The following is a 57,671-nucleotide window of genomic DNA, read 5'->3' on the forward strand; positions in this document are numbered from 1 at the left end:
CGCCACGCTCATGGGCAGCGATCAAAACAGTCCCACCAGCCACACCAGTCACGCCACGCCGACCATCACCCGATCACCTACGCTACGTGGCATTGGGTCGACGCCGGGGCCACAAAGCCCTGGCGCCGACCCGTCCCGGAGTCGGAACAACTCAGTGCACGGTGACGACGAACCGCTTGGCCGGGTCGTTGCCCGGCACGGTGGCCACGACGCGCAGCTTCCGCTCGCCCTTCTGCGACAGGATCAGCCGCAGGTTGTACTTGCCGGTCGACGAGGTCGCCATCGAGGCGCCGCTGATGTTCTGCCATGTGCCGTTGCGCAGCGTCTGCACCTGGACCTTCTTACCGGCGAGGGTGTCGCCGTCGCGGGTGAGTACGCCGGCGACCCGGAAGGTCTCGCCACTGGCGGGCGTCGAGTCGGTGACGCGAGCGGTGATCTGCGCCGGAGCGGCCGCCTCCGCGGCGTACGCCGGGAGGGCGGTGAGGCCCGCGGCGACGACAGCGGCAGCGGTGAGCTTCTTGAACATGGTTGAACTCCTTCGGAGCAGTTGGCACGTCCCCCGTGCCGTGCCGGACTGTCCGGCACCTAAGAGATGCGCGGCCCGCCGGATTGGTTCGGATAGCTAGATAACGGTCTGGTCTCGGCCGCGAGCCTGGTGGCCGCATGCCGCCCGGCGGTACGGGTACTGCACCAGCCATGGGTATCGGAATTGGAATCGTGCTGCTGCCGTCGGCCTCATCTTGGTACTCGGTGTGGTCGACCTGCCGGCTGAGGTGGACGACGTGATCGCGACCAATGCGCTGGGCTGGATCCTGATCGCCGTCGGTGCCCTCGCGATCGTCCTGGCGCTGGTCATCAACGCGCAGCGGTCGCGGGTCACTCATGTCGAGGAGCGGCGCTTCGAGTAGCCGGCCCGGGACGCCGATAATGTTCACGGGTGACCCGTTCGTCTGAGCGCACCGATCTGCTGCGGCTGGGGTTCGTCGACATCGACGCTACCCGCGCCCGGCTCAAGGAGATCGGGGAGGCGGCCGATCCGATCACCGCGATCCTCGGGCGGACGGCCGATCCCGACCACGCGCTCACCGCGCTGTTGAGCCTCGCCGAGCGGGTCAGCGACCGGCAGCGCCTCCTCAGCGCGTTGGCCTCCGACGAGGGTACGGCGATGCGGCTGCTGTCGGTGCTCGGCGCGAGTACGGCGCTGGCCGAGCACCTCACCCGGCACCCCGACCACTGGCTCGAGCTGACCGACCCGCTGCTCGGCTCGACCCGGCCGGCGGCGTACGCCATTCGCGAGGGCCTCCTCAACGCCATCGGCGCCGACCCGCAGGACCCCACGCCGACCGCGACTAGGCCGGACGCGGAGGCGGTCGACGCGCTGCGCGTCGAGTACAACCGGGTGCTGCTCCGGCTCGCCGCCCGCGACATGGCCCACCATCTGGGCGTCGACGACGTCGCCGCCGAGCTGTCCGACCTCGCGGCCGGCACCCTCGACGCGGCCCTCGCGATCGCCCGGGCGCGCGTGGGTGAGGCAGCAAGCACCACAAGGCTCGCGGTGATCGCGATGGGCAAGTGCGGCGGCCACGAGCTCAACTACGTCAGCGACGTGGACGTGATCTTCGTGCACGAGCCCGTCGAAGGCGCCGGCGACGACAAGGCGCTGCGCGCGGCCACCCAGCTCGCGTCCCAGCTGATGGTGGTCTGCTCCGCCCACACCGCCGAGGGCACGATCTGGCCGGTCGACGCGAACCTCCGCCCCGAGGGCAAGGCCGGCCCGCTGACCAGGACCCTGGCCAGCCACCGCGGCTACTACGAGCGCTGGGCCAAGACCTGGGAGTTCCAGGCGCTGCTCAAGGCTCGGCCGGTCGCGGGCGACCTGGAGCTCGGCCGCGCGTACGCCGCGATGGTGGCGCCGATGACCTGGAGCGTCGCCGACCGTGAAGGCTTTGTCGAGGACGTGCAGGCGATGCGGCGCCGGGTGCTCGACCACATCCCCGCCGACCAGGCCGAGCGCCAGCTCAAGCTGGGTGCGGGCGGGCTGCGCGACGTGGAGTTCGCGGTCCAGCTGCTGCAGCTGGTCCACGGCCGCACCGACGAGACCCTGCGTACGCCGACCACGCTGAGCGCGCTGGCCCGGCTGAAGGACGGCGGCTACGTCGGCCGCCAGGACGGCGAGGCGCTGCACAACGCCTACGCGTTCCTCCGCAAGCTCGAGCACCGGATTCAGCTGCACCACCTGCGCCGTACCCATGTCGTGCCCGACAGCGAGGACCAGCTGCGCCGCCTGGGCCGCTCGCTCGGCTACGTCAAGGACCCGGTGGCCGAGCTCGACGAAGCCTGGAAGGAGCACCGGCGCGAGGTCCGCCGGCTGCACGAGAAGCTGTTCTACCGGCCGCTGCTGGCCGCGGTCGCCAAGATCCATGGTGACGACGCCCGGCTCAGCCACGACGCGGCCGAGCAGCGGCTCGCGGCCCTCGGCTTCCACCACCCGGTCGAGGCGCTGCGGCACCTCGAGGCGATGACGACCGGCGTCTCCCGCACCGCCGCGATCCAGCGCACCCTGCTGCCGGCGATGCTCGAGTGGTTCGCCGACGCGCCGGACCCGGATGCTGGCCTGTTCGGCTTCCGCAGGATCAGCGAGACGCTGGGCCGGACGCCGTGGTACCTCCGGATGCTGCGCGACGAGGGCGAGGTCGCCGAGCGGCTGGCCCGGGTGCTGGCGACGTCACGCTTCGCCACCGACCTGCTGGTCCGCGAGCCGCAGGGCGTGAAGCTGCTTGGCGAGGACCTGACCCCGCTCAGCGAGGAGGCGCTGGCCACCGAGATGTCGGCCACCGCGGGCCGGCAGCCGGACGTCGAGGCCGCGGTGCGCGCGGTCCGCGCCGTACGCCGTCGCGAGCTGCTGCGGATCGCGGTCGGCGACCTGCTTGGCCTCACCGACGTCGCCGAGGTCGGCGCCGGGCTGTCGCGGCTGACCGACGCGACCCTGTCGGCGACGCTCGAAGTGACCATGCGGTCGGTCGTCGAGAGCCGATCGCTCAAAGAGCCGCCCACCAGGATGGCGATCGTCGCGATGGGCCGGTACGGCGGCTTCGAGCTGTCCTACGGCAGCGACGCGGACGTGATGTTCGTGCACGACCCGACGCCCGGCGCGGACCAGACCCAGGCGACGGCGTACGCCCAGCAGGTCGCCAACGAACTGCGCCGGCTGCTGAGCCTGCCGGGCAGCGACCCGGCGCTGCTGGTCGACGCCGACCTGCGCCCGGAGGGCAAGCAGGGTCCGCTGGTGCGCACCCTCGACTCGTACGCCAAGTACTACGCGCGCTGGTCGAAGGTGTGGGAGTTCCAGGCGCTGCTGCGCGCCGACGCGCTCGTCGGCGACGACCGACTCTGCGCGGCGTTCGAGGAGCTGATCGACCCGCTGCGGTTCCCCGCGGACGGGATCACCCAGGACGACGTGCTGGAGGTTCGCCGGATCAAGGCCCGCGTCGACAAGGAGCGGCTGCCGCGCGGCGCCGACCCGCACACCCACCTCAAGCTCGGCCGCGGCGGTCTCGCCGATGTCGAGTGGACTGTGCAGCTGCTGCAGATGCAGCACGCCGGCCGGGTCGAGGCGCTCCGCACATCACGCACCCTGGACGCGCTGACCGCCGCTCGCGAGGCCGGGCTGCTGAGCACTAATGACGCCGATGAGCTGGCCGCGGCGTGGCGGCTGGTCAGCCGGATCCGCAACGCGACAATGTTGATCCGCGGCAAGCTTGCCGATCAGCTGCCTCGCGACCACCGCGAGCGCGCTGCGGTCGCCGCCGTACTCGGCTATCCGGCCGAGCAGACAGATCAGATGGTCAACGACTACCGCCGTACCACCCGCCGCGCTCGGGCCGTGGTCGAGCGAGTCTTTTGGGGATAGGAACCACGTGCAACTCGACCCGACCCGTACTCGGCTGCGCCGTCATCAGCGTGAGGCGCTGGACGCACTTGAGAACACCTGGGTCGCGGGCCACAACCGCGCCTGGGTTGTGCTGCCGCCAGGTGCGGGCAAGACCTTGGTCGGCCTGGAGACGGTACGGCGCCGGCTCGCCGGCCGCGCGATCGACAAGGCCGTCGTACTCGGGCCGAACACCGCGATCCAGGGCCAGTGGCTGGCGCAGGCCGAGTCCCGCGGGCTGGCGGCCGGCGCCGCGCGCAGCCTCGACCAGGAGCTGACCGCGCTGACCTACCAGGCGGTCGCGGTCTTCGACCCGGACGCGGAGATCACCGACGATGCCGAGGCGGTCGAGGGCGGTCCGCTGATGGCGCGGCTGCACGACAACGGCCGGGCGCTGGTGGCGGCGCTGCGCGAGGCCGGCCCGATCCTGCTCGTGCTCGACGAGTGCCACCACCTGTTGGAGGTGTGGGGCCAGCTGCTGGCCGAGTTGCTGGACGAGCTCCCGGAGGCGCAGGTGCTCGGCCTGACCGCGACCCCGCCGCAGGCGCTGACGCCGGAGCACGCCCGGCTGGTCCAGGCGCTCTTCGGCGACGTCGTCTACGAGACCTCGATCCCGGCGGTGGTGCGCGAGGGCGACCTGGCGCCGTTCGCCGAGCTGGCCTGGCTGACCACGCCGACCCCGCACGAGGCCGACTGGCTGCGCACCGAGGCCACCCGGTTCCGGGAGCTGACCACCCAGCTCACCGACATCTCGTACGGCTCGGTGCCGTTCCTGACCTGGCTGGACCGTCGCTTCGTGCAGCCGGTCGGCACCGCCCTGAGCTGGGCGACGCTGACCAAGCAGTCACCGGACCTGTGCCGGGCCGCGCTCCGGATGCACCACGCCGAGCTGTTGGACCTGCCCGACGGCGCGCGGATGCTGGAGGAGCATCGCCACGAGCCGACCGCCGACGACTGGGTGGTGCTGGTCGAGGACTGGCTGCGTGAGGGGCTCGGACACAGCGAGGACCCGGACGACGAGGACGTCGTCGCCGCGGTCCGCGGAGCCCTGCCGTCGGTCGGCTACCAGTGGACCCGCCGGGGTATCCGGCGCGGCCGGTCGACCGTGGACCGGGTGCTGGCCCGGTCCCAGTCCAAGGCGGCTGCGGCGGTCGAGATCATCGGCCACGAGGCGGCGACGCTGGGGGAATGGCTGCGGATGCTGGTGCTCTGCGACCACGAGCGGGCGTCGGCAACGCTGCCCACCGACCTGCACGGCGTGATCGACCGGCAGGCCGGCTCCGCGCACGCCATGCTTGAGGCGCTGATCGCCGACCCGACCACCGCACCGCTGCGGCCGCTGCTGGTTACCGGCAGCACCGTCGCCGGTGCCCCGGAGACCCTGGAGCTGTTGGCGAAGGCGGTCGGGGACGACGAGCCGGCGCTCGACGAGCGGTTCGTCGTGGTCCCGGGCGATGACGGCGTGGCTCGCCTGGAAGGCCCGTGGACAAGCCGGACGTGGGTTCGCCACGTGACCCGGTTCTTCGAGGCCGGTACCTCCCAGATTCTGGTCGGCACCCGCGGCCTGCTCGGCGAGGGCTGGGACGCGCGCCGGGTGACCGGGCTGATCGACCTCACCGCCGTCACCACCACGACCGCGGTGGTGCAGACCCGCGGACGGGCGCTGCGGGTGGACCCGCGCTGGCCGGACAAGGTGGCGGTCACCTGGTCCGTGGTCTGCGTGGCGCCGGACCACCCCAAGGGCGAGAACGACTGGCAGCGGCTGGTCCGCAAGCATGCCGGCTTCTACGGCGTCGATGACGACGGCGACGTGGTCGACGGGGTGGCGCACATCGACCCGTTGTTCTCGCCGTACGCCGCTCCGGAGGCGGCCGAGTTCGGCAGCCTCAACGCGGCGATGGTGCTGCGGGCTGCCGACCGGCCGGCGATCCGGGACCGGTGGCGGGTCGGCGAGGAGTACGACGACCTCGCGGCCAGCACGGTCCGGATCGTCCCGCAAAGGCCGAAGACGCTCGGCGACCAAAGCCAGCCGCCGGAGGTGGTGCCGCGCGAGGAGCGACTCGACGTCCGCACCGACGGCCCGCCGCCCTGGCACGCCGGACGCCAGCGGTGGCTGTTGCTGCTGGCGGTCCCGATCACGCTCGCGGTCATCCTCGGCGCACCGTCGCCGCTGCTGGTGCTGGCGATCGTACTCGTGATGCTCGCGGGACTGGTCCGGCTGACCCAGCTCGCCACCCACGGCCGTGAGGTGATCCGGGAGGCAGCGCGGCCACCGAGCGTGCACCGCGTGGCCTGCGCGGTCGCCGACGGGCTGCACGCGGCCGACCTGGTGTCGGCCGGCGCCGAGGCGGTGCACGTGGAGCTCGACCACGAGGGCGAGTACCGGTGCCTGCTGGCCGGCGTACCCGAGGCCGAGTCGGCGACGTACGCCGCGGCGCTGGACGAGGCGGTGTCCCCGATCGCCACCCCGCGCTACGTGCTCCCGCGCTGGGTGGTCAGCGATCGTGACCTCGACTGGCAGCGGGCGGTGCCGGCGGCCCGCGGCCGGGTCGCCGCGGACGGCGTGGTGTGGCACGCCGTACCGTCCGCCCTCGGCAGCAACGCGGGCCGGGCCAAGGCGTACGCGAAGGCGTGGGACCACTGGGTCGGCGGCGGTGACCCGGTCTTCACCGGCTCACCCGAGGGCGAGGGCATCCTCGCGGCGCAGCAGGGCAGCGACCCCTTCGACGTGAGCACCGTGATGCGCCGGCAATGGTCATGACGGGCAGGGGCGCGGGCGGCCCGGCACCGGCCACGTTGGCGGGCGCTGCGGCGGCGCGTCGCGCGCGTGAACGCCGCCGTTGGTTGCGCGCCGTTGGCGCGCGCCGCGGCCAAGCCGCTTGACGCCGCCCGCCAACGCGCCCGGCACCGAACCACCCGCGCACGCGCGACCGAGGCGGCCGAGACCGCCATGATCTGAGAGAATCGCCCGCGTGGACAGGAACGCGGGGGAGTGGCTGCGCTGGTCGCGCGCCGCGATCTTGGCGTTCGTCGCGCTCTTCACCGGCGCCGTCGCGCACGCCTCGGCCGACGGCCTGCTGCCGTCGCTGACCGGCCTCGCGTTCCTCTACGGGTTCACGGTCGTGGTGGCGGCGGTGCTGCTCGGCCGGCCGGCGACCATGGCCCGGATCGTGACGCTGACCGTCGCCGGCCAGGCCGCGATCCACGTCGCGCTGACCGCGACCGCGGGCCACACGGGTGACGCGGGAGCGACCCACCCGGCCGCAGCTCAGACGCCGCTCATCTCGGCCCCGAACCTCGACGAGTCCGGCCGCCGGGTCGGCTCGCTGTGGGACCAGTACGACGCGGTCGAGCCGGTTGCCGCGTCCGGTGGCGTCAACCCGATCGCGCACCTGGTCACCGACCTGTCCGTGCACGCGCCGATGATGGCGGTCCACGTCGTGGCCGCCGCCCTGGTCGGCATCTGGCTGGCGGTCGGCGAGCGCGCGCTCTGGACCGTGCTCGCGCTCACCGCCGGGGTGGTGCTCGCGGCGGTCGTGACCGCCGTCGGCTCGCTCCGGCCGCGTGTGGTACCCGCGGTGCTGCGGGTGGCCGTCCCATGGCGGGACCCGGCGCCACCGCATCTGCGCGCGGTCGCGCGCAGCGTCGTACGCCGCGGGCCACCGCTTCTCCTCGCCGCCTGACCGCTCGCTGAGCAAGGTCAGGCAGACGACCCACCCTGCGATCGCTGGGCGCTGACACGCGCCCGGCGCCGTCGCGCATTCCGGGTGCCGTCCGCACCCCGTCCGAGGAGACCTGAATGACCCTGACCGAAGCGCGCGCCGATGACCGGGCGCGCCCCAAACCGACCAAGTCCGGGTGGTTCCGGGCGTTCTGGCGCTGGCACTTCTACGCCAGCTTCGTGGTCGCTCCGATCCTGTTGATCCTGGCCACGACCGGCCTGATCTACCTGTTCCGGTTCGAGATCGAACCGCTCATGCACGGCGACCTGATGCGGGCCGAGCAGCCGGCCGACATCGATATCAAGCAGCCGTACGCCGCCCAGCTGGCCGCCGTCGAGCGCGCCTACCCCGACGCCAGCGTGGAGGCGATGACCGAGCCCGGGCAGTTCGGCGACAGCACCCGCTTCTCGATCGTCACCGCCGACGGCGAGCCGCGAGACGTCTACGTCAACCCGTGGGGCGCCGAGGTCCTCGGCGACATCAACCCGGACGAGACGCTGTCCGGCTACGCGATCCGGATCCACGGCGAGCTGATGGCCGGCACGTGGGGCGACCGCGTGATCGAGCTCGGCGCCTGCTGGGCGATCGTGATGGCACTGACCGGCTACTACCTGTTCTTCAAGGGCCGCGCCGCCCGGCTCCGGCGCAGCGCGGCGCGCGCTGCCGGCGCGGCGCTCACCAAGTGGCACGCGTGGGTCGGCGCCGTGATCGGCGTCGGGCTGCTCGGCCTGCTGGTCACCGGGCTGCCATGGACCGGGTTCTGGGGCGAGAAGGCGCAGAGCATCGCGACCGACAACGGCCAGTCCTTCTGGAGCGTCGATCCCGGCGCGGCTTCGGACCCGACCTCGACCCTCGACGAGTCGCTGCCGCACAGCCACGCCCACGAGGTGCCGTGGGCGCAGGGCGGCATCGAGGTCCCGGAGTCGCAGGGTGACGCGGGCAAGCACGGCAACAACGTCGCCAACGTCGACACCGCGATCGAGGTAGCCGAGGGCGAGGGGCTGCGGCACCCGATGACGGTCACCATCCCGGGCGGCACCGGCGCCGGGCACGGTGGGCACGGCGGCGGTAGCGGCGACGGCGTGTACTCCGTGATCGGCTACGCCTTCGACGCGCCGTCCGAGGAGAAGACCGTGCACGTCGACCAGTACGGCGGCCAGACGGTTGCGACGTACGGCTTCGACGACTACCCGATGCTTGCGAAGGTGGTCTCCCAGGGCATCGGTCTGCATGAGGGCCGGTCGTTCGGGCTGTGGTCGTTCTGGGGCGCGGCGCTGATGTGCCTGGCGGTCATCTTCGCCTGTGTCAGCGGCCCGCTGATGTGGTGGAAGCGCCGGCCCTCCGGCTCACCGTCGGTCGGTGCCCCGCGCGGCCGGCTGCCGCTGCGCGCCTCGCCGGTGCTCCTGGTCGGCCTGGTCGCGCTGGGCCTCTTCCTGCCGCTGTTCGGGCTGTCGCTGCTGCTGGTGCTGGCCTTCGACCAGCTCGTGCTGCGCCGGGTTCCGGCGCTCGGGGAGTGGTTCAACGTCAGCTGACGGTCGTTCGGCGCTCGACCTAGCTAGCCGCTGGTCGAGCGCCGGACGACGAGCTCGGGTTCGAGTACGACGTGGCGCACTCGCGTGTCGGGCTCGTCGATGACCTCCAGCAGGATCTGCGCAGCCCGCCGGCCCAGTTCCTCGCGCGGCTGGCGGATCGACGAGAGCGGGATGGCCGCGGAGGCGGCGAAGTCGATGTCGTCGTACCCGATCAGTGCGACCTCGTCGGGCACGCTGACCTTGGCGAGGGTGAGCGCCTGGAGTACGCCGAGTGCCACCAGGTCGTTGGCCGCGAAGACGGCGTCCGGTCGCTCGTCGGCAGGCAGCTGCAGCAGGGTGTCCGCGGCCTGACGGCCGGCCCGGGCGTCCATCGCCTCGGTCTCGACGAAGCGGATCGTGGCATCGGCGTGCGACTCGACGGCCTCGCGGGCCGCGGTCCAGCGGTCGCGCACCTGGGCGAGCGAGCCGGGGCCGCCGATGAAGACCAGCCGGCGCCGGCCGACGTCGAGCAGGTGCTCGGCGGCGAGCCGGCCGCCCATCCGGTCGTCGACGGAGACCGAGGAGAACTCCCGGGATCCGGTCTTGCGGTCGACCAGTACGACGGCGACGCCGCGGTCGCGCAGCTGGCGCAGGCGGGTGAGCACTCGGCCCACCGGGGTGATCAGCATGCCGTCGACGCGCTGCTCGCCGAAGAGGTCGAGGTGCGAGGCCTCGCGGCTGGGGTCCTGGGCCGAGTTGGCCAGGATCAGTGGCCGCCGCTGCTCGGCCAGCTCGGTCTCGACGCTGTGGGCGACATCGGTGAAGAACGGGTTGGCGACGTCGAGGACGACCATCGCGATCGCCCGGTTGCGGCCGGCCCGGAGCTGTCGGGCGGCGTCGTTGCGGACGAAGCCGAGCTCGTCGATGACCTGCAGGATCCGCGCCTTGGTGGCCGGCAGCACCTTCTCCGGACGGTTGAGCACGTTGGACACCGTGCCGACCGACACGTTGGCGGCCGCTGCCACGTCGGTCACCGACACGCGCCGCCCGTTGCGTGCATCGGGGTCATGCCGGGGCATCGCTGACTCCTGCCTGCCTCTTGGTCGGTTCCGGCTCACTGTATCCCCAAGGTCGGCCCCGATCGGGGACTCGTTGAAATGTTTCAACGAGTTGGCTCTCAAGCCTTGACCCGTGTGGCGGGCGTCACCTAACGTGGCACGCGATTGAAACCTTTCAATCGCAATCGTCGACAGGAGCAGCGATGGCCGAGGCCGCCAGTGGGCACCCGCCGATCCTCGAGCTGAGCGAGGTCGCCAAGAGCTTCGGTCCGGTCCTCGCGCTACGGTCCGGCCGGCTCGAGGTCGGCCCCGGGTCGATCCACGCCCTAGTCGGCGAGAACGGCGCCGGCAAGTCGACGCTGGTCAAGGTCATCGCCGGCGTGTACCGACGCGACGGCGGCGGGTTCCGCTTCCGCGGCGCCGACGTCGACTTCGGCTCGACCGGAGAGTCCAAGAACGCCGGCATCGCGGTGATCTACCAGGAGCCGACACTCTTCCCGGACCTCTCGGTCACCGAGAACATCTTCATGGGCCGACAGCCGACCAGGTCGGGCCGCCGGATCGACTACCCGGCGATGTACGCCGAGGCAGAGCGGATCTTCGGACGGCTCGGGGTCGCGATCGACCCGCGGCGGATCGCCGACGGCCTCTCGATCGCCGACCAGCAGATCATCGAGATCGCCAAGGCGATCTCGCTCGACGCGACCCTGCTGGTGATGGACGAGCCGACCGCCGCACTGAGCAGCGTCGAGGCCGAGCGGCTCTTCACGATCGCCCGCGCGCTGCGCGACGAGGGCCGGGCGGTGGTCTTCATCTCGCACCGGCTCGAGGAGGTCTTCGGCCTCTGCGACACCGTGACCGTGATGCGCGACGGCGCTTACGTCGGAACCCGAGCGATCGCCGAGACCAGTACCGACGAGGTCGTCTCGCTGATGGTGGGTCGCGAGGTGGCCGACCTGTTCCCGAAGGCGGAAGCGGCGATCGGTGACGTCGTACTCGAGGTCGACGGTCTGACGGCCGCAGGCGAGTTCCACGACATCGGCCTCACCGTCCGGGCCGGCGAGATCGTCGGGCTGGCCGGACTGGTCGGAGCCGGCCGCAGCGAGATCGCCCGCGCGGTCTTCGGCGTCGATGGGTACGACGCCGGCTCGGTGAGGATGAACGGTGTACCGGTACCGCCCCGCAGCCCACGCGCCTCGATCCGGGCGGGAATGGCACTGGTCCCCGAGGACCGTCGTCAGCAGGGGCTGGTCATCGACCAGTCGGTCGCGCGGAACGTCTCTGCCGCGATCCGCGGGCGGCTCACCACGCTCGGCCTGCTCCTTGGCCGCGCGGAGAACAGGGTGGCCGCGCCGTGGGCAGGCCGGCTCGAGGTCAAGACCAGTGCGCTGGACATGGACGCCAGCACGATGAGCGGCGGCAACCAGCAGAAGGTCGCGATCGCCAAGTGGCTGGCCACCGAGCCGAAGCTGCTGATCATTGACGAGCCCACCCGTGGCATCGACGTCGGCACCAAGAGCGAGGTCCACCGGCTGCTCTCCGACCTGGCCGGCCGGGGGATGGCGGTGCTGATGATCAGCTCCGAGCTGCAGGAGGTGCTCGGCATGGCCGACCGCGTGTACGTCGTCTGCGAGGGGCGGATCACCGCCGAGCTCGGCCGCGACGAAGCCACCCCGGATGCCGTGATGCACGCCGCCACCCACGTCGGCGGCCATCTCGCCGGAGCCACCCACGCCGACGAGAAGGTGCTCGCATGACCGACCTGCTGGTCCGCCCGACGAGTGAGTCCGCGAGGCAGCGGCTCGTGAAAGGCGCGCTGCGCTCCCGCGAGATCGCGGTCTTCGTGATCCTGGTCGCGCTGATCGCGGTGGCGACCGTGCGCAGCCCGAACTTCCTCGTCGGCAGCGACGGCTGGCGCGACCTGCTGGTCACGCCGTCGATCCTGCTGCTGCTCGCCATCGGCCAGACGGTCGTGATCATCACCCGCAACGTCGACCTGTCGGTCGGCTCGACGGTCGGCCTGACCGCCTATCTGGTCGGCCGGCTCTTCGTCGACCAGCCCGGCATCCCGATCGTCGTGGTGGCGCTGATCGGGATGCTGTTCGGGGCGGCGCTCGGCCTGGTCAACGGCGTACTCGTCGCGTTCGGCCGGGTGCCGGCGCTGGTGGTGACGCTCGGCACGATGTACATCTACCGCGGCGTCTTCCTCGAGTGGGCAGGCAGCGACCGGATCAACGCGGGCGACATGCCCTCGGGCTTCCTCCGGCTCGGCACCGAGCAGTTCCTGACCATCCCGGTGCTGACGCTGGTCGCGCTGGTGATGCTGGTGATCGTCGGCTACTGCCTGCGCTCACTGCGCTGGGGCCGCGAGCTCTACGCGATCGGGTCCGACCCGGCCGCCGCCCGGCTCTACGGCCTGCCGGTGACCAGGCGGGTGCTGGGCGCGTTCGTGATCTGCGGGGCGCTCGCCGGCCTCGCCGGCGTCTTCTACGCCGCCCGCTACGGCACCGTCAGCTCCGGCGCCGGCCGCAACCTTGAGCTCGAGGCGGTCGCGGCCGCGGTGATCGGCGGGGTCGCGATCTTCGGTGGCAGCGGCACCGTCTGGGGCGCCGCGATCGGCGCCTTCCTGCTCGTCACCATCGACCGGGTGCTGCCGATCCTCGGCATCCCGGACTTCTGGCAGCGCGCGGTCGTCGGTGGCCTGATCATCGGCGCGGTCGCGCTCGACCGGGTCCTCTCGCTGAGACGGGAACGACAGCTGCGACAAGCACGCGACGACGCGAGGAGCGGCTCATGAGCACGAGCACCGTCGGACATGCCGTCGACGAGCGCACCTACGCGGCGTACTCCCGTCCGCTGTGGTGGCGGGTGGTGATGACCCGCGAGTTCGCGATGATCGTCCTCCTCGGGGTCGTCTACCTCTGGGCGACCGGCAACGTCGCCAGCTTCGACGGTCCGCTCGCCCTGTACTACCTGTTCCTCGACATCGCACCGATCCTGATGATCGCGCTGCCGATGACGCTGATCATCATCACCGGCGAGATCGATCTGTCGGTGGCCAGCACGATGGGCCTGTCGAGCGTGCTGGTCGGCATCTTCCACGCCGACCTCGGCCTCTCGATCCCGGCGGCAGCGGTCTGCGCGCTGGCCATCGGTACCGCCTGCGGAGCGCTCAACGGCGTCCTGGTCGGGTACGTCGGGCTCCCGTCGCTCGCGGTCACCATCGGCAGCCTGGCGCTGTTCCGCGGCATCGCGGGCGGCCTGCTGGGCACCGAGGCGATCACCGACTACCCGGAGCAATGGACGGACCTGGCCAAGGAGCGGCTGTTCGGCCCCGTCGAGGGCGGCTACTCGGGCGGCTGGCTGGGTCCGGTCACCGAGCCGGCGAGCTACCCGCTGGTGCTGGTCCCGATCGTGGTGCTGGCCGTGGTCTTCGGCGTGCTCCTGCACGCCACGAGCTTCGGCCGCGGCATCTACGAGATCGGCCTCAACGAGCAGGCCGCGAAGTTCTCCGGCGTCGACGTGGCCCGCACCAAGCTGCTGCTGTTCGCGATAGCCGGCGCGGTGTCGGCGTTCGCCGGCGTCTACTACACGCTGCGCTTCGGCAGCGCGCGCGGCGACAACGCCGAGTTCCTGGAGCTCCAGGTGATCGCCGCGGTACTGCTCGGCGGAGTGTCGATCTTCGGCGGCCGCGGCGCGCTGCCCGGCGTACTGGCCGGCGTGCTCCTGATCGGGATCGTCTCCAGCGCCCTGCGCCTGGAGGACGTGTCCAGCAACGTCATCAACATCGTGATCGGAGTGCTGCTTGTGCTCTCCGTGATCTCCACCAGCTTGCTCGCCTGGATCTCGGGTCTCCGGGTGGCGAGGACCAAGTCCGATCACCCAACGAAAGGTAATCAACGATGAAGTTCCAGAGCCGGCGGGTCGCCGTACTGACGGCGGTCACGCTCCTAGCAGGTATGGGACTCACCGCGTGCGGGGGAGACGACGACGGCGGGTCCGGCGGCGGCGGGGGCAGCGCCGAGATCACGCTGCTGCCGAAGAACCTCGGCAACCCGTACTTCGACGCCAGCCGCACCGGCGCGGAGAAGGCGGCCGGTGAGTTCGACGGTGAGGTGACCGAGGTCGGACCCGACCAGGCCGCGCCCGACGCCCAGGTGTCTTACATCAACACCGCCGCGCAGCAGGGCGTCGGTGCGCTGGTCGTCTCGGCCAACGACCCTACCGCGATCTGCGACGCCCTCAACGAGGCCCGCGACGCCGGCGTCAAGGTGGTCACCTTCGACTCCGACACCGACCCGGAGTGCCGCGACGTCTTCGTCAACCAGGCCGACGCCCAGGGCATCGCCAAGGCGCAGGTCGACCTGATCGCCGAGCAGATCGGCGACAAGGGCAAGGTCGCGATCCTCAGTGCCGCCGCCAACGCGACCAACCAGAACGCCTGGATCAAGCTGATGGAGGAGGAGATCGCGGCCAACCACCCGAACATCGAGCTCGTCGACACCGTGTACGGCGACGACGACGACCAGAAGTCCTTCGACGAGACCGCCGCGCTGCTGTCTCGCTACTCCGACCTCGCGGGCATCATCTCGCCGACCACCGTCGGCATCGCGGCCGCGGCGCGCTACCTGTCGACCTCGGAGCAGAAGGGCAAGGTCGCCCTCACGGGCCTCGGTACACCGGACCAGATGCGCGCCTACATCAAGGACGGCACCGTCACCTCGTTCGCGCTGTGGAACCCCGAGGACCTCGGCTACCTCGCGGCGTACACGGCCGAGGCGCTGATCAACGACGACATCACCGGCGAGGAGGGCGACACCTTCGAGGCAGGCGAGCTCGGTGAGTACACCGTGGGCGCCGACGGCGGCGTCCTGCTCGGCGAGCCGTTCGTGTTCGACGAGACCAACATCGACGACTTCAACTTCTGAGTCGTCTCCGCCCACAGGAACGAGAGGACCAGCCAGCCATGCGCTACTGCTTCCAGCTGCAAGTGCGGCCGGACCGGATCGACGAGTACGTCGAGCGGCACCGCACCGTGTGGCCGGAGATGCTCCACGCACTCGCTGAGAGCGGGTGGCGCAACTACTCCCTGTTCCTGCGGGCGGATGGGCTCCTGATCGGGTACGTCGAGGCCGACGACCTCGCCACCGCCCAGGCCGCGATGGACCGCACCGAGGTCAACGCGCGCTGGCAGGCGGAGATGGGTGAGCTCTTCGTCGATCTCGACGTCCCGCCCGACCAGGGCTTCCTGCTCCTCGAGGAGGTCTTCCACCTGGAGGACCAGCTCGACGTCGTGCCCACCGGCCAGACCAACGCATCAGAAGGCAGCTGAACCACCATGACGACATTCGCGCAGATCGCCCCGTTGCTCGAGGGACAGGCGATCGAGGTGCCCTCCTGGGCCTACGGCAACTCGGGTACCCGCTTCAAGGTCTTCGGTACGCCGGGCACGCCGCGGACGGTGGCGGAGAAGGTGGCCGACGCCGCCACCGTCCACCGCCTCACCGGCCTCGCGCCGTCGGTGGCGCTGCACATCCCGTGGGACCTGGTCGACGACTTCGCGGCGCTGCGGCGCTACGCCGAGGACCTCGGCGTGGCGCTGGGCACCATCAACTCCAACACCTTCCAGGACGACGACTACAAGCTCGGGGCGCTCACCCACACCGACCCGAAGGTCCGGCAGAAGGCGGTCGACCACCACTACGAGTGCATCGAGGTGATGCACGCGACCGGCTCCCGCGACCTCAAGATCTGGCTTGCCGAGGGCAGCAACTACCCGGGCCAGGCGGATCTGCGCGGCCGTCAGGACCGGCTCGCGGAGGGCCTGCGCACGATCTACGACCGGCTCGACGGCGACCAGCGGCTGGTGCTGGAGTACAAGCTGTTCGAGCCGGCGTTCTACCACACCGACGTCCCCGACTGGGGTACGGCGTACGCCCACGTCGCGGCCCTGGGCGAGCGCGCGGTGGTCTGCCTGGACACCGGCCACCACGCGCCCGGCACCAACATCGAGTTCATCGTCGCCCAGCTGCTGCGGCTGGGGAAGCTCGGCTCGTTCGACTTCAACAGCCGGTTCTACGCCGACGACGACCTCATCGTCGGGGCGGCCGACCCGTTCCAGCTGTTCCGCATCCTGTTCGAGGTGGTGCGCGGCGGCGGCTACGGCCCGGCCAACCCTGATGGGCGCAGCGACGTCGCGTTCATGCTCGACCAGTGCCACAACGTGGAGCCGAAGGTTCCCGGGCAGATCCGCTCGGTGCTCAACGTCCAGGAGATGCTGGCCCGGGCGCTGCTGGTCGACCGCGACGCGCTCGCCGCGGCGCAGGAGAGCGGCGACGTCCTTGGCGCCAACGCGATCTTCATGGACGCCTTCTACACCGACGTCCGCCCCGACCTCGCCGCCTGGCGGGCCGAGCGCGGGCTGCCGGCCGACCCGATCCGCGCGTACGCCGAGTCGGGCTACCAGGCGGAGATCGAGGCCGCCCGCGTCGGCGGCTCGCAGCTGTCCTGGACCTGATTCCGACACCGATACGAGGACCCAACAGATGACCAACCCGGCCGTCGCCGACCTGATCGCCCGCTCCAACAAGCTCGGCGCTGACCCTAAGAACACCAACTACGCCGGCGGCAACACCTCGGTCAAGGGCACCGAGACCGACCCGGTGACCGGCGAGCCGGTCGAGCTGCTGTGGGTCAAGGGCTCCGGCGGCGACCTCGGCACCCTCACCGAGCAGGGGCTCGCTGCCCTGAGGCTGGACCGGATGCGCGCGCTCACCGGCGTCTACCCGGGAGTGGACCGCGAGGACGAGATGGTCGCGGCCTTCGACTACTGCCTGCACGGCAAGGGCGGCGCGGCGCCGTCGATCGACACCGCGATGCACGGCCTGGTCGACGCCGTACACGTCGACCACCTGCACCCCGACGCCGGCATCGCCATCGCCACGGCCGCCGACGGCGAGGCACTGACCAAGGAGATCTACGGCGACCGGGTGGTCTGGGTGCCGTGGCGGCGGCCCGGGTTCCAGCTGGGCCTGGACATCGCCGCGGTCAAGGCCGACCACCCGCAGGCCGTCGGGTGCATCCTCGGCGGCCACGGCATCACCGCGTGGGGAGACACCTCCGACCAGTGCCAGCGGAACTCGCTGTGGATCATCCGCACCGCCGAGCAGTACCTGAAGAAGCACGGGAAGAAGAACCCGTTCGGCGCCCGGGTGAAGCGGTTCGAGCCGCTCCCGAAGGCCGCGCGCCGGGCCCGGGCGGCCGAGCTCGCGCCGCTGCTGCGCGGCGTCGCCTCCCAGGACCGGCCGATGGTGGGTCACTTCACCGACGACAAGGTGGTCCTCGACTTCCTGGCGTCCCGCAACCACCCGCGGCTCGCCGAGCTCGGCACCTCCTGCCCCGACCACTTCCTGCGCACCAAGGTCAAGCCGATGCTGCTCGACCTGGCGCCCGGCGCGCCGTTGGAGAAGGTGCGGGCGCGCGTCGCCGAGCTGCACGCCGCCTACCGCGCCGACTACGCGGCGTACTACGACCGGCACGCGACGCCCGACAGCCCGGCGATGCGAGGTGCGGACCCGCTGGTGATCCTGGTGCCAGGGGTCGGGATGTTCTCGTACGGCAAGGACAAGCAGACCGCCCGAGTGGCGGGCGAGTTCTACGTGAACGCGATCAACGTGATGCGCGGCGCCGAGGGGGTGTCGACGTACCAGCCGATCGAGGAGTCGGAGAAGTTCCGGATCGAGTACTGGGCGCTGGAGGAGGCCAAGCTCCAGCGGATGCCGGCGCCCAAGCCGCTCGCCACCCGGATCGCGCTGGTCACCGGTGCCGCCTCCGGCATCGGCCTCGCGACGGCCCGGCGGCTGGCCGCCGAGGGCGCCTGCGTCGTCATCGCCGACCTTTCGCTGGAGAAGGCGCAGGCCGCGGCCGCCGAGATTGGAAGCGCTGATGTCGCCGTCGGCGTACAGGTGGACGTCGCCGACGCCGACGCCGTCCAGGCCGCGGTCGACGCTGCGGTGCTCGCCTTCGGCGGGGTCGACCTCGTGGTCAACAACGCGGGCCTGTCGCTCTCGCGCTCCCTGCTGGAGACCACCGAGGAGGACTGGGACCGCCAGCACGACGTGATGGCGAAGGGCTCCTTCCTCGTGTCGCGGGCCGCGACCCGGGTGATGGTCGAGCAGGGGATGGGCGGCGACATCGTCTACATCTCTTCGAAGAACTCCGTCTTCGCCGGCCCGAACAACCTCGCGTACGGCGCCGCGAAGGCCGACCAGGCCCACCAGGTGCGGCTGCTCGCGGCCGAGCTCGGCGAGCACGGCATCAAGGTCAACGGCGTCAACCCCGACGGAGTCGTCCAGGGATCGGGCATCTTCGCCGGCGGCTGGGGCGCCAAGCGGGCCGCGGTGTACGGCGTCGACGAGAAGGACCTCGGCAGGTTCTACGCCCAGCGCACCCTGCTCAAGCGCGAGGTGCTACCCGACCACATCGCCAGCGCGGTGTTCGTGCTCTGCAGTTCGGACCTGAGCCACACCACCGGGCTGCACGTTCCGGTCGACGCGGGCGTCGCGGCGGCCTTCCTGCGATGAGTAGCGGCAGCTCGACGGTCCGGGTCGCGGCGGTCGACCTGGGGGCGACCAGCGGCCGGGTGATGGCAGGGCGGGTGCGGGACGGCCGCGTCGAGATCGACGAGCTGCATCGCTTCCCCAACGGCGCCGTACCCGTCAACGGCTCGCTCTTCTGGGACGTCCTCGGCATCCACCGAGAGGTGCGCGCCGGCATCGCCGAGGTTGCTCGCACCGGCCCTCTGCACGGCATCGGCATCGACTCCTGGGCGGTCGACTACGGGCTGCTGGACCGGGACGGGCAGCTGCTCGGCCAGCCGTTCAGCCATCGCGACTCCCGCACCGACGGCGTCGCCGACAAGGTCGCCGAGCAGCTCGGCGCCGCCCGGCTGTACGCCGCGACCGGCATCCAGCAGCTGCCGTTCAACACGCTCTACCAGCTGGTCGCGGCGCAGGGGAGTGCGGCGCTGGAGGCGGCCGAGACGCTGCTTCTGCTGCCGGACCTGCTGGGCTACTGGCTGACCGGCGTCCGGGGCGCCGAACGCACCAACGCCTCCACGACCCAGCTGTACGACGTCCGCGCCGGCGTCTGGGCGGCCGAGCTGCTCGACGACCTGGGCCTGCCGCGGCGCATCCTGCCGCCGCTCCGAGATCCCGGTGCGGTGGTGGGCCCGCTGCTGCCCGAGGTCGCGCAGGAGCTGGCGGTGGCCGCCGACGTACCGGTCATCGCGGTGGGCTCGCACGACACCGCGTCCGCCGTGGTCGGCGTACCGGCGGCGAACGACCGGTTCGCCTACATCTCGTCAGGGACCTGGTCACTGGTCGGCCTCGAGCTCGACGCGCCGGTGCTCACCGAGGCTGCCCGACTGGCCGACTTCACCAACGAGGGCGGCGTCGACGGGACCGTGCGGTTCCTCAAGAACGTGATGGGCCTCTGGGTGCTGTCGGAGTCGCTGCGCGCCTGGCATACCGACCTGCCGTCCCTGCTCGCGGCCGCCGCGGCGCTGGAACCGCTTCGGACCGTCGTCGACATCGACGACCCGCGGCTGCTGCCGCCAGGCACCGCCAACGACCCGATGCCCGAGCGGGTGGTCGCGCTGGCCCGCGAATCCGGGGAGCCGGTGCCGGACACGCCGGCTGCGGTCACCCGGTGCATCCTCGACAGCCTGGCCGTGGCCTACCGGCGGCAGCTCCGGACCGCGCTCGCGCACGCCGATCGCGAGGTCGAGGTCGTCCACGTCGTCGGCGGCGGCGCCCAGAACGAGCTGCTCTGCCAGCTCACCGCCGACGCCTGTGGACTGCCGGTGCTGGCCGGCCCGACCGAGGCGGCAGCACTCGGCAACGTCCTGGTGCAGGCGCGGACCCTGGGTGCCGCGGTGCCCGACCTGACCGCCATGCGGGCCGTGGTCCGCGGCTCCTGCGAGCTACGGCGCTACGAGCCGAGGCGGGGACCGGACTGGGCCGCGGCCGAGGCGCGGGCCGTGAGGTGAGCCGATGGGCCGACCGCCTGCCGACCTGGACCCGGCACAGATCGAGGTCCTCGCGCTGCTCGCCGAGGGTCACACGATCGACGGGATCGCGCGTCGGCTCGACGTCTCCGAGCGCACCGTCCGCCGCCGGCTGCGGATGGCGGCAGACACGATGGGTGCCAGCTCGATGATCGAGGCCGTGGTCCGCGCCGTACGCGGCGGGGTGATCTGATGCGCGAGATCGGTGGGATGAAGGTGGCGCTGCAGGTCACCTGCCTCAACGACGCCCTGTTCCCCGGCACCGGGATCGCCGTCGTCCGGCTGCTGCACCGGCTCGGGGTGGACGTGGACTTCCCGGAGGCGCAGACGTGCTGCGGCCAGCCGATGGTGAACACCGGCTACCTCGACGAGGCGGTGCCGGCGGTGCGTGCCTTCGTCTCGGCCTTCGAGGGGTACGACGCGATTGTGACGCCGTCCGGCTCGTGCGCCGGCTCGGCCCGCCATCAGCACGCGCTGGTCGCGAAGCGCTCGGGAGATCCCGGGCTCGCGCGGGTGGTCGCGGAGACCTCGCCGCGTACCTACGAGCTGTCGGAGTTCCTGGTCGATGTGTTGGGCGTGACCGACGTGGGCGCCTACTTCCCGCACCGGGTCACCTACCACCCGACCTGCCACTCGCTACGGATGCTCGGGGTGGGTGACCGGCCGAGGCGGCTCCTGGAACAGGTGCGCGGACTGCGGCTCGTGGACCTGCCGCATGCCGACGAGTGCTGCGGCTTCGGCGGCACCTTCGCCGTCAAGAACGCCGACACCTCCATCGCCATGGGCGCCGACAAGGCCCACCACGTGCGGTCGACCGGAGCCGAGGTGCTGGTCGCCGGCGACAACTCCTGCCTGATGCACATCGGCGGCCTGCTGTCCCGCCAGCGGTCCGGCGTACGAGTGCTGCATTTGGCCGAAGTGCTGGCAAGCCAGTGACCGCGACCTTCGTCGGGATGCCGGCGTTCCCCACCGCGGCGCGGGAGAAGCTGGCCGACAGCCAGCTGCGCGGCAACCTGGCCCGGGCGACCGGCACCATCCGCGCCAAGCGCGCGGCGGCGGTCGCCGAGGTGCCGGAGTGGGAGTCGCTCCGGCTGGCCGGCGCCGCCGTGAAGGACCGCGCGCTCCACGACCTCGACCGGCAGTTGGTCCGGCTGGAGGCGTCGCTGACCGCGCGGGGTGCGACCGTGCACTGGGCGCGGGACGCCGCCGATGCGAACGCGATCGTGGTGGACGTCGCCCGCGCCCACGACGCCGACGAGGTGGTCAAGGTCAAGTCGATGGTGACCCAGGAGATCGGGCTCAACGAGGCACTTGAAGCCGAGGGCATCGCAGCCTGGGAGACCGATCTGGCCGAGCTGATCGTGCAGCTCGGCGACGACCTGCCGAGCCACATCCTGGTGCCCGCGATCCACCGCAACCGAGCCGAGATCCGCGAGATCTTCGACCGTCGGATGGCCGACGTCGGCCGGCCGGCACCCGACGGCCTCACCGACGATCCCGCGGCGCTGGCCGAGGCGGCGCGGGAGCACCTGCGGGAGAAGTTCCTGCGGTCCACGATGGCGGTCTCGGGCGCCAACTTCGCGGTCGCCGAGACCGGCACGCTCGTGGTCGTGGAGTCGGAGGGCAACGGCCGGATGTGCCTCACCCTCCCGAAGGTGCTGGTCAGCGTCGTCGGCATCGAGAAGGTGGTGCCGACCTGGGCCGAGCTCGACCCGCTGCTGCGGCTGCTGCCGCGTTCCTCGACAGGCGAGCGGATGAACCCGTACACCTCGATGTGGACCGGCGTGATACCGGGCGACGGGCCGCAGGAGGTCCACGTCGTCCTCCTCGACAACGGCCGCACCCGGGCGCTGGCTGACGAGGTCGGCCGCCAGGCGCTGCGCTGCATCCGGTGCTCGGCGTGCCTGAACGTGTGCCCGGTCTACGAGCGCACCGGAGGGCACGCCTACGGGTCGGTCTACCCCGGGCCGATCGGCGCGATCCTCAACCCGCTGCTGCGCGGCACCGGCGACGCCCAGACCGACTCGCTGCCCTACGCCTCCACGCTGTGCGGTGCCTGCTTCGAGGCCTGCCCGGTGCGCATCGACATCCCGTCCGTCCTGGTCGACCTGCGCGCCCAGGTCGTCGACGGGCATCGCGGCGACGCCGTGCCGAAGCCCGAGGCTGCGGCGATGTCGGCCGTGTCGTGGGTCTTCGGCCGGCCTCGACGGCTGGCCGCCGCAGAACGTGTGAGCGGGCTGGCCACGCGGTTGGCCCGGCGGCTGCCCGGCCCGGCCGCCGCATGGACCGACGCCCGCGATCTGCCGACGCCACCGCGGGAGTCGTTCCGCGCCTGGTGGCGGCGTACCGGAGGTGGCGGATGAGTGCGCGGGAGGAGATCCTCGGCCGAGTACGCCGGGCACTCGACGGGGTCACGGCCGACCCGACGCCGGTCCCGGCGCCCTCCGGAGCTCGGCCGGAAGACCTGATCGGCCACTTCGTCGAGCGGGTCACCGACTACCGGGCGACCGCGATCGTGGTCGCCGCCGACCAGGTGCCAGCAGCCATCGAGACCGCGCTTGCAGGCCGGACGCCGATCGTCCCGGCCGGCCTCGCCTGGCCGGTCGGTGGCATCTCCGACACCGGCCAGAGTGCCGCCGAGCTGGACGCCGTCGAGGCGGTGGTCACCGGCGCCGCACTCGGCATCGCCGAGACCGGCACCCTGGTCCTCGACCACGGCCCCGGCCAGGGCCGGCGGGCTCTCAGCCTGGTCCCCGACGTACACATCTGCGTGGTGCGCGCCGACCAGGTCGTCGCCGACGTATCCGACGCGATCGCGCTCCTCGACCCGGACCGCCCGCAGACCTGGATCAGCGGCCCGTCGGCCACCAGCGACATCGAGCTCGACCGGGTCGAGGGCGTCCACGGCCCGCGCCAGCTGCACGTGATCGTCGTCGTCCCGTGTCCAGAATCGGACAATCCGTTGCTGTGAGCGAGTGACCTCGTTCACACTCAGTGAAACGTTTCACTGCCTGCCTTCGAGGAGCGTCATGCGCAAGCTGATCTCCGGTGTGATCGCCGCCGGTCTCATCGCGACCGTTGCCCCGGCGACGCCCGCCCTGGGTGCCGCCGCGGCTGTCACCCGTCCCGCCGAGCCGTCGAGTACGACCGTCACCGACCTGAGGACCAACGCCCTCGAGGACCCGCTCGGCATCGCGCCCACCGCGCCGAACCTGAGCTGGCAGCTCGAGTCGGACCGTCGCGGCGTCAGCCAGCGGGCCTACGAGATCCACGTCGCCTCGCCCGAGGCGGCCCTCGACGACCCGGACGTCTGGGACAGCAACAAGGTCAGCTCGGGCCGCTCGGTCGATGTGCGGTACGGCGGCCCGGCACTCCGGCCGCGCGCCGGCTACGTCTGGTCGGTCAGGGTCTGGGACGACAAGGGGAACGTCTCCGGCTGGAGCGAGCCCGCCCGGTTCGACACCGCGCGCGGCGACCTGCCGTGGACCGCCGACTGGATCGGCGCCGACGCACCCGAGCTCGGCGCAGAGTGGACCGACTACACGATCGAGTTCACCGCATCCGACATCAGCGGCGCGCTCGGGGTCTACTTCCGTGGCGAGGGCACCGAGAACGCCTACATGTGGCAGCTCAGCGACGCCGAGAACTCGCTGCGCCCGCACGTCAAGCGCAACGGCGGCTACTCCGTGCTCGCCGCCAAGCCGTTCCCGGCCGGCTTCGACTTCGCCGCCGAGCACGACTACGCCATCGCCGTCGCGGGCAGCACGATCACCACCTCGGTCGACGGCCAGGTGCTCGACGAGCGCACCGACACCACCTTCGCCGGCCCCGGCGTGATGGGCTTCCGGACCAGCAACGACGAGCGCGGCCTGGTACACGACGTGAAGGTCACCAGCGCCGACGGCAGGGTGCTCGTCGAGAGCGACTTCCCGGCCGGCGACCGGACGTTCGCCGCCGGGACGGTCACCGCCGACGGCCTGCGCGTCGACCGCGCCGGAGGCGAGGCGTGGCTGCGCCAGTACGAGCCGGTCCCGCTGCTGCGCAAGGAGGTCGACCTCGGCGACAAGGAGGTGACGCGGGCGCGCGTCTACGCATCGGCCCGCGGCGTCTACGAGCTGCGCCTCAACGGCGAGCGGGTCGGCGACGCCGAGCTCGCGCCCGGCTGGACGGCGTACGACAAGCGCATCGACTACCAGACCTACGACGTCACCGACCAAGTGCGCGCGGGCGAGAACGTGCTCGGCGCCGAGGTCGCGCCCGGCTGGTACACCGGCAAGGTCGCGATGTTCGGCACCGACGTCTACGGCACCGACACCTCGGTCATCGCCGAGCTCGTCGTCGAGTACGCCGACGGCACCAGCACCGTGATCGGGACTGACGAAAGCTGGCGGACCAGCGGTGGGCCGACCGTCGAGGCAGACCTCCTCGACGGGGAGGCGTACGACGCCCGGGTTGCGGCCGAGATCGATGGCTGGGACGAGCCCGGCTTCGACGCGGAGACAGCGGAGTCGTGGGACCCGGTCGCGGTGCGCGAGGAGCCGACCGGCGTCCTCGAGCCGCAGACCGCCGTCGACGTGCGGGTCACCGAGGAGCTGGAGACCGCCGAGCGCATCGACTCGCCCACCGAGGGCGTGTACCTCTACGACCTGGGCCAGAACATGGTCGGCCACGTCCGGCTGACCCTGCAGGGCCAGCCGGGCCAGACCGTGAAGATCCGGCACGGCGAGGTGCTCAACCCCGACGGGACGCTCTACACCGCGAACCTGCGCACTGCGAAGGCGACCGACTACTACACCTTCGCCTCAGGCGAGCCCGAGACCTTCGAGCCGTCGTACACCTTCCACGGCTTCCGCTACGTCGAGATCTCCGGCGTCGACGAGGCGCCGGACGCCGCCGACCTGGTCGGCGTGGTCGTCGGCACCGACGGCAACCTGACCAGCACCCTGGACACCAGCTCGGACCTGGTCGACCAGCTGCACAGCAACATCGTCTGGGGCATGCGCGGGAACTTCCTGTCGATCCCGACCGACACCCCGGCCCGCGACGAGCGGATGGGCTGGACCGGCGACATCAACGTGTTCGCCCGGACCGCGGCGTACAACATGGACGCCCAGTCGTTCCTCACCAAGTGGCTGCAGGACCTGCGCGACACCCAGCGCCCGAACGGCTCGCTGCCCGGTGTCGCGCCGACCGTCCCCGGCCGGTTCGACGGCGGCTACGAGTCGGCGGGCTGGATGGACGCCGGCGTGCACGTGCCGTGGACCCTGTGGCAGGCGTACGGCGACACCGACGTGATCCGCGAGAACTACGACATGATGAAGCGGTACGTCGACTTCCTCGCCGCCGACTCGACCAACCACATCCGCTCCGCGGGCGGCTACCTCGACTGGCTCAACCTCGACGACCCGACGCCGGCCGACGTGCTGGACACCGCGTTCGTCGCCAAGAGCACCCGTGAGTTCGCCCAGATGGCGAAGGCGGTCGGCAACGACGCCGACGCGGCGGCGTACCAGCAGCGCTACGAAGCGATCCGCGACGCCTACCGCGCCGCGTTCATCTCCGCGGACGGCACCGTCAAGGGCGACAGCCAGACGGCGTACATCCTCACCCTCACCAACGACCTGGAGCCGGCCGACCGGCGGGACGCGGTGGTCGACCAGTTCGTGCAGACCCTCGAGCGCCGCGACTACCACCTGTCGACCGGCTTCCTCGGCGTCGACGGGCTGCTGCCGGCGCTGACCGAGGCCGGGCGCACCGACATCGCCTACCGGCTGCTGCAGCACGAGAACTACCCGTCGTGGGGCTACGAGATCGGGTGGGGCGCCACCACGGTCTGGGAGCGCTGGAACTCCATCAACCCCGACGGCACCTTCAACGACGTCGGCATGAACTCCTTCAACCACTATGCGTACGGCGCGGTCGGCGAGTGGATGTACGGCACGATGGCCGGCGTCTCGGCCGCCGAGCCGGGCTACCGGAAGGTGCGGATCGCCCCGGAGCCGGGTGGGGGCATCGACGAGGTCGACTACAGCCACGAGACGCCGTACGGGACGGTGCGCAGCGCCTGGCGCACGGCGGGTGGAGCGTTGGCCCTGGACGTCACGGTGCCGGCGAACGCCACCGCCGAGGTCCGGGTGCCCGCCGCGAACCGGTGGGCGGTCAGGGAGGGCGGCAAGCCGATCGGTGAGGTCGACGACGTGAGGTTCGTGCGCTTCGAGGACGGCGACGTGGTTCTCGAGGTCGGCTCGGGTGACTACGCGTTCCAGGTCGACCTGGTGCTCGGCGACCTCGGCGGCGCACGCGAGCAGGCCGGGGCGTTCGCCGACGACGTCGACGCGCTGCAGGTCAGGGGAGTGGCGGGCACGGTGGCCAAGCGTCACCTCCAGCTGGTCACGAAAGCGCTGCGCACCGAGATCCAGGACGCCTGGCGGCTGCACGCTCGCGGTGCCAGCGCCCAGGAGACGGCGTCGGCAGCGCACCGCGCGCTAGCCAAGGCGGCGGACCTCGACCGGTGGCTGCGGACGTACGGCGAGCACGGGCTGCTGGACGACGCGGCGGTCGCGGCACTGCGGCAGTCGCTGACCGGGATCGACCGCACGCTGTCGCGCGCGTCCTCCCGTCTGGTCGGTGCCGTGGCGTCGCTGCGGCTACCGGCCGAGGAGATCCTGCCGGGGGCGGTGGTCCGGGTTGTGGCGGAGCTGGAGAACGCCGGCCGGAGCACCCTGACCGGTGTCGACTCCACCCTGGTGGCTCCCACGGGCTGGACGGTGAAGCCGGTCGGCAGCCACCAGTCCACGGTGCCGACCCGGGGCACGGCCAAGCATGCGTACGACGTCGCCGTGCCGGCCGACGCGTCGGCCGGCACGGCCGGGCTGACTGGCTCGGTGTCCTACCAGTACTCCGGCGGCCGGGCGACGCTGCCGCTCTCGGCGGACGCGCCGGTCGCCCCCGGGGTTGCGATCACCGGCACCGCTGTCTCGCCGGACACTGTCGACGGCGGCGAGACGGCCACCGTCACGGCGACCCTGCACAACCGCACCGGCGTCGCGCAGTCCGGCGAGCTGACCGCGACGTTGCCTGCAGGCTGGGCGGCGGTCGAGCCGGCGGTTTACGACCTGGCGCCGGGTGAGACCGCGGACGTGCCGCTCGAGATCGCCGTACCGCTCACCGTCGCCGCCGGCGCCGCGTCGGTGACGGTCGCGACCGGCTCGACGGCTGCCGAGCAGGCGTTGGCGACGGTGTCGGTGGCGCTGCCGACACCGCCGGCCGCGGTCACGGACCATGTCGACCTCGGCAACGGCGCGTCGGAGACCGCGCACCGGCTCACCGCCTCGCAGCACTCCGGGACCAACGTCGAGGCCGGCCTGACCCGTCGCTACACGCATTCGTCGTTCCCGGGCGGCTGGTTCGAGGTCGACGTCGCGGTCCCGACCGACGGGCGGTTCCTGGTGCGGCTGATCGAGACGTTCGACGGAGCCAAGCGCAAGACGTACGACGTCGAGCTCGACGACGCCGTCGTCCACAGCGTCGACCTCCCGCGCGCCCAGGGCGGTCAGGGCACGATCGTCCACCAGTTCGTGGTGGAGCCGTCGGCGGCCACGGCCGACGGCACGGTGCGGCTGCGGTTCCGCGACACCGGCGCCGACTACGACCCGTCGGTCGCCGATCTCTGGGTGGTCCCGGTGGGCTGAGGGGGCTCGTCATCCCAGGCGGCGGCGCTGATTCGCCAGCCGGCGGTGGTGCGGACGAACTGGATCGTCTTCATCCCGCGGCCGGTGAACGCGACGCCGTCCTGGGCGCCCTCCTTGGCGTAGCCGCCGAACCAGTGGGCGATGTCGCCGTACACCTCGAGCCGGCCGGTCAGCGGCCACTCGCGGAAGCCGGTGAGGGCGCCAGAGGTGAGCAGCTCGCGCCGCGGCGCGATGAACTCCGCGACGGTGTAGGCAAGCGGCTCGCTACCGCAGGTGCGCACGATCACCGCCTCTGGCAGGAACAGGTCCGGCAGCGCATCCAGCCGAGCCTCGCAGTCCGGACCGGAGACGAACGCCGCGAAGAAGGTGCTGACGATCTCGTCGAGCGCGGCTCGATCCGGTGTGACCTGCTCCATACGGTGAGTATGCCGAGCGGCCGGTGACGCGCCCTATGCTCCGGTCCATGGACATCACCGGAGCAAGTGCGATCGTCACCGGCGGCGCGTCGGGAATCGGTGCCGCCGTCGCCCGTCAGCTGGCCGCCAAGGACGTCAAGGTCGTCGTCGCCGACCTCAACGCCGAGCGGGGCGAGGCGCTCGCCACCGAGCTGGGTGGCGCGTTCGTGCGGGTCGACGTCACCGACACCGAGCAGATCCAGGCGGCCGTCGACAAGGCGAGCGAGCTGGGGGAGCTGCGGGTGCTGGTGAACTCGGCCGGCATCGGCTGGGCGCAGCGCACGATCGGCCGCGACGGCGACCCGGCGTCGGCCCACGACCTTGGGGCGTTCACCCAAGTGGTCGCGATCAACCTGATCGGCACCTTCGACGCGATCCGGCTCGCCGCCACGGCGATGTCGCGCAACGAGCCCGACGAGGGCGGCGAGCGTGGCGCGATCGTGAACATGGCGTCGGTAGCCGCGTTCGACGGCCAGATCGGGCAGGCGTCGTACTCCGCGTCGAAGGGTGGCGTGGTCGGGATGACGCTGCCGGTCGCCCGTGACCTCTCGGCCGTCGGCATCCGGGTGAACACGATCGCGCCGGGCCTGATCGACACCCCGATCTACGGCGAGGGCGAGGCGTCCGAGGAGTTCAAGGCGAACCTCGCCAAGAACGTGCTGTTCCCGAAGCGCCTCGGCACGCCCGACGAGCTTGCCTCGATGGTGATCGAGTGCCTCACCAACTCGTTCATGAACGGCGAGACCATCCGCGTCGACGGCGGCATCCGGATGCCACCCAAGTAGCAGCGCACCAGGACCTGGGATCCCGGCTACCTGCGGGCCGGATGCGGAGCATCCGTGTTGTCCGTAGTGGTCGAGTAGGGCGCCTTTCGGCAGAATCCGAGGGCATGAAGCTCGCCTTCGCGGCCATCCCCGCCTTCGGGCACGTCCTGCCAATGGTGCCCCTCGCCGAGGCAGCGACCAGAGCGGGGCACGAGGTGACCTTCGTGGCTGACACGAAGTTCGCCGGACGGCTCCCGGTGCCCGTTCTCCAAGGGGTTCCCGAAGGGCAGACGCTTGCGGATGTCACGGTGGAGGCGAAGGCCGCGATGCTAGACCGCGACGACCCGATGGCGTGGCCGAAAGCGCTGTTCGGCGTCGTGATGCCGCGCCACACGGCACCGCGGCTACTCGCCGCCTGGGCGGACGACGGCCCGCCAGACGTGGTCGTGCACGAGGCACTCAATGTTGGAGCGGCCAAGGCGGCAGCCGAGACCGGCATCCCGGCGGTCGCCTTCCACATCGGTCTGGCGCCAGCCGAGATGCTCCTCGCGATGCTCGCGCCGATGGTCGGGGTGCCGATCGGTCCGGTCATCGACCCGGTGCCGCCCACGTGTCAGCGCCCCGGTCGCTCATCACTCGATCGGCTTCCGATCCGATCGGTGGCGTGGAGTGACTCGACGACGACGCTGCCGGCGTGGCTGTCCCGTGGCACCGGCGTCACGGCGTACCTCACTCTCGGCACGGTTGCGTTCGAAGCCGTCGACGTGCTCCGCCGATCGGTACTCGAGACGGCCGAACGGTGCGAGCGGGTGCTTGTCGCGGTGGGCCCGGAGGGCGACCCGGCGGCCCTCGGCAACCTGCCTGCGCACGTCCACGTCGAGAGATACGTCGACCAGGCGGCCGTCTTGGGCCGCGTCGACGTGGTCATCCACCACGGCGGCACCGGCACCGTCCTTGGCTGTCTCGCGGCCGGCGTCCCGCAGGTGATCACGCCGCAGGGCGCAGACCAGTTCCTGAACGCCGAGCGGCTCGCCGAGCTCGACCTGGGCAGCGTGGTCGACAACGACGCGGAGCCTGGTGCGGTCGCGACCGCGGTCGAGCGGGCGTTGACCGACCCGGGGCTCCGTGCGCGGACTGACGCCGTGCGCAGCGAGATCGCCGCGATGCCGGATCCCGCCGAGGTCGTGGCGGTCCTTGAGCGGCGGCTCAGCTGAAGTAGCGCCCCGTCAGCGTTCGGTGCCCAGCGGCAGGGTGGCAACGGTGTGCCACGAGTTCGGCCGGTCGGTGCCGGCGATGAGCAGCGCGTGCTCGATGGTGGCGCGGACCGGGAGCCGGCCGCGGATCTCGGCCTCGGCGGCCCTGAGCTGTTCGGTGGTGCCGTGGCCGGCCACGCCCACGGTGAGGTGCGGGACGACGTCGTCGTGCTTCCCCTCGTACGGCGGGTGCTCGGGGAACTCCGCGGCGACCGCGTCGATGAGGCGGCGGAACTCCTGCTCGCGGTCCGGCGCCAGCCACAGCAGGTCGTCGCCGAACCACCGGCACGCCGCGAACACGCAGTCGAACGCCGGCGTCGCGGCGATCACTGTGGCGAGCCGCGAGACGACGTCCTCGTCCACGTCCTGGGGAGCGACGAACGGGTAGAGGACCGTGATGTGCGCGGGCACTCCCCGCGCCGCCGCAGGGTCCAGCCGCAGCCGGTGCCGGGCGACGACGGCCTCCGCCGCATGGATGGGGACGATCACCGCGGTCTGGGTTGGGCCGTGCATATCTGATCGTTGCAGACCGCGAGTTCCAGCTGGTGTGGGGACTCTCCACACCATCGCTCGGCGGGCTGTGGGAGCGACCACCATGTCGCCTAGGTCACACCGTTCCCTAGCGTTGCCCTCGAACCCCACCGCCCTGGGGGGTGCACCACACAAGCGAGGAGCGGCGTGACGACGACCCACGGAGTGGCCCTTCGCACCGTCAGCCTGACCAAGCAGTTCCGCGGCTTCACGGCGGTGCGCTCGGTCGACCTGGAGGTCGCGCAGGGCGGCGTACACGCCCTGGTAGGCCCCAACGGAGCCGGTAAGACGACCCTGTTCAACCTGCTCACCGGCTTCCTCAGGCCCAGTGACGGCACGATCGTGGTCTTCGGGGAGGACGTCACCGGCCTGCCGCCCGAGAAGATCGCCCGCAAGGGCGTCGCCCGCTCCTTCCAGATCACCAGCCTGTTCGAGAACATGACGCCGCGCGAGCACGTCGAGCTCGCGCTCCAGGGCGGCAGCTCTCAGGGCCTCCGCTTCTGGCGCTCCGAGCGGCTGCTGCGCCGCTACCGCCCGGACGTCGACGACCTCCTCGACCGCGTCGGCCTGTCCGCGCAGGCCGACCGGCCGTCCGGGCTGCTGGCCTACGGACAGAAGCGGGCCCTGGAGCTGGCGCTGGTGCTGGCGCTCGACCCCAAGGTGATGCTGCTTGACGAGCCGACGGCCGGAATGGGCATCGAGGACGTCGACCGCACGGTCGAGCTGATCCGCAGCATCTCCGCGGGCCGGACGGTGGTGTTCGTCGACCACAACATGCACGTCGTCGGCAGCCTCGCCGACCGGGTGACGGTCCTGCAGCAAGGCGAGATCCTCGCCGAGGGCACCTACGACGACGTACGCCGCGACGCACGCGTCGTGACCGCCTACCTGGGGGAGTCGCACGATGCTTGAGGTCGAGAAGCTCAGCTCCTGGTACGGCGAGGCGCAGGCCCTCCACGGCGTGACCCTGCAGGTCCGGGAGGGCGAGGTGGTCACCCTCGTCGGGCGCAACGGCGCCGGCAAGACCACGCTGCTCAGGTCGCTGATGGGACTGCACAAGCAGACCGAGGGCCGGATCGAGCTCCGCGGCCGCGACGTCTCCCGGCTGCCGGCGCACCGGCGCGCCCGGGCGGGGATGGGCTGGGTCCAGGACGACCGCGGCATCTACGCGACCCTCACTGTCGAGGAGAACCTGGTGCTGCCGCCGAGAGTGTCCGACCGCGCCTGGTCCCTCGACGCCGTGTACGACGTGTTCCCGGTGCTCGCCGACCGGCGGCGGGCACCCGGGACGACCCTGTCCGGCGGCGAGCAGCAGATGCTCGCGATCGCGCGCGTGCTCCGCACCGGAGCGTCCCTGTTGTTGCTCGACGAACCGTCGGAGGGGCTGGCCCCGGTCGTCGTCGCCCGGATCGGCCAGATCATCGGCCAGGTCAAGGAGAGCGGCGTCGGCGTGCTGCTGATCGAGCAGAACGTCAGGTTCGCCGCGACCGTGGCCGATCGCCACTACCTGCTGGCGCAGGGCCGGATCGTCGACGCGCTCGACAACGACCAGTTCGTCGCCCGCCAGCAGGACCTGCTCGAGCACCTAGGCATCTGAAGGGCATCTGAGCGAGCTGACCCGCCATGTCAGCGAGACCCAACCACGAGGAGAGATCATGAACCACAAGAAGTTCGCGGCAGGAACTGTCGCGCTCGCGTCGGGGGCGCTGTTCCTGACCGCCTGCGGGGGTGGGCCGAGCTCGTCGGGCGGGGACTTCACCGACGACAAGATCGTGCTCGCCGTACTCAACGACCAGTCCGGGATCTACAAGGACCTGTCCGGCCCCAACAGCGTCAAGGCCGTCGAGATGGCGGTCGCCGACTTCAAGAAGAAGTACGGCGACGACGCGGTCGTCGACGACATCGAGATCGAGTCGGCCGACCACCAGAACGAGCCCGACATCGCCAACACCAAGGCCCAGGAGCTCTACGACCGCAAGGGCGCCGACGTCATCCTCGACGTCCCGACCTCGTCGGCCGCGCTGGCCGTCGCCAACCAGGCCAAGACCAAGAAGAAGCTGTTCATCGACATCGGCGCCGCGACCACCGAGCTGACCGGCGCCCAGTGCAACAAGTACACCTTCCACTGGGCCTACGACACCTACATGCTGGCCAACGGCACCGGGACCTCGGTGACCGAGGGCGGCGCCAAGAACTGGGAGCTGGTCTACCCCGACTACGAGTTCGGGCAGGACATGACCGACCAGTTCTCCGCGGCCATCGAGAAGGCCGGCGGCTCGGTCGACGGCACCATCGCCACGCCGTTCCCCAACGACAACTTCGCGACCTTCCTGACGAAGGCGGCATCGGGTGAGCCGGACGTGATCGGCACCATGCAGGCCGGCGGCGACCTGATCAACGTGGTCAAGCAGTACAACGAGGCGGGGCTGCGCGACCGCGGCATCGACCTCGCCGTGGGTCTGATGTTCATCACCGACATCCACTCGCTCGGCGTCGAGCAGTTCGCCGGCACCACCTTCACCGACGCGTGGTACTGGAACATGGACGAGGAGGCCCGCGCCTGGGCCGACCGGTTCACCGAGGAGACCGACACCCGCCCGTCGTTCGCCCACGCCGCCAACTACTCCGCGGCCCTGCAGTACCTCGAGGCGGTGCAGGCGGCTGGCACCGACAACGCCGACAAGGTCGTCGACCAGCTCGAAGGCAAGAAGGTCGACGACGTCTTCCTGCGCAACGGTGAGATCCGCGCCGAGGACCACCGCGTGATCCACGACGCCTACCTCGCCAAGGTCAAGGACGCCGACGACGTGAAGGAGGAGTGGGACTACGAGGAGATCGTTGCCACGATTCCGGCCGAGGAGGCGTTCCGGCCGGCCGAGGACTCCGACTGCTCGATGTGAGGACCTGATGAGCGACGTACTCCAGTACACGGTGCAGGGCCTGGCCGCCGGCAGCTTCTACGCGCTGGCGGCCCTCGGCCTGGCCATCATCTTCGGCGTCCTCGGGGTCGTGAACTTCGCGCACGGCGCCTTCTACATGCTTGGCGCCGTCACGGCCGCCGTACTGCTCGACACCACCGAGATCGGGCTGTGGTGGGCGCTCCTGGTCGTGCCGCTCCTGCTGTTCGGTTTCGGGGTCGTGGTGGAGCGGCTGCTGGTGCAGTGGCTGCTCCGGCTCGACCCGCTCTACAACTTCCTGCTGACCTTCGGGCTCACGCTGCTGCTGGTCGACCTGGTCAAGCGCAAGTACGGCGTCTCCGGGCTCCCGTACGAGCGTCCCGAGGTCCTCGACGGCAGGTTCGAGCTGCTCGGCGTAGGGCTGCCGAAGTACCAGCTGTTCGTGCTGATCTTCTCGATCGCGGTCTGCCTGGTCGTGTGGCTGGTGATGACGCGCACCAGGATCGGGATGATCGTCCGGGCGTCGACCGAGCGGCCCGAACTGGCCCGGGCCCTCGGCATCAACGTCGGCCGCTGGGTCACTCCGGTCTTCGGCTTCGGCGTCGCGCTGGCGGGCCTGGCCGGAGTGCTGGCGGCGCCGTTCCGCGCGATCACCGCGGACATGGGCAACGACTTCATCATCATCCTGTTCGCCGTCGTCGTGATCGGCGGCCTCGGGTCCATCGTGGGAGCCGTGGTCGGCGGCTTCCTGGTCGGCCTCGTCGAGGCGTTCGGCCAGGCCTACGCGCCGACGTACGCCCAGATCCTGATCTTCGTGCTGATGGCGGCCGTGGTGCTGGTGCGCCCGGCCGGCCTGTTCGGACGGGAGGAGACCGCATGACCGCGCCCACGACCACCACCTCGGTGCTGCCGGACGCCTCGGCCAAGGAGGTGCACGCCGCCATCACCGAGGGTCGCGGGTGGACCCGCTGGGCGCTGCTGGCGGTCGGCCTGGTTGCCGCGCTCGCGCTGCCGTGGATCGTCTACCCGCCGATCGCGATGGACATCGCGGCGATCGCCCTGTTCGCGGTCGCGCTCGACATCCTGCTCGGCTACACCGGCCTGCTCTCATTCGGGCAGGCGGCGTTCTGGGGCAGCTCGGCGTACGTCACCGGGCTGGTCGCGATCCACTACGGCGTGCCGTTCCCGGTGGCGGTCCTGGCCGGCGCCCTGTTCGCGATGGCGCTCGCGGTGCCGATCGGCTACCTGTCGGTGCGCCGCTCCGGCATCTACTTCGCGATGGTGACACTCGCGTTCGCCCAGATGCTCTACTTCCTCGCCAACAAGTGGAGTGACGTGACCGGCGGCGAGAACGGGCTGCAGGCGGTCCCGAAGAACTTCTTCGGCATCGAGCTGGTCGAGACCGACGCGTTCTACTTCTACTACGCCGCGCTGCCGATCATCCTGTTCGGGATGTGGGCGGCCTGGCGGATCGTGCACTCGCCGTTCGGCAGGGTGCTGGTGGCGATCCGCGACAACGCCCCGCGCGCGAGAGCCCTCGGGTACGACGTCGAGCGCTACAAGCTGATCGCCTTCGTCCTCTCCGCGGGGCTCTCGGGACTCGGCGGCGGCGTGTTCGCCATCAGCCACGGCTTCGTCGCGCTGGGCGAACTGCACTGGACCACCTCGGGGGAGGCCGTCCTGATCACGGTCCTCGGCGGGATCGGCACCCTGTGGGGCGGGATCGTCGGCGCCCTGGTCGTGGTCACGATGTCGGACCAGCTGACGTCCTCGGGCTTCGACGGCATCGGGATCATCACCGGCTCGGTGTTCATCGTCGTGGTGCTGCTCTTCCGGCGCGGGATCTGGGGGACCGGCCGGCACGCCTGGTTCCGGTGGCGGGCTCGCCGTCAGTAGCCGTGTCCGGACTAGCGGTGTCCAGCGCGCGCGGGTTCGGTGACCGACATCAGGGGTGGTCGCCGTGCTCAAGGTAGAAGGTGCCGCCGCTGCGACGTGCTTCGAGCGCTCGGGAGATTCGTCGTTCCAGGCGGTCAACTAGGCGTCCGCGTGCGTCCTTGGGTGGGACGAATTCGCACGTGCTCAGTTCATCGCTCGGCAAGACGATGGCGGCGAGCTGGTCAGCTCCCAGGCGGCCACCATCGAAGACGAAGAGGAGCTTGTCTCCCTCGCGCTCGGATGGCGCCCAATCAACCACGAGAAGCCCGCCGACCGCGAGGCTGAGCCCGAGTTCCTCCTTCACTTCGCGATGGCACGCCTCCAGCGGCGTCTCGCCGGGCTCGACATACCCGCCAGGTATGTCCCAGCCATCCTTGTAGGTGGGCTTCACCAGAAGGATGCGATCACTTGCGTCGAAGAAGAGGGCACCTGCCGCGACTCGGGGGCGCGCCATGGGTGGAGCGGATGGCTCAGCCATGTTGCAGACACTAGCCATTGACCAGTTAGGCGACGTTGAGTCGTCTCGCGAGACCGGCGAGTTGAAAGCTCGGCTTGCCGCGTTGCGCACGGATCCAGGTATGTACCAGATGGCGGCTGAGGTAGTGGTACTTGATCTGTTCAGGTGCCTCGCTCTCGGCGTCAAGCAATGCCGAGAGAGCATCATCACGTCGGTTCGCACTGCTGAGGGCCCGGGACACTTCGAGCGCGTGCCGCACTCGACGTTCGACAGGTACGCCTGATGTGTCGATACCCGGGCCCATCGCGACGGCGATCTGGACGTCGCCCAGCTCCATGGCAGTCGACACACGATGGATCGCGACGTTCGTGGGTCCGAACGCTGTCCACAACCTGTTCTCGTCTCTGCCAAGTCGTCGAGCGCAGTCCTCAGCGCCTTGAAGGAAGTCACGCGCTGTAGACCGATCCTCATTTCGCGCTGCTGCCATCGACCCCGCCAAGAGTGCCGTGCCGTGTATCGACAGCATCGTCGGACCAGCCTTGACCATGTGGGGAGCCAAGAACTCGACCGTGTCATGAGTAAGGCGGACTGCCTCGCCGTACGCGCCGGTGGAAAGCAGGGAATGGGTGACTGACCGCAGTAAGGATCCGATCACGACCGGGTTCTCGCTGCGGCGCGCTGCCTCGGTTCCCCGTGAGGACGCGCTCCACGCCAGGTCAGCTTCGCCGAGTTTCGTGAGAACCGTCGCCGCGAGGTGGTAGGCGAGCGCGAGGCGACCGGATGCTGCGCGGTACTCGTCGCCATTGTGCGCCTGCACCGCGAGTCTTCCCGCCGGGATCACTGATAACAGCCCGTGGGTGACATAGCCGAAGCGCGCATCCTGGTACGCGCCCCACAGGTCGGCGACGTCTTCCTCAAGGGCGCCCACGGCGACCGGCTCATGCGGATCGTCGGAGCCCGCGACGTCGGTGACCTCGCGATAATCCATCAAGACCGCGCGAAGCGCAGGAACCGTCCGGTGTCCGCTGTCCTGGGTCCAGTCCATCAAAGAGGGCTCGGCAAGCAAGTCGGCGAGCGAGACATCGAGCGCACCGGCGAGCGCCCGCAGGACCGAGAGCCGATCTAGCTCGATCCGCCCGTTCTCGATTTTGCTGAGCCAGTCGGCAGTACGGCTGACTCTCCCCGCGAGTACCTCTTGCGAAAGGCCCCGACGGCGCCGGTACCAGGCGATTCGCTCGCCGACGGTCAGATCGTTGGTCATTCCCCGCATGGCTTGAGCGTCGCACCACCTTTCGACTTACCCCTGAAGAAAATTCCGGGCCCGCCATTCGTCACGACCTTAGCGTCGAGACCGAGTCGATCACCTCTGGTCAACAAGGGACAAGGAAGGAATCGCGATGACCGCGCCCCGGCCGCCATGGCTCGGCGACACCTGCGCCGCCACATCTGCCATGCCCACCCAATGTGCCGCGATGCGGCGTCGGTTCGCGGGCTGCCGCGTGACTAATGGGGCGGTGACCAGCCTGTGACGACCAGGCCGTCGAACGCCCGGAAGCGTGCCCGCATGTTCGTGTTGATGCCCGGTCGATCCCGAACCGGCCGGAGGTGCTTCCCGGCAGGCGCTGAGCGACTGCCCACAGACGGCGGAGCGGGCGTGCCGACACCCATCCCGACAGCGAAGTCCGCGCCCGCTCCGCCTTGCCATCCCGGCTCCCTGCACCCCATCTGTGAGATCTCGACCGACCCGGCACGACCTGAAAGAAGGGTTCGAACACGGTGAGCACGATTCTGGTCACGGGAGCCGGCGGCTATCTCGGCGCGGTGCTGGTGCCGCGCCTGCTCGACCGCGGGCACGCCGGCAAAGCTCTCGACCCGTTCTGGTTCGGCGACACCCTCGCCGAAACGCCGTGGGACGGTCCTCGCCCGACGAGGTGTCGTAGATACATGAAATCGAGCCCACGATCCTCAATCCCCGGCAGAGTCTCCAGAACGAGCGCAGCCACCCCTACCTCGCCGAGCATGCCAAGGGGCTGCCGGCCGCGATGGGCGAGCACGACAAGAGCGTCGGCCAGCTCGTCGACGACGCGATGGACCTGGTGATGATCAACAACCCGGCGCTCGCCGGGACGCTGCCGCGGATCTACAACAAGGACAACGTCGACAAGCGTCGGCTCGGCGAACTGCTCGACCTCTTCAACAGCGCCCGCTTCTCCAAGCAGGGTGAGCACCGGGCGCGCGACCTGCTGGGCGAGGTCTACGAGTACTTCCTCGCCGCTTTCGCTCGCGCCGAGGGCAAGCGCGGCGGGGAGTACTTCACGCCGTCGAGCGTGGTCCGGGTGATCGTGGACGTGCTTGAGCCGACGCACGGCCGGGTCTACGACCCGTGCTGCGGCTCGGGTGGCATGTTCGTCCAGGCGGAGAAGTTCCTGGAGAGCCACGACCTGAACCGGACCGCGATCTCGATCTTCGGCCAGGAGCTCAACGAGCGCACCTGGCGGATGGCGAAGATGAACCTTGCCATTCACAGACTCAACGGCAACCTCGCCGCCCGCTGGGGCGACACCTTCGCGCGCGACCAGCACCCCGATGTCCCGATGGACTACGTGATGGCGAACCCGCCCTTCAACATCAAGGACTGGGCGCGCCGCGAGGACGACCCGCGCTGGAAGTACGGCGTCCCACCCGCCAACAACGCCAACTACGCCTGGATCCAGCACATCCTGTCCAAGCTCGCGCCCGGCGGCAGCGCCGGCATCGTGCTGGCCAACGGCTCGATGTCGTCGAACTCCAATGGCGAGGGCGGCATCCGCGCCCAGATCGTCGAGGCCGACCTGATCTCCTGCATGGTCGCGCTCCCGACCCAGCTCTTCCGCGGCACCGGCATCCCCGCCTGCCTGTGGTTCTTCGCGAAGGACAAGAAGGGCGCGGTCGACCGGACCGGTCAGGTCCTCTTCATCGACGCCCGCGAGCTCGGCTACATGGTCGACCGCGCCGAGCGGGACTTCACCAAGGACGACGTCGCCAAGATCGCCGACACGTACCACGCCTGGCGCGGCACGCTCTCGGTCGGCGCCAGGGAGCACACGTACGAGGACGTGCCCGGCTTCTGCAAGTCGGCCAGCCTCGCTGAGATCAAGGCCGCCGACTACGCCCTCACGCCCGGCCGGTACGTCGGCTCGGCGGAGGCGGCGGAGGACGACGAAGCTGTCGAGGTCAAGATCGAGAGACTGACCAAGGAACTCCTCGCACAGTTCGACGAGTCCGCGCGCCTGGAGAAGGTCGTGCGCCAGCAGCTGGAGCGCCTGTCGTGACTTCGATGCTGCTCAAAGATCTCTTGGTCGAGACCAAGGACGGCGATTGGGGTAAGGAGACGCCCACTCAGGATCACTCACCCCGATACGTAATCCGCGGAGCAGACTTCCCCGATGTCGCGCGCGGGCAAGTTGGGCGCGTTCCATTGCGATACCTGCCGAATCGCACGGTTCAACGCCGCACGCTCAGTGCAAACGACATCCTGCTCGAAACCGCTGGCGGAACGCACGGGCGCCCCACTGGTCGAACCGTGCTGGTTACCCAGGAACTGCTCGATGCAATGCCGGAACCGGTGATCGGTGCCAGTTTCACACGGTTCCTCCGCGTCGACCCGTCCCTCATGGATCCGCGTTATCTCTACTGGTACCTGCGATGGATTTACGATCGTGGTGAGATGGCTGAGTATCACGTGCAGCACACCGGGGTCGGACGGTTCCAGTACACGGTGTTTGCGAGCTCGAAGCAGATTCCGCTCAAGCCATGGAGCGAGCAGTGGGCGATTGCCGAGGTGTTGGGAGCGCTCGATGAGAAGATCGCCGCCAACGACCGCTTGATCCTGCTTGCGGACGAACTCCTCGCCACGAGACTTGATGTGACCGCACGAGGAGCGGGTTTCACGTCGCTGTCTGCGCTCGCGAGCGTGAACGTTGCGTCGACCAGGCCGGTCCCAGGCGGCTCCCTGCGGTACATAGACATCGCCGCAGTGCGGCAAGGTGCGTATGACTTCCCGCCGGTGACACCGTGGGAGCAGGCGCCCGGTCGGGCGCGTCGGGTGGTCGGCAAAGGTGACACGATCTGGTCGACGGTCCGGCCGAATCGACGTTCTCACGCGCTCATTCTGGATGAGGACCCACTCTTGATCGCGTCGACGGGCCTTGCCGTGTTGCATCCGAAGGTTGGCCGGGTGGCCTGTCTGTATGAGGCGACTCGAATGCCAGCATTCGAGGCGTACCTGCTCACCGTGGCTGAGGGGAGTGCCTACCCCGCTGTACGTGCTGACCGTTTCAAGGACGCACCTGTGCCGGATCTGGCAAACAGTGACTGGGATGCATTCGAGGCGTTCGCGTGGCCCTTGCGTGAGCGCGCGCATGCTGCGGCGGTTGAATCTCGCTCCCTCGCCGCGACCCGAGACGAGCTTCTGCCGTTGCTGATGTCGGGGAAGGTCCGCGTCAAGGATGCGGAGAAGATCGTGGAGGAGGTTGTCTGATGGCGGAGCGCACGGGGGTCTCGACAGGCTCGACCGACCTGACCGGGTTCCCGGCGGCGCCGGCGAAGGCGGCGATGCCGGAGTGGTACCCGGAGCTGCTGGAGACGGTGTCGCAACACGTCGTCACCGGCCATCGGCGGGCGGTCAGGGCGGCTAACACCGAGCTACTGGCGTCGTACTGGCGGATCGGCAAGGAGATCCTGGATCGGCAGCAGGCTGAGGGTTGGGGCACCAAGGTGATCGATCGGCAGTCCGCCGACCTCAAGCGGCGGCTCCCGGACGCTCGGGGCTTCTCACCACGCAACCTGAAGTACATGCGAGCCTTCGCCGCTGCCTGGCCTGACCGCGAAATTGTGCAGCGCAGCGCTGCCCAATTGCCGTGGCGCCACCATCAGGTGCTGCTCGACAAGCTCGACGACGCCGAGCTTCGCGCGTGGTACGCGGCGGCGGCCAGCGACGCGGGGTGGAGTCGAGACGTGCTGGTGCTCCAGATCGAGGGCCGACTCCACGAACGTTCCGGCAAGGCCGTGTCCAACTTCGGCGAGACCTTGCCGGTGGAAGATTCCGACCTCGCCCAGCAGGCCACCCGTGACCCGTATCTGTTCGACTTCCTGTCGACCGCCGGGACTCGGCACGAGCGTGACATCGAGAACGGCTTGATCCAGCACCTCGAGCGCTTCCTGCTCGAGCTCGGGCAGGGGTTCGCGTTCGTCGGCCGGCAGGTGCGCCTTGAGCTCGCCGGCGACGAGTTCTACTGCGACCTGCTCTTCTACCACCTCAAGCTGCGCTGCTACGTGGTGATCGAGCTGAAGGCGGGCCCGTTCAAGCCTGAGTTCCTCGGACAGCTCGGGATGTACCGCGCGGCGGTCGACGACCTCCTTGCGCACGAGGCCGACAAGCCGACCATCGGTCTGTTGCTCTGTAAGTCGAAGAACAACGTCGTCGCGGAGTACGCGCTGCGTGGCTACGCCGTGCCCATCGGGGTCGCCGAGTGGCAGACCCAGATCACCAAGAACTTGCCGGAGGAGCTGGCGTCGAGCCTGCCTTCGGTCGAACAACTCGAGGCCGAGCTGGCCGCAGACGTCTGGGAGGACGAGTCATGACCGGGAGAGACGGGAGCGAGGCGGAGTGGGAGCAGGTCGCGCTCGAAGCGCTCGGTGAGCACGGCTGGACGGCGCTGTCCGGGGCCGAGATTGCGCCGGGGACCGACGACGGTCGCGCCTCGTGGGCGGACCTGGTGATGCCGCCACGGCTGCTGGAGGCGATGCGCCAGCTCAACCCGTCGGTGCCGGGGGAGTACCTCCAGCAGGCGCTCGCGGAGATCCTGGCCCCGAAGTCGCAGGACCCGAGCGCGGAGGACCACCGCATCCACGACGTACTGGTCGGCGGGTACCGCGGGATCACCTACCTCGATGCCGACGGCATCGAGCACACGCCGACGATCCGGATCGTCGGAACGCGACCGGAAGACAACGACTGGCTGGCGGTCAACCAGGTCACCATCCGCTCCACGGATGTCACCCGGCGATTCGACCTCGTTCTCTACCTCAACGGCATGCCGGTGGCGCTCGTCGAGCTGAAGCGGGCCGGTGCGGCGCAGGCCGATCTCGCCGCGGCACATGCACAGCTGGCGACGTACCTCCGTGAGTTCCCGATGGCCTTCCGCTTCGCCGTTGTGAATGTGATCAGCGACGGGATCGAGGCGCGCTATGGCACGCCGTTCACGCCACTGGAGCACTACTCGCCGTGGAACGTCGACGACGACGGCAGCCCGATGGCCCCGGGTGACGCGATCACCGATACCGAGCGGATCGGCGTCGAGCTCGAGTACCTCGTCGACGGGGTGTTCAACCAGGAGCGGTTCCTGCAGCTGCTCCGTGACTTCACGGCGTACGACGCAGGGGACGGCGCCCTCACCAAGCGGATCGCCAAGCCGCACCAGTACTTCGCGGTCACCAAGGCCGTCGGCAGCACCATCCAGGCGGTCCAGAGCAACGGCAAGGCCGGCGTCGTCTGGCACACCCAGGGCTCGGGCAAGTCCATGGAGATGGAGCTCTACACCAACAAGGTGATGCGCGATCCGCGGCTGAAAAACCCGACGGTCGTGGTCATCACCGACCGCAAGGAGTTGGACGGTCAGCTCTTCGGGACGTTCGCCCGCAGCCTGTTGCTGCCCGAGAACCAGCCGATCCAGGTCCGGAAGCGCTCGACACTGCGCGACGAGCTGAGCAACCGGACCACGGGCGGGATCTACTTCACCACGCTGCAGAAGTTCGGCAGGACCGAAGACGAGCGCAACGAAGGGGCCGCGCACCCACTGCTTTCCGACCGGCGCAACATCATCGTGATCGTCGATGAGGCGCACCGCAGCCACTACGACGACCTGGACGGCTACGCCCGGCACCTCAAGGACGCACTCCCCAACGCCACCCTGATCGCCTTCACCGGGACGCCGATCTCGTTCGCGGAGCGCAACACTCGCGAGGTCTTCGGCGACTACATCGACATCTACGATCTCAGCCGCGCCGTCGAGGACGGCGCCACTGTGCCGGTCTACTTCGAGCCCCGGCTCGCCAAGGTCGGACTGGCGAAGAAGGTCAGCGACGAAGAGCTCGACCAGGCCGCCGACGAGGCCACTATGGACCTCGACGAGATGGAGCGGGCACAGATCGAGAAGTCGGTCGCCGTGATCAACGCGGTGTACGGCGCGCCCGCCCGCCTCGAAGCACTGGCGCTCGACGTCGTCACGCACTGGGAGCAGCGTTCGGCCGCGATGACGAAGTTCATCGAGGGCCCAGGCAAGGCGATGATCGTCGGCGCCACACGGGAGATCTGCGCGAACCTCTACGCAGAGATCGTCAAGCTGCGCCCCGACTGGCACGACGAGGCACTCGACAAGGGAAAGATCAAGGTCGTCTACTCCGGCAGCGCCAAGGACCAGCCGCCGATCTCGAAGCATGTGCGCCGTGAGTCTGACAACAAGGTGATCAAGGAGCGGCTCCGCAAGATCGACGACGAGCTGCAGATCGTCATCGTCAAGGACATGATGCTGACCGGCTACGACTCACCGCCGCTGCACACCCTCTACGTTGACCGGCCGCTCAAGGGCGCGCTGCTGATGCAGACCCTCGCCCGGGTCAACCGGACCTACCGCGGCAAGGCGGACGGACTGCTTGTCGCCTACGCTCCCATCGCCGAAGACCTCAACAAGGCGCTCGCGGAGTACAGCGCGACCGACCAGAGGGAGCGGCCGCTCGGCAAGGACGTCGACGACGCCGTGGCCGCGGCGACCGCACTGATCACCAAGCTCGACGAGCTGTGCGCCGGCTACGACTGGCGCGCCCACCTGCCCCAGCACCACGGCTGGATGAAAGCGTGCCGTGGGATGACCGGCTACCTGCGCAGTCCGGCCACCCCGGGCAACCAGGTCGATGAAGGCGAGGAGACACTCGGTCAGCGCTACCGCAAGCTCGCCAATCAGCTGGCCCGGGCCTGGGCGCTCTGCTCGGGCGCTCAGACCCTCGACCATCTCGGCACCGAGGTTCGCTTCTACGAAGAGGTCCGGGTCTGGATGGCCAAGGCCGATGCGGCCGAGCGGCAGGCGAGCGGGAAGCCGGTGCCGGACGACGTACGCCGGCTGCTCTCGCAGCTCGTCGCCGACGTGGCAGCCGCCGGCGGCATTGTCGACATCTACGACATGGCCGGGATCGCCAAGCCGAGGCTCTCCGACCTCGGCCCCGACTTCGCGACCAAGGCCCAGAAGGCCGACAACCCGCACCTCGCGATCGAGGCGCTGCGGGCACTGCTGATCGAGGAGTCCGGCAAGGCGTCGCCGCACAACCTGGTGCGGCAGCGTGCCTTCTCCGAGCGGCTCCGCGAGCTGATGAACAAGTACACCAACCAGCAGCTGACCTCGGCCGAGGTCATCGCGGCGCTCATCGAGATGGCCAAGGACATCGCGGCGGAGGGCAACCGGGGCAAGCAGTACGACCCGCCGCTCGACGATGACGAGCTCGCACTTCACGACGCGATAGCAGCCAACGAGTCCGCGGCGGAGCTGATGGAGGACGACGTACTTGCTCAGATCGCGCGTGAGCTGATCGAGATCATGCGCCGTGACGTCAAGACCGACTGGACGGTGCGCGATGACGTACGCGCCAAGCTGCGGTCTTCGATCAAGCGGCTCCTGGTGAAGTACAAGTACCCGCCGGACAAGCAGCAGGACGCGATCCACCTCGTCATTGAGCAGATGGAGTCGATGGCACCCCGCTACGCCGCGTGAGCCCGCATAGCGAGCGACGATCGCGCTGTTGTCCGGTGGTTTCGAGACGGTCGCAGAGCGACCTCCTCAACCGCCGGACCGGTCCCGGTCGGTCAGCCGGTGAGGCGGTGCAGCCGGAGCGCCAGCTGGACCTCGAGCTGGCGCCCTGGCTCGGTCCACTCCTCGCCGAGGAGCTTGGCGACCCGGTCCAGCCGCTGGGTCACGGTGTTGACGTGGAGGTGCAGCTCGGCGGCGGTGCGGGACAGGTTGCCGCCGACCCGGAAGTAGGCCTCGAGGGTCTCGACGAGCTGGGTACGGCGAGCCGCGTCGTACTCCACGACCGGCCCGAGCGTGGACCGCACGAACGCGTCCGGGCGGTGGTCGCCGCCGAGCAGCAGCCCGACGAAACCGAGATCTCCGGCCGTCGCGATCCTGTCGGTGCGACCGAGGGCGACCAGCGCCCCGAGGCACTGCCTGGCCTCCTGATAGGCGGCGACAATCGCGGCCGGTCCGCCGGCGGGGCCGGCAGCGCCGGCGGTGAAAGCGGCGCCCGTCGCCGGGCGCAGGCCGTCCTCGACGATCTTCGCGGCCTCGTGCGCGGTCCGGTCCGGCAGCACCACGACCAGGTGACCTTCGCGGATTCCGGCGAAGCCGCCGTTGACGCCCGCGGCGTACGCCGCGGCCTGGCTGACCCGGGCCCGGTCGCCGGTGAGCTGGACGACGACGACCGCGTGCGGCTGCTGCAGGTTCGAGCCGAGCACCCGGGCCCGCTCCTGCAGCCCCTCGGGGTCGCGGTCGGCGCCGGTCAGCAGGTCCTCGAGCAGCTCGCCCCGGACCCGGCCCTCGGCCTCGGCCACGCTGCGCCGGAAGAGCAGCAGCAACGCGGTCACCAGCGCCGACCGCTCGAGGATCCGGCGGTCGCTCTCGTGCAGGTCGACGGTACGGCGGAGCAGCAGCGCGCCGAACTGATCGGCGCCCGCGAGCACGGGCGCCGAGATGACGCCGTCGCCCTCCGCCGTGGCGCTGGTCGCCAGCGACTTCTCGGCGACCACCAGCTCGTGCGGCTGCGGTGAGCCGTCGCCGTCCGCGGCGATCACCTCGCCGGTGATGTCGACGACGAGGACGTCGCCGCCGAGGACCGCCCGCACCTCGCGCACGACGTCGTCGACGCCACCCCCGCGCAGGACGATCCGCATCAGCCGGTCGTGGGCGTCGGCGGCCCGCTCGACGTTGTCGGTGTGCGACTTGAGCATCTCGCTCGCTGCCTCGAGCTCGCTCAGCGCCTGCTGGGTCTCGGCGAGCAGTCGCGCGCTGTCGATCGCGATCGCGGCGTGCGCGGCCAGCGAGACCAGCAGCGCCACCTCCTCGCGGCCGAACGGCCGGACGCTGCGGTTCGCCGCGTAGAGAACGCCGATCACCTGCCTGCCCAGCAGGAGCGGGACGCCGAGGATCGATTTGAGGCCCTCGTCGGCCACCGCGCTGTCGATGGACCGGGTGTGCCGGAACCGCTCGTCCTCGAAGTAGTCGGCGGTGGAGTACGGCGTGGCCTTCTGCGCAACCAGTCCGCCGAGCCCGGCGCCCATCGGCAGCCGCACCGCGCGGAACGACGCGGTCAGCACGCCCTCGGTGACCCGCATGTAGGTGTCGCCCTGCCCCTCGTCGTTCAGGGTGAGGTAGGCGACGTCGCTCTGCAGGAGCTGCCGCGCCCGGTTGACGATCGCCTGGAGGACGGCGTCGAGGTCAGTGAGCGCGGCCAGGTCGTTCGCGGTCTCGTACAGCGCCGACAGCTCCGACTCCCGCCTACGCCTGGCCTCGAGCACCGCGCGCACCTGCAGGGCGAGGCCCTTCGCGCGCTCCAGCTCTGCGATCGTCTCGGTGCTGGCACCCGCCGACCGCGCCGCCAGCACCGGACCTTCGAACTCGACCGCAGACGCATCGCGAGCGAGCAGCTCGATGAACTCGATGCCGGTCACGCCCCCCATTCTCGCGGACCTCGGGTCAATGCGCAGACCAACCACCGTCGATCACCAGACTGCTGCCCGTCATGAACGCCGCCTCGTCGGAGCACAGGTAGGAGACGGCAGCCGCCACCTCGCCCGGCTCGATCAGCCGCTTGATCGCCGACTTGGTGAGCATCACCTCGGTCACCACCTCGTCTTCCGAGAGACCGTGGACGCGGGCCTGGTCGGCGATCTGCTTCTCCACCAGCGGCGTCCGGACGTAGCCCGGGTTGACGCAGTTGCTGGTCACGCCGCGGTCCGCGCCCTCGAGCGCGAGGACCTTCGACAACCCCTCGAGCCCGTGCTTGGCCGCGACGTACGCCGCCTTGTACGCGCTCGCTCGCAGGCCGTGTGCGCTGGAGATGTTGACGATCCGCCCCCAGCCCCGGGAGTACATGTGGGGAACACACGCCCGCGCCATCAGGAACGGGACCTCGAGCATCAGCCGCACGATCAGCGAGAACCGGTCGGGTGGGAACTCCTCGACCGGAGCGACGTGCTGGACCCCGGCGTTGTTGACCAGGATGTCGGCGTCGAGCGCGAGGCCGACCAGCTCGTCGGTCGCCGCGAGGTCGACGACCCACGCCTCGCCGGAGACCTCCTTGGCCACCGCCTCGGCGCCGTCGGCGTCGCGGTCACAGACCACGACGTACGCGCCGCTGCTCGCGAGCCGGCGGGCGACGGCGGCACCGATCCCGCTCGCGGCGCCGGTGACGACGGCCCTCTTGCCCGCAAGGGACTGGCCCGCAAGCGACGACGGCGGCGGGTTCTCCATGCTCAGGAACCTACGTTGGCCGATGTGGCGGCTCGATGGGGTTCCTGCACACAACTGGCGTCCGACCCATGTGGGCGAGCACCGTTTCCGAGTGCTCGGCACGGCTCGACCATGGCGGGTATGGACCTCACCACCCGCCGCCGTACCGTCCAGGGCATCACCGTGACGCTGGCCTGCGCAGCGCTGTCGCTGCCGGCCTCGGCGGCCGAGCCGGCCGACGCCCGCACCGATCACTGCGCCGGTCAGGACCGGGCGCGGGTCCGGGGCGCCGAGCTGGTCGTCACCGCGTGCCTCGACGACCTGACCACCGCCGGCACCGTGCAGACCGGGCACACCAACCAGGCCGACTGGAACGGCCTGCACGCGCCCGGTACGGCGAATCCGTCCGGCGTGCCCGGCATCCAGGTCGACGGCTACTTCCCCGACGACTCCACCACGAACGCCAACCACGGCTGGAACCACGACGCGCAGTTCGTGATCCGGCTGCCCGACCGGTGGAACGGCAAGGTGGTGATCACCGGCGCACCCGGCGTCCGCCGCCAGTACGCCAACGACTTCATCATCGGCGACTGGGTGCTGAGCCAGGGCTACGCGTTCGCCTCGACCGACAAGGGCAACACGGGCGTCCGCTTCTACGACGACGGCTCCCGGCCGGGCGGGTCGGTCGCCGAGTGGCACCGGCGCGTCACCGAGCTCACGAAGGCGACCAAGCGCGTCGCCCGGCACGTGTACGGACGCGCCCCCGAGCGCACCTATCTGTTCGGCATCTCCAACGGTGGCTACCTGACCCGCTGGCAGCTGGAGAACAGACCGCATCTGTACGACGGCGGCGTCGACTGGGAGGGCACCCTGTTCCGCGCCGACGGGCCGAACCTGTTCACCTACCTGCCCACCGCGCTCGCCAACTACCCGCGCTACGCCGCCACCGGTGATCCCGCCGCGCACACGGCGATGATCGACGCCGGGTTCGCGCCGGGTTCGGAGTTCCTGTGGCCGTTCCACCACCAGGTCTACTGGGACCTGACCCAGCGGATCTACCGCGAGGAGTTCGACCCGCGCTGGGACGGCGACCTCGACGCCGGCGTGCCGTTCTGCGCCAGCGGTACGCCGAACTGCGACGCCGACTACGACTACGCCTCGCGCCCCGGGCACGTGAAGCGGGCCGTCGCTTCGGTCTCACTCACCGGCAAGATCCGGCGGCCGCTGCTCACCCTCCACGGGACCCTCGACACGCTCCTGCCGCCCGCGACCGACTCCGACGTCTACGACACCCTGATCGAGGACGCCGGGCGGGATCGTCTCCACCGCTACTACGAGATCGAGGACGGCACTCACACCGACGGTCTCTACGCCTTGTTCCCGGACCGGCTCCGCCCGCTCCTGCCCTGCGCCCGGGCGGCGTTCACCGAGCTCACCGCGTGGGTCGAGGCCGGCACCGCTCCACCCGCCGACGGCTACTACGCCCGACCGGCCGGAGACCTCGTCAACACCTGCGATCTCTAGTTGTCGGCACTCTCTGTAATGCTTGCCCGTCGTACGAACACCGGGCAAGCCGAAGTCGAGGGAGTGGATGAGCGGGATCGCGGGGGAGCTGGCCCGGGTCAGAGGTGCGTTCGCGCAGCCGACCCTGACCCTGCTGCACCAGCGCCAGGCGCCGGTGGTGATCACGATCTTCCGGGCCGCATTCGGGCGCAACAACAAGCCGATCCCGACCGCACGGCTGCACACGCAGGTCGAGGAGCACCTGGCCGAGGTCAGGCTGGCGGGGGAGACCGAGGTGCCCAGCGGCAGTGGCCGCGACATCTGCCAGCGGTGGATGCGCGGCCAGTGGCTGGTGCGCTCGCTCGACGAGACCGGACAGGAGGTCTACACGCTGACCTCCCACGCCCAGCAGGCGCTGGAGCTGGTCAAGAACCTCGCGCGTGACCGAGCCACGCTCAGCGAGCACCGGATCGCGACCATCCTCGGCACGGTCCGGCGCTTCAACTCCGAGGCCAACCCCGATCGGACGGCGCGGGTCACCATCCTCAACGCGGAGATCGCCCGGCTGCGTGCCGAGCGGGACCGGTTGGTTGACGGCGCCGAGCTGGTCAGCGCGACCGAGGACTACATGCTCGAAGGCTTCACCGAGCTGCTCTCGCTGATCTCCGCGCTTCCCAGCGACTTCGCGCGGGTTGAGGAGCGGTTCGCGACCATTCGCAGCGAGATCCTCGCCGCGTTCCGGGCCGAGGACCGTCCGGCCGGCGAGGTCATCGACGACTATCTGAGTCGAGCGGACGCGCTGATGACCTCGACCCACGAGGGCCGCGCGTTCGAGGGCGCGTTCACGCTGCTGCGCGACGACGCCCTGGTCATTCAGCTCCGCGAGGACCTCACGGCGCTGCTGGACCACCCGCTGTCCGACGGCCTCCTCAGCGACGCCGACCGCGCCGAGCTGCGCGGGACCGTGCGGCTCGTGCGCGACGGCCTGGACCGGGTCCTCGCCCAGCGCTCGCGGGTGACCGCGACCCTGAAGGAGTACATCGTCTCCCACGACGCGGCTCGCGACCGTGAGCTCGAGCAGACGCTGCGCCAGGTCGAGTCCGAGCTGATGACGTGGATGGCCCGGACCGGGCCGCGCGCCACGGTCGACCTTCCGCTGCTGCCGGCGCGCGCTGGCGTCGAGCACCTTCGCGAGCGGTTCTACGACCCGGCCGACGACGTGCTCCCCGAGCGGATCTCCGCGGCCGACGCCGAGGACGCGCCGCCGGTGTCGCTCGCTGCGCTGATGTCACAGGGCGGCCCGCAGCTGGCGTCGCTGCGCCAGCGCCTCGACGAGTCGCTGGCCTCGCTGCTGCCGGCCGGCTCGCTGGCCGAGCTGTTCGACGGCTTCGAGCCGTCACTGCGCCGGCCGGTCGAGATCTTCGGCCTGCTGCACCTCGCGGCCGACCGCGAGTGGGAGACCGAGGACGCCGCCGAGGAGTTCGCGGCGGTCCGCGCGGACGGGACCCGGCGTACCTTCTCCGTGCCCCGGGTGTCGTTGCCCGACCCAGACCGACCAGAGAGCGAGACCCGAGCATGAGCATCGACACCGAGGTCGACGACGAGCTCCTCGACCAGGACTCGGTCTCCCTGTTCGAGGGCGATGAGGGCGGACTGGAGTACGCCCAGCGCCACGCCCTGGTGACCCTGCTCAAGCAGCGCTTCATCAGCGCCCGCACCCACCCACGCGACTGGCAGGTCCTGGTCGAGCACGAGCGGGTGCTCCGCTCCCGGCTCAACGACCTCTTCCTCGACCTGGCCGTGGACCGGACCCGTGAGGTGGCGTGGAAGCGGCAGGCGACGTCCGAGACCGGAAGCCGCTTCCCGACGCTGCTGTACGACGTCGCGTGGTCGCGCGAGGAGACGGTGGTGCTGGTCCACCTCCGCGACCGGCTGCGCGCCGGGCTTGCGACGGGTGACACGCGGGTGTTCATCGACCGCGAGGACATCGTCGAGTACGTCGCGAGCTTCCGGCCCGGGCACGCCACCGACGAGGCCGGTGACGAGAAGCGTGCGCGCAACGCCGTGGTCAGCATCGTGAAGGCCGGGCTGTTGATCGGCAACGCCGCCGACGACCGCTACGAGATCAGCGAGGCCGTCGAGCCGCTGCTCCCGCTCGAGCTGCTCCGCGAGCTGCTCGACGCGCTGCAGCGCGCCAACGGCGTCGAGGACACGGACGAGCTGGCCGAGCCGTCCGCCCTGTTCGGCGATGGTCCAGTGCAGACCGACGAAGCGATGGAGGAGTGAGGATGTCCATCGACGAGGTCGAGAAGGTCGTCGAGGAGCCGGGCGACGGGCTGTTCGAGCAGGCGGTCGTGGCGACCCCGGCCGACGACACCATGCAGTGGCGCGCCGCGCTGCTGCAGCTGGTCAACTGGGGCGGCTTCGGCGGCCTGACCCTGATCCCGCTGCGCGGCGACACGACGATGATCTCCGGCGCCTCGGGCGTCGGGAAGAGCACGATCCTCGACGCCTACACGGCGCTGATGATGCCGTCCGACACGAAGTTCAACGGCGCCTCCAACGACGCTGTCGCGGGCCGGGCGCGCAGCGTCGGTCAGCGCAACCTGCTGTCCTATCTCCGCGGCGCCGTAGACGTCGTGGACGATCCGCGCACCGGCCGGCCGGTGGAGAAGCTACTGCGCGGCAGCGGCACCGACACCTGGGGCGCGGTGGCGATGACCTTCGTCAACGACCAGGGCGGTCGCTTCACGGCACTGCGCACCTACTACGTCCCGCGCCGCGCCACCCGGTCCGGCGAGGTGCAGATGCAGCTCGTCACCCACGAGAGCGCCCTCCCGCTCGACAAGCTCGAGGTCGCCGTACCCGAGCGCTTCCACGCCAACACCCTCAAGAAGCTCTTCCCGGGCATCCGGGTGCACCGCACCTACGCGGAGTTCTCCGCCGTCCTCCACGCCCGGCTCGGCATCGGCGCCAACGGCGACGGGTCGAAGGCTCTTCGGCTGCTGGCCCGGATCCAGGCCGGCAACCAGGTGCGCAGCGTCGACGAGCTCTACAAGGACATGGTTCTCGAGCGCCCGGCGACGTACGCCGCGGCCGACCGTGCCATCGAGCACTTCGACGATCTCGACACGGCGTACTCCGCGATGCGCACCGAGGAGCAGAAGCTCGAGCTGCTCGATCCGATCACCGGCCTCCATGAGCGCAAGGTCTCGGCGGCCGGCCGGCTGGCCGAGCTCGACGCGTACGGCGTGACCCTGCCCGGCGACACTCCGCTGCGGCTGTGGCTGCTCCGCAACCATCGGCGGCTGCTCGAGGCCGCCGTCACCGCCAACCGCGATGCGCGCGCCACGACCGCCGACGACCTCGCCTCGACCACGTCGGCCGAGGGAGGGCTGCTGGGAGACCTCGAGGCGGCGAAGGACGCGCATCGCGCCGCCGGTGGCTCCACCCTCCAGTCGCTGGCGCTCTCCCTGGAGCAGGAGGCGGTGGTCCGGGAGGACCGGCTCGGACGCCGGACGGCCCTCCAGGAACGGCTGCTGCCGCTGAGCGACCCGAGCGCCGCCGACTCGGTGGACCTCGATGACGCGCTGGCGTCGGGCGAGTCGTTCGCGAGCCTCCAGCGGTCGGCGCGCGACTGGCTCGGCAGCCGGGAGGCGAAGGCCGACGGGCTCCGGCAGGAGCGGGACGCTGCGCTGCGCCGTCAGTTCCCACTCAGCGAGCGGCAGAGCGAGCTGCGTCGCGAGCGAGCCTCGCTTGCGGACCGGGCCGGCCGGATGCCGGCGCGCATGCATGAGCTGCGGGCCGAGGTCGCGCAGGCGAGCGGCCTGTCGATCGATGAGCTGCCGTTCGTGGCCGAGCTGATCGACGTCGCGCCCGACGAGAGTCGCTGGCGGACCGCGATCGAGACCGTGCTCGGTGCGTCGGCGCGGACGATGCTGATCCCGCTCGACCGCCTCGACGCGTTCTCGGCGGCGATCGACGGGCTGAGCCTGCGCGGCCGGCTCACCTTCGAGGGCGTCGAGCTGGATCTGCCCGACCACGGTCCGGCCGACCCGGAGCGGATCGCTGGCAAACTGGTCTTCAAGGACTCGCCCTTCTCCGGCTGGGTGCAGGCGCACGTCGAGGAGCCGGCTCGCAACGCGCTGTGCGTGGAAACGGCGGCCGGCCTGGCGGGCGGCGACCTCCGGGTGACCCTGGCCGGCCAGACCCGCAAGGGGCGCCGCGGCACCCACGGCCGCAACGACACCCGCAACGTCATCGGCTTCTCTAACGAGGATGCCATCGCCGAGATCGACGCAGACCTCGCCGCTCTCGACCGGGAGCTGGCCGCGCTCGGGACCGGGGTGACCGACCTTGACCGTCAGGCCGCTGCGCTGGAGCGGTCGCGGACGGCGTACGAAGCGGTGGCCGTGGCCCGCTTCGAGGACATAGACGTGGCGGGCAGCGACCGGCGGATCGCCGAGCTCGAGCGGCGGCGCGCGGAGATCCTGGCCGCGGACAGCCAGCTGCAAGCCCTCGAGACGCAGATCGAGCAGCTCACCGAGCAGCTGGACCAGGCGCGGCGGCGGCGCTTCGGCCTGGAGCAGCGCCAGCGGGAGCTGAACGATGCACATGCCGAGCTGATCGACTCCGAGGACCTGGTGGCGGATCGCCTGGAGGCGATGGAGCTCGCTGGCGCGGCCGCCTTGACCGACGAGCAGGAGGCGTCGCTGTCGGCCGACTTCGCGGCGGCTGCGGCACCGGCCGATCCGGAAGACCTCGACAGGTTCGCCGAGAACTCCCAGCGCCTCGCCCAGCGTCTCCGTACCGCGGTCGCCGACGCCGAGGCCGAGGTGGCGCGTGTCGACGAGGATCTGGCCGGGATCTTCCGGATGTACAAGTTCCAGTGGGACTCGCCGAACCTCGGCGCGACCGCCGACTCCTACCCGGACTACACGCGGATCCTCGACGAGATCCGCGGCAAGGGGCTCGCGGAGCGTCGCTCCGAGTGGCGGCGTCGTCTCACCGAGTGGAGCGGCCAGGACCTGGTGCCCTTGGTCGGGGCGATGGCGGCCTCGATCGAGGAGATCGAGGACCGGCTCGAGCCGATCAACGCGATCCTGCGCCGGCTCGAGTTCGGGGCCTCGCGCGACCGGCTGCGGATCCGGCTCAAGAGGCTGGCGCCGGCACACGTCCAGACCTTCATGCGGGACCTGCGTGCGCTCTCGGCGGGTTCGACGGCCGAGCTGAAGGAGACCGACCTGGAGAAGCGCTTCTCCGAGCTGAGCCGCTTCATGCAGCAGCTGCGCAAGCCGGCCCAGTCCGGCGCCGCGCCGACCGGCACCAGTGATCGGGACCGGCTGCTCGACGTACGCCGTCACGTGGAGCTGAGCGCCGAGCGTTACGACGATCTCACCGGACAGCTGCGAGCCACCTACCGCACGCTCGGGGAGAAGAGCGGCGGTGAGAGCCAGGAGCTGGTCGCCTTCATCGTCGGGTCCGCGCTCAGGTTCCGGCTCGGCGACGAGATGCGTTCGCGGCCGAGGTTCGCGCCGGTCTTCCTCGACGAGGGCTTCGTCAAGGCCGACTCCGAGTTCGCTGGACGAGCCGTCCAGGCCTGGAAGGGCCTCGGCTTCCAGCTGGTCATCGGCGTTCCCTTGGACAAGGTGACCGGTCTGGAACCGCACATGGACGACCTATTGGCGATCACCAAGAACAACACGACGCACCAGTCCTGGATCACCCCGATCACCGACAGTGTCGCCAGTCAGGACCAGAGGTCAGGGTAGTACTTCGGGCAGATGCAGTGCGCCCGGTCCAGCGGTGGGTCGATCACCAGCGCCCGGATCGGAGCCAGCACCGGCTCGACGGCCTCCGCGGCCCGGACGGCGGCCTCGGTGACGTCGTACGGGCTGTCGGCGTCGGAGATCGTCAGCGTCAGTCGGCCGCCGCTGACCCAGGTGTGCACGTCGGCGTCGGCGATCCGGACCCAGCCCGGCTGGGCCACGGTCGGCACGACGCCGATCGCGGTCAGCGCCTCCCGGAGGTCGGCCTCGGTCGGTACGGCGAACGCGGCCGTCAGCTGGTCGCTGTCGTTGGCGTGACCGCCGAAGGCGCGACAGAACCGGAAGACCGCGAGCCGGTTGGCCCACCCGCGCAGCTCGGCCGGTGAGTGCCGCTCGTAGAGGTAGGCCAGCCACCGGGCGTCGGGCACGCCGTCCGCAGCCATCAGTCACACCAGTTGCCGGTGCCGGGCTTCAGCTCCTGGCCCAGGGCGAGCGCGATCGTTACCTGCGTCCTGGTCAGCACGTAACCCGTCTGCCGGTCGGCGCGCGAGGACGCGACCACCAGCCCGAGCACGTGTCCGTCCGGGTCGAACATCGGCCCGCCGGAGTTGCCGGAGCGGATCCGGCCGCGGACCGAGTACGCGTCGTGGGCGTAGCGGCCGTCGCCGTAGATGTCGCTGGACTGCCACTCCCGCCGCTCCCGCACCCGCGCCGGGTCGAACCGCAGCGGACCGTTCTCCGGGAAGCCGACGACCGCGGCGGGGTCGCCCTGCTCGGCGTCGGCGAAGGTGAGCACCCGGCCCCCGATGCCCGGGACGTCGAGGATGGCGATGTCTTGTTCCGGGTCGCAGACGACGACCCGCGCGGTCAGCCGGCCGGACTCGGTCACCACCCGGATGCTGTCGGACTTGCCGACCACGTGCGCCGCGGTCATCAGTCGCTCGGGGCCGACCAGGAAGCCGGTGCCCTGGCTGGAGGTCAGGGCGTTGTCGCGCGCGAAGATCTTCCAGACCGACCTGCTGGCGGCGACCACGTCGGGGTCGTCGACGACGTCCTTCGGCGGTGCCGGTACGTCGACGATGTGCTCGGTGGTGAACAGGTCGACGTACCGTGGGAACCTGGTGTCGTCGCCGAGCTTGACGAAGCGTTCCGCCAGGAAGCTGTTGAACGGCAGCGGTGCTTGGTTGAGCAGGCGCAGCCCCACCGAGCGGTTGGTCGCGGTGGCGACCCCGGGCAGTGCCGAGCCCGCGAGCGCGAAGCCGAGCATCCAGCAGACGCCGAGAGTGGCGACGACCCCGAACACCGCCCCACCCGGGCCGTCGATCCGGCGGTCCGGCTCCCAGCTCAGGCGCTCCCGCACGTGGCTCTCCACCCAGAGCAGCAGCGAGCGGCCGGCCACGGCCAGCGCTAGGACGACCAGCAGCGCGCCCATCGACACCCACACCGACAGATCGACCTCACCGAAGATCAGCGGCACGGCCACGATCCCGGCCGCCACCCCGAGCATCAGGCCGGTGTAGCCCCACGGGGCACGGGCCAGCCCTTCGTGCCAGCCCAGCCAGCCGAACCCGGCGGCCGCGAGCAGGATCAGTACGTCGATCACGCTCGGAGCGTAACCAGTGACACCAGGTCAGCGACGGTAGTCGGACAGCCGCTCGCCGAGCTCGCTGAACAGCGCGTGGTTGAGCCGGAACGCGACCCGGACCTCGTCGACCACCCGCTGCTTCTCGTCGGGCGAGAGCCGCAGTGCGTCGAGCCGGGCCCGGTAGGCGTCCTTGTAGGGCTTCGGCTTGGGGATCGCGGGGAACTCGTAGAAGTCGACGCCGGCGCCGTCGAGCCCGAACTCGCGGGTCAGCATCCGGCCGATCACCTGGCCGCCGGAGAGGTCGCCGAGGTAGCGGGTGTAGTGATGGGCGAGGTACAGCGCGCTGTGACCGCCGGACGTGGCCTCGATCCGGGCGCGGTACGCCGCGGCGGCCGGGCTGTCCAGGTCTGCGGACGCCTCACCGGTCCAGTGGGCGAGATCGGCGTCGATGGCCGCGAGCCGGTCCAGCGCCGGGTCGAGTACGGCGGCGACGGCCGGGTCGCCGGCGAGGCGGCGGCCGGTCTCCTCGAGTGCGGCGTACACCTCCCGCAGCCGGAGCAGGTACGCGGTGTACCCGCGCTCGTTGACCCGGCCGGCCAGTAGCTCGGCCATGAAGCTTGAGGTCTCGGCCTCGGTGTGCTCGGCCTGCGAGCCCTCGCGCATGGCGCGGGACAGCGGGGCGTCGACGGGGGAGTGGAGAACGGTCACGGGGACTCCCTAGGTCTGGGCCGGCGCCCGCCCCGAGAACGGGCACCGGCGGCTCAGTGGTGGTTCAGTGGGTAACGGAGAACGACAACGTGCGTGGGCTCGCGGCGGCGTGGTTGCTGTCGCCGGCGTAGGTGAGGACGACCCGGTAGCGACCCGGCTTCAGCTTCGGCAGGGACACGGTCGCCCTGCCGCCGGACAGCGCGGGCGTGACGTTCTTGAGCACCTTGCCGGCGGCGTTCTTGAGAACGACGCGCACCTTGCCGCGGGGCGCCACCTTGGCCGGCGAGGTCGCCTGCACCTGGAGC

Annotated in this window: 45 protein-coding genes (1 of these 45 running past the window's edge); 33 read left to right on the top strand and 12 right to left on the bottom strand. The window is 70.5% G+C overall.

Annotated features, from left to right (window positions below; translation table 11 throughout):
• Window positions 1-151: 151 nt before the first annotated feature.
• On the bottom strand, window positions 152-526 hold the full coding sequence (locus DDV73_RS17900; RefSeq protein WP_109508630.1) for a hypothetical protein: 375 nt from the start codon (window positions 524-526) through the stop codon (window positions 152-154).
• A gap of 226 nt (window positions 527-752) precedes the next feature.
• On the opposite strand from DDV73_RS17900, the gene DDV73_RS28025 reads away from it, so the two are divergent.
• The 5 genes from DDV73_RS28025 (at window position 753) to DDV73_RS17920 (ending at window position 9,182) form a co-directional block, all read left to right on the top strand.
• Entirely contained in the window at window positions 753-908 is a 156-nt protein-coding gene (locus DDV73_RS28025) for a hypothetical protein (RefSeq protein WP_154402801.1), read from the top strand.
• Between the two features lie 29 nt (window positions 909-937).
• Complete coding sequence (locus DDV73_RS17905) at window positions 938-3,910, top strand: bifunctional [glutamine synthetase] adenylyltransferase/[glutamine synthetase]-adenylyl-L-tyrosine phosphorylase (RefSeq protein ID WP_109508631.1); 2,973 nt, start codon at window positions 938-940, stop codon at window positions 3,908-3,910.
• A gap of 7 nt (window positions 3,911-3,917) precedes the next feature.
• Window positions 3,918-6,689 carry a DEAD/DEAH box helicase gene (locus DDV73_RS17910; RefSeq protein ID WP_109508632.1) on the top strand — a complete coding sequence of 924 codons (2,772 nt, stop codon included), beginning with the start codon at window positions 3,918-3,920 and terminating at the stop codon, window positions 6,687-6,689.
• A 211-nt stretch (window positions 6,690-6,900) separates the two neighbouring features.
• Entirely contained in the window at window positions 6,901-7,611 is a 711-nt protein-coding gene (locus DDV73_RS17915) for a hypothetical protein (protein ID WP_109508633.1), read from the top strand.
• A 116-nt stretch (window positions 7,612-7,727) separates the two neighbouring features.
• Window positions 7,728-9,182, top strand: a complete 1,455-nt coding sequence (locus DDV73_RS17920; protein WP_109508634.1) for a PepSY-associated TM helix domain-containing protein — start codon at window positions 7,728-7,730, stop codon at window positions 9,180-9,182.
• Between the two features lie 23 nt (window positions 9,183-9,205).
• Here the strand turns inward: DDV73_RS17920 and DDV73_RS17925 are convergent, their stop codons facing one another.
• Window positions 9,206-10,240 (bottom strand): LacI family DNA-binding transcriptional regulator, encoded by a 1,035-nt coding sequence (locus tag DDV73_RS17925; RefSeq protein ID WP_109508635.1) that lies wholly within the window; start codon window positions 10,238-10,240, stop codon window positions 9,206-9,208.
• Between the two features lie 182 nt (window positions 10,241-10,422).
• Here DDV73_RS17925 and DDV73_RS17930 point away from each other — a divergent pair, with 182 nt between their 5' ends.
• From DDV73_RS17930 to DDV73_RS17990, 13 genes are read left to right on the top strand one after another with little or no spacing between them, the layout of a single operon-like run.
• Window positions 10,423-11,976: a sugar ABC transporter ATP-binding protein gene (locus DDV73_RS17930; protein ID WP_109508636.1), complete on the top strand. Its 1,554-nt coding sequence runs from the start codon at window positions 10,423-10,425 to the stop codon at window positions 11,974-11,976.
• Window positions 11,973-13,016, top strand: coding sequence for an ABC transporter permease (locus DDV73_RS17935; protein WP_109508637.1), 1,044 nt, complete (start codon window positions 11,973-11,975; stop codon window positions 13,014-13,016). Before DDV73_RS17930 ends, DDV73_RS17935 begins: the two co-directional genes overlap by 4 nt.
• Window positions 13,013-14,125 (top strand): ABC transporter permease, encoded by a 1,113-nt coding sequence (locus DDV73_RS17940; protein ID WP_109508638.1) that lies wholly within the window; start codon window positions 13,013-13,015, stop codon window positions 14,123-14,125. Before DDV73_RS17935 ends, DDV73_RS17940 begins: the two co-directional genes overlap by 4 nt.
• Entirely contained in the window at window positions 14,122-15,147 is a 1,026-nt protein-coding gene (gene rhaS / locus DDV73_RS17945; RefSeq protein WP_109508639.1) for a rhamnose ABC transporter substrate-binding protein, read from the top strand. The genes DDV73_RS17940 and rhaS overlap by 4 nt, the downstream gene beginning before the upstream one ends.
• Before the next feature lie 38 nt (window positions 15,148-15,185).
• Complete coding sequence (locus tag DDV73_RS17950) at window positions 15,186-15,551, top strand: L-rhamnose mutarotase (RefSeq protein ID WP_109508640.1); 366 nt, start codon at window positions 15,186-15,188, stop codon at window positions 15,549-15,551.
• Between the two features lie 6 nt (window positions 15,552-15,557).
• A complete protein-coding gene (gene rhaI / locus DDV73_RS17955; RefSeq protein ID WP_109508641.1) occupies window positions 15,558-16,736 on the top strand; it encodes an L-rhamnose isomerase in 1,179 nt (392 codons plus the stop codon).
• Window positions 16,737-16,764: 28 nt separating this feature from the next.
• Window positions 16,765-18,801, top strand: coding sequence for a bifunctional aldolase/short-chain dehydrogenase (locus DDV73_RS17960; RefSeq protein ID WP_109508642.1), 2,037 nt, complete (start codon window positions 16,765-16,767; stop codon window positions 18,799-18,801).
• Window positions 18,798-20,267 carry a rhamnulokinase gene (locus DDV73_RS17965; RefSeq protein WP_109508643.1) on the top strand — a complete coding sequence of 490 codons (1,470 nt, stop codon included), beginning with the start codon at window positions 18,798-18,800 and terminating at the stop codon, window positions 20,265-20,267. Before DDV73_RS17960 ends, DDV73_RS17965 begins: the two co-directional genes overlap by 4 nt.
• 4 nt (window positions 20,268-20,271) lie before the next feature.
• Window positions 20,272-20,478 (top strand): helix-turn-helix domain-containing protein, encoded by a 207-nt coding sequence (locus DDV73_RS17970; protein WP_109508644.1) that lies wholly within the window; start codon window positions 20,272-20,274, stop codon window positions 20,476-20,478.
• On the top strand, window positions 20,478-21,221 hold the full coding sequence (locus DDV73_RS17975; RefSeq protein ID WP_240617348.1) for a (Fe-S)-binding protein: 744 nt from the start codon (window positions 20,478-20,480) through the stop codon (window positions 21,219-21,221). The genes DDV73_RS17970 and DDV73_RS17975 overlap by 1 nt, the downstream gene beginning before the upstream one ends.
• Window positions 21,218-22,648, top strand: coding sequence for a lactate utilization protein B (locus DDV73_RS17980; protein ID WP_240617349.1), 1,431 nt, complete (start codon window positions 21,218-21,220; stop codon window positions 22,646-22,648). Before DDV73_RS17975 ends, DDV73_RS17980 begins: the two co-directional genes overlap by 4 nt.
• Complete coding sequence (locus DDV73_RS17985; protein WP_109508645.1) at window positions 22,645-23,256, top strand: LutC/YkgG family protein; 612 nt, start codon at window positions 22,645-22,647, stop codon at window positions 23,254-23,256. Before DDV73_RS17980 ends, DDV73_RS17985 begins: the two co-directional genes overlap by 4 nt.
• 58 nt (window positions 23,257-23,314) lie before the next feature.
• Window positions 23,315-27,976 (top strand): family 78 glycoside hydrolase catalytic domain, encoded by a 4,662-nt coding sequence (locus tag DDV73_RS17990; protein WP_109508646.1) that lies wholly within the window; start codon window positions 23,315-23,317, stop codon window positions 27,974-27,976.
• On the opposite strand, the gene DDV73_RS17995 is transcribed toward DDV73_RS17990, so the two are convergent.
• Window positions 27,931-28,392 carry a DUF4440 domain-containing protein gene (locus tag DDV73_RS17995; protein ID WP_109508647.1) on the bottom strand — a complete coding sequence of 154 codons (462 nt, stop codon included), beginning with the start codon at window positions 28,390-28,392 and terminating at the stop codon, window positions 27,931-27,933. The two genes, DDV73_RS17990 and DDV73_RS17995, sit on opposite strands and share 46 nt — an antisense overlap.
• Before the next feature lie 47 nt (window positions 28,393-28,439).
• Here DDV73_RS17995 and DDV73_RS18000 point away from each other — a divergent pair, with 47 nt between their 5' ends.
• Both DDV73_RS18000 and DDV73_RS18005 read left to right on the top strand, forming a co-directional pair.
• The gene (locus DDV73_RS18000) at window positions 28,440-29,216 is read left to right on the top strand and encodes an SDR family NAD(P)-dependent oxidoreductase (RefSeq protein ID WP_109508956.1); all 777 of its coding nucleotides are present in this window, start codon (window positions 28,440-28,442) and stop codon (window positions 29,214-29,216) included.
• A 104-nt stretch (window positions 29,217-29,320) separates the two neighbouring features.
• On the top strand, window positions 29,321-30,409 hold the full coding sequence (locus DDV73_RS18005; RefSeq protein WP_161962448.1) for a glycosyltransferase: 1,089 nt from the start codon (window positions 29,321-29,323) through the stop codon (window positions 30,407-30,409).
• A gap of 12 nt (window positions 30,410-30,421) precedes the next feature.
• Here DDV73_RS18005 and DDV73_RS18010 read toward each other — a convergent pair whose 3' ends face one another.
• Entirely contained in the window at window positions 30,422-30,961 is a 540-nt protein-coding gene (locus tag DDV73_RS18010; RefSeq protein ID WP_161962449.1) for a 2'-5' RNA ligase family protein, read from the bottom strand.
• Between the two features lie 165 nt (window positions 30,962-31,126).
• On the opposite strand from DDV73_RS18010, the gene DDV73_RS18015 reads away from it, so the two are divergent.
• The 5 genes from DDV73_RS18015 to DDV73_RS18035 are packed head-to-tail and all read left to right on the top strand — an operon-like array spanning window position 31,127 to window position 35,772.
• The gene (locus DDV73_RS18015; RefSeq protein WP_206050943.1) at window positions 31,127-31,891 is read left to right on the top strand and encodes an ABC transporter ATP-binding protein; all 765 of its coding nucleotides are present in this window, start codon (window positions 31,127-31,129) and stop codon (window positions 31,889-31,891) included.
• Window positions 31,884-32,576 (top strand): ABC transporter ATP-binding protein, encoded by a 693-nt coding sequence (locus DDV73_RS18020; protein ID WP_109508651.1) that lies wholly within the window; start codon window positions 31,884-31,886, stop codon window positions 32,574-32,576. Before DDV73_RS18015 ends, DDV73_RS18020 begins: the two co-directional genes overlap by 8 nt.
• Before the next feature lie 58 nt (window positions 32,577-32,634).
• Window positions 32,635-33,879: an ABC transporter substrate-binding protein gene (locus DDV73_RS18025; RefSeq protein ID WP_109508652.1), complete on the top strand. Its 1,245-nt coding sequence runs from the start codon at window positions 32,635-32,637 to the stop codon at window positions 33,877-33,879.
• A gap of 7 nt (window positions 33,880-33,886) precedes the next feature.
• Window positions 33,887-34,756: a branched-chain amino acid ABC transporter permease gene (locus DDV73_RS18030; RefSeq protein ID WP_109508653.1), complete on the top strand. Its 870-nt coding sequence runs from the start codon at window positions 33,887-33,889 to the stop codon at window positions 34,754-34,756.
• Window positions 34,753-35,772: a branched-chain amino acid ABC transporter permease gene (locus DDV73_RS18035; protein ID WP_109508654.1), complete on the top strand. Its 1,020-nt coding sequence runs from the start codon at window positions 34,753-34,755 to the stop codon at window positions 35,770-35,772. The genes DDV73_RS18030 and DDV73_RS18035 overlap by 4 nt, the downstream gene beginning before the upstream one ends.
• Before the next feature lie 49 nt (window positions 35,773-35,821).
• On the opposite strand, the gene DDV73_RS18040 is transcribed toward DDV73_RS18035, so the two are convergent.
• Both DDV73_RS18040 and DDV73_RS18045 read right to left on the bottom strand, forming a co-directional pair.
• Complete coding sequence (locus DDV73_RS18040) at window positions 35,822-36,289, bottom strand: NUDIX domain-containing protein (protein ID WP_206050944.1); 468 nt, start codon at window positions 36,287-36,289, stop codon at window positions 35,822-35,824.
• 25 nt (window positions 36,290-36,314) lie between these two features.
• Window positions 36,315-37,529 carry a helix-turn-helix domain-containing protein gene (locus DDV73_RS18045; protein ID WP_109508656.1) on the bottom strand — a complete coding sequence of 405 codons (1,215 nt, stop codon included), beginning with the start codon at window positions 37,527-37,529 and terminating at the stop codon, window positions 36,315-36,317.
• A gap of 781 nt (window positions 37,530-38,310) precedes the next feature.
• Between DDV73_RS18045 and DDV73_RS18050 the strand changes: the two genes are divergently transcribed.
• The 4 genes from DDV73_RS18050 to DDV73_RS18065 are packed head-to-tail and all read left to right on the top strand — an operon-like array spanning window position 38,311 to window position 45,069.
• Window positions 38,311-39,579: an N-6 DNA methylase family protein gene (locus DDV73_RS18050; RefSeq protein WP_109508657.1), complete on the top strand. Its 1,269-nt coding sequence runs from the start codon at window positions 38,311-38,313 to the stop codon at window positions 39,577-39,579.
• A complete protein-coding gene (locus DDV73_RS18055; protein WP_154402802.1) occupies window positions 39,576-40,787 on the top strand; it encodes a restriction endonuclease subunit S in 1,212 nt (403 codons plus the stop codon). The genes DDV73_RS18050 and DDV73_RS18055 overlap by 4 nt, the downstream gene beginning before the upstream one ends.
• Window positions 40,787-41,890: a PDDEXK nuclease domain-containing protein gene (locus tag DDV73_RS18060; RefSeq protein ID WP_109508659.1), complete on the top strand. Its 1,104-nt coding sequence runs from the start codon at window positions 40,787-40,789 to the stop codon at window positions 41,888-41,890. The genes DDV73_RS18055 and DDV73_RS18060 overlap by 1 nt, the downstream gene beginning before the upstream one ends.
• Window positions 41,887-45,069 carry a type I restriction endonuclease subunit R gene (locus tag DDV73_RS18065; protein ID WP_109508660.1) on the top strand — a complete coding sequence of 1,061 codons (3,183 nt, stop codon included), beginning with the start codon at window positions 41,887-41,889 and terminating at the stop codon, window positions 45,067-45,069. Before DDV73_RS18060 ends, DDV73_RS18065 begins: the two co-directional genes overlap by 4 nt.
• Before the next feature lie 92 nt (window positions 45,070-45,161).
• On the opposite strand, the gene DDV73_RS18070 is transcribed toward DDV73_RS18065, so the two are convergent.
• Together DDV73_RS18070 and DDV73_RS18075 are read right to left on the bottom strand one after the other, a co-directional pair.
• On the bottom strand, window positions 45,162-47,021 hold the full coding sequence (locus DDV73_RS18070; RefSeq protein WP_206050945.1) for a helix-turn-helix domain-containing protein: 1,860 nt from the start codon (window positions 47,019-47,021) through the stop codon (window positions 45,162-45,164).
• A gap of 25 nt (window positions 47,022-47,046) precedes the next feature.
• Window positions 47,047-47,823, bottom strand: coding sequence for a 3-hydroxybutyrate dehydrogenase (locus DDV73_RS18075; protein ID WP_109508662.1), 777 nt, complete (start codon window positions 47,821-47,823; stop codon window positions 47,047-47,049).
• Window positions 47,824-47,943: 120 nt separating this feature from the next.
• On the opposite strand from DDV73_RS18075, the gene DDV73_RS18080 reads away from it, so the two are divergent.
• The 4 genes from DDV73_RS18080 (at window position 47,944) to DDV73_RS18095 (ending at window position 55,076) form a co-directional block, all read left to right on the top strand.
• A complete protein-coding gene (locus tag DDV73_RS18080; protein WP_161962450.1) occupies window positions 47,944-49,326 on the top strand; it encodes an alpha/beta hydrolase family protein in 1,383 nt (460 codons plus the stop codon).
• A gap of 67 nt (window positions 49,327-49,393) precedes the next feature.
• A complete protein-coding gene (locus DDV73_RS18085) occupies window positions 49,394-50,884 on the top strand; it encodes a DUF3375 domain-containing protein (RefSeq protein ID WP_109508664.1) in 1,491 nt (496 codons plus the stop codon).
• On the top strand, window positions 50,881-51,591 hold the full coding sequence (locus DDV73_RS18090; RefSeq protein WP_109508665.1) for a DUF4194 domain-containing protein: 711 nt from the start codon (window positions 50,881-50,883) through the stop codon (window positions 51,589-51,591). The genes DDV73_RS18085 and DDV73_RS18090 overlap by 4 nt, the downstream gene beginning before the upstream one ends.
• A 2-nt stretch (window positions 51,592-51,593) precedes the next feature.
• Entirely contained in the window at window positions 51,594-55,076 is a 3,483-nt protein-coding gene (locus DDV73_RS18095; RefSeq protein ID WP_109508666.1) for an ATP-binding protein, read from the top strand.
• On the opposite strand, the gene DDV73_RS18100 is transcribed toward DDV73_RS18095, so the two are convergent.
• The 4 genes from DDV73_RS18100 to DDV73_RS18115 form a co-directional block, all read right to left on the bottom strand.
• A complete protein-coding gene (locus DDV73_RS18100; protein WP_109508667.1) occupies window positions 55,055-55,516 on the bottom strand; it encodes a hypothetical protein in 462 nt (153 codons plus the stop codon). The two genes, DDV73_RS18095 and DDV73_RS18100, sit on opposite strands and share 22 nt — an antisense overlap.
• On the bottom strand, window positions 55,516-56,676 hold the full coding sequence (locus tag DDV73_RS18105) for a MarP family serine protease (protein ID WP_109508668.1): 1,161 nt from the start codon (window positions 56,674-56,676) through the stop codon (window positions 55,516-55,518). Before DDV73_RS18105 ends, DDV73_RS18100 begins: the two co-directional genes overlap by 1 nt.
• 27 nt (window positions 56,677-56,703) lie before the next feature.
• The gene (locus DDV73_RS18110; RefSeq protein WP_240617350.1) at window positions 56,704-57,366 is read right to left on the bottom strand and encodes a biliverdin-producing heme oxygenase; all 663 of its coding nucleotides are present in this window, start codon (window positions 57,364-57,366) and stop codon (window positions 56,704-56,706) included.
• 64 nt (window positions 57,367-57,430) lie between these two features.
• Window positions 57,431-57,671, bottom strand: the 3' portion of a protein-coding gene (locus DDV73_RS18115; protein WP_109508669.1) for an Ig-like domain-containing protein. It continues 1,640 nt past the right edge of the window; the window shows 241 of its 1,881 coding nt (coding positions 1,641-1,881); its start codon lies off the right edge, out of view — the gene reads right to left on this strand; it ends in the stop codon at window positions 57,431-57,433.

The sequence above is a fragment of the Nocardioides speluncae genome (assembly GCF_003121585.1).
GTDB lineage: Bacteria > Actinomycetota > Actinomycetes > Propionibacteriales > Nocardioidaceae > Nocardioides > Nocardioides speluncae.

What these genes read in the sequence shown, in the direction of transcription:
- DDV73_RS17900 (WP_109508630.1), bottom strand. Translation starts at nt 526, where the DNA reads ATGTTCAAGAAGCTCACCGCTGCCGCTGTCGTCGCCGCGGGCCTCACC.
- DDV73_RS17920 (WP_109508634.1), top strand. Translation starts at nt 7,728, where the DNA reads ATGACCCTGACCGAAGCGCGCGCCGATGACCGGGCGCGCCCCAAACCG.
- DDV73_RS17925 (WP_109508635.1), bottom strand. Translation starts at nt 10,240, where the DNA reads ATGCCCCGGCATGACCCCGATGCACGCAACGGGCGGCGCGTGTCGGTG.
- DDV73_RS17930 (WP_109508636.1), top strand. Translation starts at nt 10,423, where the DNA reads ATGGCCGAGGCCGCCAGTGGGCACCCGCCGATCCTCGAGCTGAGCGAG.
- DDV73_RS17935 (WP_109508637.1), top strand. Translation starts at nt 11,973, where the DNA reads ATGACCGACCTGCTGGTCCGCCCGACGAGTGAGTCCGCGAGGCAGCGG.
- DDV73_RS17940 (WP_109508638.1), top strand. Translation starts at nt 13,013, where the DNA reads ATGAGCACGAGCACCGTCGGACATGCCGTCGACGAGCGCACCTACGCG.
- rhaS (WP_109508639.1), top strand. Translation starts at nt 14,122, where the DNA reads ATGAAGTTCCAGAGCCGGCGGGTCGCCGTACTGACGGCGGTCACGCTC.
- DDV73_RS17950 (WP_109508640.1), top strand. Translation starts at nt 15,186, where the DNA reads ATGCGCTACTGCTTCCAGCTGCAAGTGCGGCCGGACCGGATCGACGAG.
- rhaI (WP_109508641.1), top strand. Translation starts at nt 15,558, where the DNA reads ATGACGACATTCGCGCAGATCGCCCCGTTGCTCGAGGGACAGGCGATC.
- DDV73_RS17960 (WP_109508642.1), top strand. Translation starts at nt 16,765, where the DNA reads ATGACCAACCCGGCCGTCGCCGACCTGATCGCCCGCTCCAACAAGCTC.
- DDV73_RS17965 (WP_109508643.1), top strand. Translation starts at nt 18,798, where the DNA reads ATGAGTAGCGGCAGCTCGACGGTCCGGGTCGCGGCGGTCGACCTGGGG.
- DDV73_RS17970 (WP_109508644.1), top strand. Translation starts at nt 20,272, where the DNA reads ATGGGCCGACCGCCTGCCGACCTGGACCCGGCACAGATCGAGGTCCTC.
- DDV73_RS17975 (WP_240617348.1), top strand. Translation starts at nt 20,478, where the DNA reads ATGCGCGAGATCGGTGGGATGAAGGTGGCGCTGCAGGTCACCTGCCTC.
- DDV73_RS17985 (WP_109508645.1), top strand. Translation starts at nt 22,645, where the DNA reads ATGAGTGCGCGGGAGGAGATCCTCGGCCGAGTACGCCGGGCACTCGAC.
- DDV73_RS17990 (WP_109508646.1), top strand. Translation starts at nt 23,315, where the DNA reads ATGCGCAAGCTGATCTCCGGTGTGATCGCCGCCGGTCTCATCGCGACC.
- DDV73_RS17995 (WP_109508647.1), bottom strand. Translation starts at nt 28,392, where the DNA reads ATGGAGCAGGTCACACCGGATCGAGCCGCGCTCGACGAGATCGTCAGC.
- DDV73_RS18000 (WP_109508956.1), top strand. Translation starts at nt 28,440, where the DNA reads ATGGACATCACCGGAGCAAGTGCGATCGTCACCGGCGGCGCGTCGGGA.
- DDV73_RS18005 (WP_161962448.1), top strand. Translation starts at nt 29,321, where the DNA reads ATGAAGCTCGCCTTCGCGGCCATCCCCGCCTTCGGGCACGTCCTGCCA.
- DDV73_RS18010 (WP_161962449.1), bottom strand. Translation starts at nt 30,961, where the DNA reads ATGCACGGCCCAACCCAGACCGCGGTGATCGTCCCCATCCATGCGGCG.
- DDV73_RS18020 (WP_109508651.1), top strand. Translation starts at nt 31,884, where the DNA reads ATGCTTGAGGTCGAGAAGCTCAGCTCCTGGTACGGCGAGGCGCAGGCC.
- DDV73_RS18025 (WP_109508652.1), top strand. Translation starts at nt 32,635, where the DNA reads ATGAACCACAAGAAGTTCGCGGCAGGAACTGTCGCGCTCGCGTCGGGG.
- DDV73_RS18030 (WP_109508653.1), top strand. Translation starts at nt 33,887, where the DNA reads ATGAGCGACGTACTCCAGTACACGGTGCAGGGCCTGGCCGCCGGCAGC.
- DDV73_RS18035 (WP_109508654.1), top strand. Translation starts at nt 34,753, where the DNA reads ATGACCGCGCCCACGACCACCACCTCGGTGCTGCCGGACGCCTCGGCC.
- DDV73_RS18040 (WP_206050944.1), bottom strand. Translation starts at nt 36,289, where the DNA reads ATGGCTGAGCCATCCGCTCCACCCATGGCGCGCCCCCGAGTCGCGGCA.
- DDV73_RS18045 (WP_109508656.1), bottom strand. Translation starts at nt 37,529, where the DNA reads ATGACCAACGATCTGACCGTCGGCGAGCGAATCGCCTGGTACCGGCGC.
- DDV73_RS18050 (WP_109508657.1), top strand. Translation starts at nt 38,311, where the DNA reads ATGGGCGAGCACGACAAGAGCGTCGGCCAGCTCGTCGACGACGCGATG.
- DDV73_RS18060 (WP_109508659.1), top strand. Translation starts at nt 40,787, where the DNA reads ATGGCGGAGCGCACGGGGGTCTCGACAGGCTCGACCGACCTGACCGGG.
- DDV73_RS18065 (WP_109508660.1), top strand. Translation starts at nt 41,887, where the DNA reads ATGACCGGGAGAGACGGGAGCGAGGCGGAGTGGGAGCAGGTCGCGCTC.
- DDV73_RS18075 (WP_109508662.1), bottom strand. Translation starts at nt 47,823, where the DNA reads ATGGAGAACCCGCCGCCGTCGTCGCTTGCGGGCCAGTCCCTTGCGGGC.
- DDV73_RS18080 (WP_161962450.1), top strand. Translation starts at nt 47,944, where the DNA reads ATGGACCTCACCACCCGCCGCCGTACCGTCCAGGGCATCACCGTGACG.
- DDV73_RS18085 (WP_109508664.1), top strand. Translation starts at nt 49,394, where the DNA reads ATGAGCGGGATCGCGGGGGAGCTGGCCCGGGTCAGAGGTGCGTTCGCG.
- DDV73_RS18090 (WP_109508665.1), top strand. Translation starts at nt 50,881, where the DNA reads ATGAGCATCGACACCGAGGTCGACGACGAGCTCCTCGACCAGGACTCG.
- DDV73_RS18095 (WP_109508666.1), top strand. Translation starts at nt 51,594, where the DNA reads ATGTCCATCGACGAGGTCGAGAAGGTCGTCGAGGAGCCGGGCGACGGG.
- DDV73_RS18100 (WP_109508667.1), bottom strand. Translation starts at nt 55,516, where the DNA reads ATGGCTGCGGACGGCGTGCCCGACGCCCGGTGGCTGGCCTACCTCTAC.